We start from the raw sequence: 57,671 nt of genomic DNA, 5'->3' as shown, positions 1-57,671 counted from the left end.
TCGGCAACCGTTGCTCGGGCGTCCGAAGCGACGGGAGATGGGGACACCTCGACCTCCGATTCTTCAAGTCCGCAGCAAGTGCTCGACCTCCAGGCACGCATGCAGGCTTCTATTGCGGCGCAGGCGCGACAAGAACGCGAACAGCAAGATCGTCTTGCGCAAGAGCAACACGCCGTGCAGGTGCGCGAGCACCTCCAGCAGGCGCAGCCTGAGCGCGAAGGCCAGGCGCAGAGCGAACAAGCAGTCCAGGCGCAGGCGGTGTTGGAAGGGCAACGCCAAATAGAGCAGCAACGTGAACTCCAAGAGCGGCAGGCGCAGACCAGCCAGCAACGCGAGCTGCAGGAGCGTGAGGAAAGGGACGTCCAGGAACGTCAGGCGCAAGAGCGCCAGGCCGACAACCAGCAGCGGGAGCAACAAGACCGCCAGGCTCAAGAAGCAACGGGAACTGAGGTCCAGGAACGTCAGGCTCAGCAAGCACAGCAGCAGGACCAACGTCAGCAGTCCTCGCAGCAAGCCGACCCTCAGCCGCACGCTCCGGATGCGGCGCTGGCTCAACAAACGCCACGGACCGAGTTGCCGCAGGAAGACGCGCGTCAGCGGCCAGAGGTGCAGAACCAACAGGCAGGCGAACACCTGGCTCCCACCACGCCCGACCCACTGAAGCAAACCCCTGGTCCAGGTGACGCGCAGCGGCGTCAAGCACAAGAAGCAGAACGCGCGTTCGAACCGCAAGCGGTGCAAAGCCGCGACACTGCGCGCATCCAAGTGCCTCCCTCCGAGGGTCGGGAATCGGGCAATCCACCTTTGCAAAGCGCGGCGGCTGATGCGGTGAGCCCGGCGCTGTATCACCAGGTGCAAACGCAGCAGGCGGAGATGGGGCAAGTGCCTAGCCGCCAGCAAGACCCAGCGCGTGAGCAAGAGGGAGAATCACATCGCGTCATGGCCCAAACAACGCCTCCGGCAGAAGACCCGTTGATGGCATCGCAGGCCACGGCGCTTACCACTCCTGAGCAAGAAGCCAAGGCCGAGCAGTCCGGTCCTTCAGACACCTTGTTCGCTGCTCATGGTGCGCCGTTGCCTCCACCTCAACACCTCGCGCAAGCACACGAGCAGTCACCAGAAGCCAGTGCTATGAGTCGCTCCTCCGTAGGGGCAGCAGACGCGGAAAACCAACGCACTCAATCCATCCCAGCGCAGGACCGTAGCGCCGCAGACCCGGGCGGTGCTCTATTCCTGGAAGAGACCATGCGCTCGCTGCGCCAGCTGCAACAGGAGATTGAGCGGGCTGATCTGGAAGACGAACGCTTCCACCAGGAATGGAAGGAGTATCGCGAGCGTGGAGAACCCTATCCCTTCGTGCACCACGATACGCAAAGCGTGCAAGGCCGCTTGCCCAGTGAAGCGGCTGCGCAAGCCGATGCTTTTTCACCCCTAGCTCAGCGCTTCGCCGGTCCAGGGGGAAGGGATGCGCCAAACGAGTCCTCGCAAGTTGAGCGGAAATCCATCACGGGCGACCCGGACGTGGACGAAGTGCTCTACGCGCTCGACAGCAAAAACGAGCTGGCGATCGAGCAGGCTCTAGATCGGGTGGCCAATAGTGCAGCGACGCAGGCGTTGTTGAAGAAAGGCGACGATTTCCTGGAGGCGCAGGCCCAGCAGGAGGCCCAGGAGCTTGCCGCCACATGCCAGGCGCTGGGGATGGATGTCTCAGCCGAGGTAAACACCAGCCGTGGGCCGGTGATGGTGCTGACGCTGCCGGAGTTCGCCAAGGGGCCGATGCAGAGCGGTCCCCAGGGGGACGGAGGGGGCGGTGGTGGTTAGTCAAACTCTTTTCTGGGATCAACCGAGTTGAGGAGACCTCATGGACAGGCAAGACGCTACCGCAATGGCGGAAATAATGGTGATGTTGAACGCATCGAACGCGTCGTTGCAGGAGACCATCAAGGTGCTGACGACCCTTGTAGCATCCATGCAGAAGCGCGAACAACGGCTGCGCGATGTGGTCGCCGAACAACTCCAGGTGCTCCAGCACGCGGCCAGCAGCGCCGATGCCAAGGTCAATCGGGTATTGGAAAACGCACTGCCGCGGCTGACGCAGCTGACCAATCAGGCGTTGACGCAGACGCTGGAACCGGCCGCCAAGCGGTTCAACAAAGAAATGGCCCATGCGGACGAGACGTTGCAGCAAGCCACTCGACGTTACGCGCACGCCCAGCAGTCCTTGGAAACACGGATCACGCGGCGCATGGGCATTGCATCCGCCACAATGCTCGTGGCGGGCGTGCTAGGGCTGGGGGCGGTGGCCTACTCGGTGGGCATCATCAACGAAAAGCGAGCCGAACTCGCACAGCTTCGATCGTCCATCGATTACCTGGACCGCGTGTCGCGTGCGGACCTGGCTCCCTGTGGCGAAGGTCGGCTTTGTTTTGTGCCACCTTGGAGAAGAATGGGCCGCGTTACGGCAACCAAAGGCAATACAGAGCGATCAATCTGCGCGCGACATCAGATTCGCAATGATGCGACGTCGTCATTACAGCGACTGGCTTGCGCGTGACCGGGTGGGCCGATAAAGCCTCATGCATGCGGTCGCGCTCCTCCGCGGTTCATCGAACTCCGTCGGCTACCGGCAACTGCCCAAGCCAACCGAGTCGACGCAATGCGTTGCATTGAAGTCAGATGCAACGCACCCGCTACTCACTTCAGGCAGTGATGCTAGCCAAGCATGCGCGCAACGCGCGCAGCTTTTCTACTGGTCACAGATTCCAGTCGATCCGCATGCCTGCAATCAGCGCGTTCTTCAGATCGTTGCTGCGGGTCGGTTCGTTGAACTGGTCCGGGTTGATCACGTAATGCAGGTTCGGCGCGATGCGCAGGCGCTTGGTGACCTGGATGCCGTAGCTGAGCTCCATCATGATCTGGTTGTCGGCCGGGGTGCCGGTGCCGCCGGCCGAGGCGCGGGCCAGGCGCAGGTTTTCGATCGCCTCGTCGCTGTATTTCTGCTGGGTGATCACAAACGCAATGTTGTCCTGCGGGCGGCTGGCGAAGGTGCCTTTCTGCACCAGGCCCAGTTGCACGAAGTGGTCTTCGATCGCCTGGCCGCCGGTGCTCTTGAGCATGGCGCCGAACACGGTCAGGCCGCGGGTGCCGGACGGGTCGGGGTTGGTGACCTGTTGTTCGAAGCGGCCGAACAGGCCCGAGCGGCCCTGCTTGTTTTCATAGCCCAGGCCGCTGAGCACGGCCGGATTGCCATTGCGGTCGCGCAGCGGGTCGGTGTAGTCGGAGTTGTCCTGCCAGCCGCCGAGTTCGTACATCGCCGCCAGCGTGCCGTCGCCGCCCTTGTTCTTGTAGCCGACCGCATACGGCACGACCACGCCGGTGGTGTCGTCGGTGCTCCACTTCAGGCCGTGCTGGCCGTCCTGCGCCTGCACCGGGTTCACTTCGTACGCGCCGACATGCACATAGACCTTGGGCGTGACCCAGGCGGTGGCATGCGCGGCCCAGCTGGAGACCGGCCAGTAGGTGAAGTTGCTGGTGCGGAACACGAAGGTGGGGTTGCCGCAGGCCGAGTTGCCCTGGAAGTACTGGCACAGGTCAGAGCCGAGGAAGTGGATGTTGGCCACGCTGCGGCCGGCTTCCAGTTCCAGACGGTCGTCGAAGAGTTTCTGCAGCAGGGTGAAGTTGGCCAGGCGGGTTCCCTGGCCGCCGTAGATTTCCTGCACCGATGTGCTGTTGCCGATGCTGCTGTTGGCCAGGTTGGTGCCGTGGCGGTTGGAGACATACAGCTTGACCGTGGCGCCGCCCCAGCCGAACAGGCGATCCATGTCCACGTCGGTGCCGACCATCAACTGGCCGGCGTAGGCGTCGCCGTTCTTGCGGCCGCCGTCGATCATCGACGCCGCTTCACCGGTATAGCCCAGTTTGAGCTTGAAGGCGTCGGCGGCGTCCTGGGCCTGGGCCTGGGCCAGCGGGGTGAGCGCCAGTGTCAGCGACAGGCACAGCAGGCGGCGGTTGAAAAGGTGAGGGGCGAGTGCGGTCATGGCAGGGGCTCCGGGCAAAGAGGGCGTAGCGAGTGGCGAACGCGGCGGCAAGTAAGTGGGTAAGCCGCTGGCCGCGCACCAAAGGTGCACAGCGCAGCGGTAAGACGAATCAGCGGTAACCCGGATCAGCGATCAGACGATCCAGAGACCTGGTCTGGAACCGATAGCGGCGGGGACGCGCCGAGCTTCAGGCGACGACGTCGGCAACCGGCTTCTTGAGCAGGCGCAGCGCCACCGCAGTGACCACCACGCCGACCACCAGTGCCAGCACGTAGTTGGCCAGGTGGGTCACCGCGTTGGGGATCAGCAGCACGAAGATGCCGCCATGCGGTGCCTTCAATTCGGCGCCGGCGGTCATCGAGATCGCGCCGGCCACGGCCGAACCGATCATCAGCGCCGGGATGGTGCGCAGGGGGTCGCGCGCCGCATACGGGATGGCGCCTTCGGTGACGAAGGCCAGGCCCAGTACGCCGGCGGCGGTGGCCGAGCCGCGTTCTTCGACGGTGAAGCGGTTGCGGAACACCCAGGTCGCCAGTGCGATGCCCAGCGGCGGGGTCATGCCGGCGACCATCGCAGCGGCCATCGGGGTGTAGACCTGGCTGGCGATCAGGCCGGTGGAGAACGCGTAGGCGGCCTTGTTCACCGGCCCGCCCATGTCGAAGGCCATCATGCCGCCGAGCAGCAGGCCCAGCAGCAGCGCGCTGCTGCCCTGCATGCCGCGCAGCCAGGCGGTGAGCCAGGCCAACAGGTCGGCCACCGGCTGGCCGAACACATACATCATTGCCAGGCCGACCAGCAGGGTGCCCAGCACCGGCAGGATCAAGACCGGCTTGAGTCCTTCCAGCGTGCGCGGCAGGCGGATGTAGCGGTTGAGCGCGGCCACACCGTAGCCGGCGATGAAGCCGGCGATGATGCCGCCGAGGAAGCCGGCGTTGAGATTGGCCGCCACCAGGCCGCCGATCATGCCGGGCGCGATGCCGGGGCGGTCGGCGATGGAGTAGGCGATATAGCCGGCCAGCGCCGGCACCATCAAGGTGAAACCGGCCTTGGCGCCGATCTGGAACAGCGACCAGGCCAGGGTGCCCTGATGCGCGTCGTCGCCGGCATAGATGCCGCCGAGCGCAAACGCCAGCGCGATCAGCAAGCCGCCGGCAGTGACGAACGGCAGCATGAACGACACGCCGGTCATCAGGTGTTTGTAGGCCCCGGTGCGGCCGCCGCCCTTGCTGTCGGACTTGGCTGCGCCGCTGCCGGCAACCGGCGCCGCGCCACCATGCACGCTGGCTTCTGCCAGCGCCTTCTGGATCAATGCCGGGCCATCGTTGATCGCCGGCTTGGTGCCGCTCTTGAACAGGCGTTTGCCGCCGAAGCGGGCCAGGTCGACTTCACGATCGGCGGCGATCAGCACCAGGTCGGCATCGCGGATTTCGTCGTCGGTCAATGCGTCCTGTGCGCCGACCGAGCCCTGGGTTTCCACGCGGATCTGGTAGCCGAGTTTCTTGGCGGCCTGCTGCAGACCTTCGGCGGCCATGAAGGTGTGTGCGATGCCGGTGGGGCAGGAGGTGATGGCGACGATGCGCTTGCTGTCCGAACCGGAGGTGCCGGTTGCAGCGGGTGCGGCGCCTGCGGCATCGGGCGCGGTGAGCTGGTTCAGTGCGGCGGACGGATCGTCGAGTACGGCGTCCAGGCTCAGGCGCAGCACGTGGGCGTCGCCGAAACGTGCGGTGTCGGCATCGGCGTCGCCGACCACCAAGACCTGGGCGGCGGCGCCAGCAAGTTCGTTCGGCAAAGCGCCAAGGACGCCCTGGTCGCTACGGATTTCGATCGTCACGCTGCGCCCGGCGGCGGTGGCCGCGCGGCGCAGCGCCTCGGCCGCCAGGACCGCTTCGGTACTGCGTTCGCCTGCGGCGATGACCACGATGGAAGAGGACATGCGAATCTCCTGCGTTGTTCGGTCGCCGGATCAACCCGGCGGTGTAGCTGCGTGTGTGGCAATCCGGTGCGCGGCGATGCTCGATCCATCGTTCGCGCCGAGCGGGTGCTACGAGAGGTGGTCGATGGCGATTTCGGTGGCGAGCGTGCGTACCTGCTGGGGCAGCAGGCGTCGCGCATCGCCGCTTTCCAGCCGGCTGACCGAGAACGCAGTCGCCAGCCGTGCGCAGCGTTCCAGGTCGCCGGACGCGTCCAGCAGCGCGGCGGCCAGGCCGGCCACCATCGCGTCGCCCGCGCCCACGCTGCTGCCTTGCGCCAACCGCGGCGGCCGTGCGATCAGGCGCTGGTCGCGCTGCACGAACAAGGCGCCTTCGGTGCCCATTGAAATGACCACCAGCTGGATGCCGCGTGCGATCAGTTCGTGCGCAGCTGCGCTCAGCGCGGCGCGATCGGTCAACGCGCGGCCGGTCCAGGCTTCCAGTTCGTGACGGTTCGGTTTGACCGCGTAAGGCAGCGCGTCGCGCGCGGCGCCGAGCGCGGCCACCAGCGGGGCACCACTGGTGTCCAGCAGCACGCGGGCACCGGCGGCGCTGGCCTGGGCCTGCAACTGCGCCCAGCTGTCCTCCGGCAGGCCGGCTGGCAGGCTGCCCGACAGCACCACCGGCAGGCCGGGGCGCAGTAGCGGCGCTAGCTGATCGGCGACGCCTTGCAGATGCGCCGCGCTCAGTTGCAGACCGGGCAGATTGATATCGGTGGTGTCGTTGCTGCGCGCGTCGACCAGTTTGAGATTGGTGCGGGTTTCGCCGGCCACGCGCTGGCAGTGATCGGCAATGCCGCGTTCGCGGAACAGCGCCTCGAACACGCCGGCATTGCCGGCCCCGAGCACGCCGAGTGCGGCGACCTGGCTGCCCCAGTCGGCCAGGCAGGCGGCCACGTTGATGCCCTTGCCGCCGGCATCGTTGCGCACGCTGCTGGCCCGATGCACCGCGCCGGGCTGCAGGTTGTCGAGCTGGATGGTCTGGTCGATCGCCGGGTTCAGCGTGACCGTGATGGCCTGCAGGCTCATGGCTGGCCCTCGCGTTTTACTTCAAGCGCGCGCACTTGCTCTGCGGTTTCGCAGTCCAGCGCCTGTTCGGCCAACTGCTGCAACTGGCTCAGCGCGGCACTGCGCAAGCGCGCCTTGACGGCCGGGATGTCGTTGGGCGTCATCGACAACTCCTGCACGCCCAGACCGGCCAGAAGGCTGGCGCCGAACGGATCGCCGGCCAGACCGCCGCATACGCCGACCCAGCGGTCGTGTTTGCGCGCACCTTCGATGGTGCTGCGGATCATGCGCAGTACCGCCGGATGCAGGCTGTCGGCTTCGGCAGCCAGCTCCGGGTTCTGGCGGTCGATCGCCAGCACGTATTGGGTGAGGTCGTTGGTGCCGATCGAGAAGAAATCGGCATGGCGCGCCAGCACATCGGCCTGCGCGGCGGCGGCAGGCACTTCGATCATGATGCCGATCGGGACCTCGGGCGCGTCGAGGTCGGCGCGGATGCGTGCGCAGATCTCGCGCAGGGTGATCAACTCCGGCACCGAGGTGATCATCGGGAACATGATCGACAGCCGCGCACCGTCCTTGGCGGCGCGGTACAGCGCACGTAGTTGCGGTTCGAGCAGGTCGGGGCGACGCAGCAGCAAACGCGCGCCACGCACGCCCAGGAACGGGTTTTCCTCGTGCGGCAGTTCCAGATGGGCCACTTGTTTATCGCCGCCGATATCCAACGCACGCACGATCAGCGGGCGGCCATCCAGCGCCTGCGCCATCGCCAGGTAGGTGGCGTGCTGCTCGTCTTCGGTGGGCGTGCGGCCGCTTTCCAGGAACAGGAATTCGGTGCGCATCAAGCCAACGCCTTCGGCGCCTTGCGTCAGTGCCATGGCGACCTGGTCGGGCAGGTTGACGTTGGCGCCGATGTCGATGTGGTGGCCGTCGGTGGTGTCGGCCGGCAAGGCGCGTTGCGCGGCCTCGCGCTCGCGGATGGCCTGTTGTTCGGCGATGTGCGTACGTGCCGCATCCAGATCCACGTCCGATGGATTGACGTACAGCCGCCCGCTGCTGCCGTCGATGATGGCGGTGACGCCGTCTTCGATATCCAGCAACTGGCCGCCGGCAGCGACCAGCGCCGGAAGGCCGAGCGTGCGCGAGAGGATCGCGGTGTGCGAGGTCGGCCCACCTTGCGCGGTAGCCAGGCCGAGCACGCGCGCAGTGTCCAGGTTGGCGGTGTCCGACGGCGACAGGTCGCCCGCGAGCAGGATGCAGGGCTGCTCCGGCAGGTCGGTGAGGCCGGCGCCGGCGGCGGCTGGGTCGAGCTGGGCCAGCACGCGGCGCCCGACGTCGCGCAGGTCGGCGGCGCGGCCGGCCAGCACCGGGTTGCCGAGCGCGGCCAGGCCCGAGGCGATCTGTTCCACCGCCTGATGCCACGACCACGCCACGCCGTGGCCTTCGACCATCAGCTGGCAGGTGCGGGTGATCAGGTCGGTGTCGTTGAGCAGCTCGGCCTGGGCCTTGAAGATCGCCGCATCCGAGGCGCCGAGACGGCGCTGGGTGTCGTCCTGGATCGCCGCCAGTTGCTGGCGGGTGCAGGTGAGGGCGTCGTGCAACTGCGCGCCGCCGTCGCCCAGGCCGACCGGTTGGTCGGCCACCTCGGTCTGCGCCGCGCGCAGGCGATGCACGATGCCGATCGCCACGCCGGGGCTGGCGCCGATGCCGACGATGGTCGGCTGCGCCTGCGGCGGCGTCCAGCCGACCACCGGGGCGGCACGGCGTTGCGCGGCGCGTTCGGCATCGGCTTTTTCCTGGGCGGTCAGGCTGTCCATCACCGCGCGCAGACGCTTGAGCAGCGCGGCGGCATCGTTGCCTTCGGCGGAGACGGTGATGCTGTCGCCGGCACGCAGGCCCAGTTGCAGCAGGCCGACCAGGCTCTTGGCATCGGCCGCCTGCTCACCGGCGCGCACCTGCGCACGCGCCGAGAAGCCGCGTGCGGTCTCGGCCCAGCGGGTGGCCGGGCGCGCATGCAGGCCGCTGGGGTAGGCGATGGTCCATTCGAATGTTTCGGCCAGATCGGTGGCCGGCGCGGCGCTGGTGTCTGGGGCGCGGTCGCCGGTCAGGGCCGCCACGATGACAGCGGGGTCGTCGGTGGTGAACAGCGCTTCCAGCTGCGCCGGGTCCTGGATCAAGCGGGTCAGGCGGCGTAGCAGGGTGATGTGGGTATCCGATTGCGCCGCGATGCCGACCACCAGTCGTGTGGTCTGGCCGGGATTCCACTCCACGCCTTCAGGCAACTGCAGCACCGCGATGCCGTCGCGGCGCACCAGGTGGCGGTCTTCGCCCACGCCGTGCGGAATTGCCAGGCCGTGCCCGAGGAAGGTATTGGCCAGGCCCTCGCGGCGACGCATGCTGGCGTCGTAGCCCGGCGCGACGCAGCCGGCCGCGACCAGCAGTTGGGCGGCCTGGGCGATCGCATCGTCCTTGTCGCGGGCATGCGCGCGCAGGCGCACGAGGTCGGGGGTCACGGGGGCAATCGACGGAGAGGACAAGACGGACTCCGGGGTGAGAACGGGCTGGGCAGTATAGTGGGAACGTTCCCACGTTCCAGGTCAATGTGCGCTGCACAAAACCCTTGCAATGCTTTCGGGTTAGCATCGAAACGACGTCGCGCCTGGCTCCAGGTGCGCAAATGAAGCGGGAACGGTCCCAGTGAGTATCAGCATCAATGACGTGGCCCGCGTGGCCGGTGTGTCCAAATCCACGGTCTCGCGCGCGCTGGGCAGTGGCCCGGTCAGCGACGACGTGCGCGCCAAGGTGGAGGCGGCGGTACGCCAGACCGGCTACCGGCCCAACCTGATGGCGCGGCGGTTGCGCTCGCAGCAATCCGGCATTCTGGGGGTGATCGTTGCCGACATCCGCAACCCGTACTTCACCGCGTTGATCCGTTCGGTGGAAGAGGTCGCCTACAAGGCGGGCATGCGCGTGACGCTGTGCAATACCGACGAAGATCCCGAGCGCGAGGCGTTGTACCTGCAACTGATGCAGGAAGAACGCATCACCGGGCTGATCTTCGCCCCGACCCGCAGCACGGTGGGGCGCATGCACGAACTGACGCTGGAGTACCCGACCGTGCTGGTGGACCGCGCCGGCCCCGGCAGCCGCTATGACTGCGTGGTGCTCGACAATGCCGCCGCCATGGGCGAGCTGGTCATGCATCTGCAGGCGAAGGGCTACCGCCACATCGGTGGGCTGTTCGGCACCAGCACCACCGCGACCGAGCGTCGCAACGGCTATCTGGCCGCGATGGGCGCGCAAGGACTCACGCCTGCGTATCGCGAGGTGGCGCCCACCGCCGAGGCGGCGATTGCCGAAGTCGGCCAGTGGCTCGCAGCCGCAGACAGGCCCGAAGCCATCGTCACCAGTAACAGCCTGCTGCTGATGGGCGCGCTCAAGGCCGCACGCACCGCCGGTCTGCGCATCCCCGACGATCTGGCTCTTGCCGGGTTCGACAACGAACGCTGGACCGATCTGGTCGAACCAGGCATCACCGTGGTCGAGCAGCCGGTCGAAGACATGGGCCGCGCGGCGATGTCGTTGCTGCTGGAGCGGCTCAAATCGCCGCAGTTGCCGATCCGGCGCCTGGTGATGACCGGCCGTTGCGTGGTGCGCGGCTCCACCGGCGCACGCACGCGCATCTAGCCGCCTGCGAGGGCATGGCAGCGCGCGGGTGGATGATGCCAGCGCCTACATCGTTGCAGCGCAGCCCAAAAAAAAAGCCCCGGCAATGCCGGGGCTTTTCGTTTTACGCCGAGCGTCGGATCAACGATCCGGACGATGCGTGCCCGAGTCGTTCTGTGCGAGCAGGTATTCCTTGGACTGCTCGTCCAGCTTGTCGCCGAGCATGCGGCGCACCACCACGAAGAACAGCGGGATGAAGATCACGCCAAGCACGGTGGCGAACACCATGCCGCCGATCACGCCGGTACCGATGGAGTGACGCGAGTTGGCGCCGGCACCGCTGGAGATGGCCAGCGGCAGCACGCCCAGGATGAAGGCGAACGAGGTCATCAGGATCGGCCGGAAACGCAGATGCGCCGCTTCCAGTGCCGCATCGCGCAGGGTCTTGCCCGCCGCGCGCTGCTCCACCGCGAATTCCACGATCAGGATCGCGTTCTTCGCCGCCAGACCAATGACCGTGATCATGCCGATCTTGAAGTACAGATCGTTGGGCAGGCCACGCAGCATCGAGAAGGTGATCGCACCCAGCACGCCGATCGGCACCACCATCAGCACCGCTACCGGAATCGACCAGCTCTCGTACAGCGCGGCAAGGCAGAGGAATACCACCACCACCGACAACACGAGCAACAGCGTGGCTGCGTTACCGGCGATGATTTCCTGGTAGGACATGCCGGTCCAGTCGAAACCGAAGCCCGGCGGCAGGTCGTTGTTGACGATCTCCTCCATCGCCTGCATCGCCTGGCCGGAGCTGCCGCCCGGTGCCGGATTACCGACGATATTGACTGCCGAATAGCCGTTGTAGCGGTTCAACGCCGGCGAGGCATAGGTCCACTCGGCCTTGACCACGTTGCTCAGCGGAATCATCCCCGGCTGACCGTCGGCACCGAGGGCCGTGGTGCTGGGGGTGAAGAAGTTGCGCAGTGACTCCGGACCGGTACGGAACTGGTCGTCGGCACGGATATTGACGCGCTTGATGCGGCCTTCGGCGAAGTAGTCGTTGACGTAGACCGGCGCCAGCATCAGCTGGATCGAGCTGTAGATGTCGCTGACGTCCAGGCCCATCGACTGCGCCTGCACGCGGTCAACGCTCAGCTGCAGCTGCGGTGCGTTTTCCAGCCCGTTCGGACGCACGCCGACCAGGGTGTCCTGCTTTTCCGCCGCCTTGCCGAGCACGATGTTGCGCGCCTGGGTCAGGGCCTCCTGGCCGGCACCGGAGCGATCCTGCAGCCACATGTCGAAGCCGCCGAACTGGCCCAGGCCCTGCACGGTCGGCAGGTTGACCACGAAGATCTGCGCACCCTTGATGCCATAGAACATGCCGTTGAGTTGCTGGATCACCTGTTCGGCAGTGGCGTCACGGTCTTCCCAGGGCTTGAGCCGAATGAAGCCCATGCCCACGTTCTCGCCCGAACCGAGGAAGCTGAAGCCGGCGATCTGCAGCATGCCTTCGACTGCAGGCTCCTTCTCCAGCACGCCACGCATCTGCGCGAACACCTCGTTGGTGCGCAGCTTGGTCGCGCCCGGCGGCAACTGCACGACGGCCAACGCAAAGCCCTGGTCCTCTTCCGGCAGGAAGCTGCCCGGCATGCGCGTGAACAGGAAGCCGCACAGCACCACCAGCACCACGAACACGATCATCCAGGGCGGCGAGCGCTTCAGGGTGTTCCCGACCACACCGACGTAGCGGTGTGCCAGCTTGTCGTAGTACTTGTCGAAGTTGCGGTAGATCCAGTTCTTCTTGTCCGCATGGGTGGGCTTGAGGAACGTCGCGCACAACGCCGGGGTGAAGCTCAACGCCAGGAACGCCGAGAAGCCCATCGACATGGCGATGGTCAGCGCGAACTGTTTGTAGATCGCACCGGAGGCACCCGGCTGCAGCGAGGAGGGGATGAACACTGCTGCCAGCACCACGGTGATGGCCACCACCGCGCCGGTGATCTGGGTCATCGCCTTCTGGGTGGCCGCCTTCGGCTCCAGATGCTCGTCGGTCATGATGCGTTCGACGTTCTCGATCACCACGATCGCGTCATCGACCACGATGCCGATCGCCAGCACCATCGCAAACAGGGTCAGCTGGTTGATGGTGAAGCCGATCACGTACATGCCGAAGAACGTGCCCAGCAACGCAACCGGAATCACCAACGTCGGAATGACCGTGGCGCGGAAGTTCTGCAGGAACAGCAGCATCACCAGGAACACCAGCACGATGGCTTCCACCAGCGTGTGGATCACTTCCTCGATGGAGATGCGCACGAAGGTGGTCGACTCGTACGGCGCAAACCAGGTCACGCCCTGCGGAAAGGTCGGCTGCAGTTCGTCGAGCTTGGCACCGACCGCCTCTGACACGTTCAAGGCGTTGGCACCCGGCAACAGCTGGATACCGAACGCGCCGGTGGGCTTGCCGTTGTACTGGGTGTCGAAGCCGTAGTTGCTCGGCCCCACGCTGACGCGTGCGACATCCTTCAACCGCACCGTGGCACCGTTGTTGTCGGTGCGCAGGATGATGTTCTCGAACTGCTCGGGCGAGCTGAAGCGGCCTTCGGCCGAGACCGTGGCGGTGAACGTGATGCCCTCGGGCGTCGGGTCGGCGCCGACCGAACCGGCAGCGAACTGCACGTTCTGGTTGCGCACCGCAGTCAGTACCTGGGTGGCCGACAGGTTGTAGCCCTGCAGCTTCTCCGGGTTCAACCAGATGTTCATCGCGTACTCGGCGCCGAACTGGTTGGTGCTACCCACGCCGGGAACGCGCGAGATCTGCTCGAGCACGCGCGAACCGACGATGTCGTTGAGCGCGTCGCGATTGATCGACGGGTTATCCGACCGCAGCGCGGCCACCATCAGGAAGCCAGCGTTGGCCTTGGCCACCACCACACCCTGCTGGGTCACTTCCGAGGGCAGGCGCGGGGTGGCCAGCGACACCTTGTTCTGCACCTGCACCTGGGCGATATCCGCGTCGGTGCCGGTTTCGAAGGTCAGGGTGATGGTCACGCGGCCGTTGGCGGCCGAGGACGAGTTGAAGTAGAGCAGATGGTCGATACCGGTGAGCTGCTGCTCGATGACCTGGGTCACCGCTTTTTCGGCGGTGTCGGCACTGGCGCCGGGGAAGGTGGCGGTGACGGTGACCTGCGGCGGGGCGATCGTGGGATACGACTCGATACCCAGATTCAGGATCGAGATCACGCCCGCAAGCGAGATCAGGATCGCCACCACCCAGGCAAAGATCGGGTGTTCGATAAAAAACTTAGGCATGTCCGGGTTCCGTTACTGCTGCTTGGACTGGGAGTCGGCCGGCTGCGCCGCAGCGTCGGGCTTGGGCTGTTGCTGCGCGGCCGGCGCGGCTGCATCGGCCTTGTCTGCGGCCGGAGTGCCTTGTGCATCGCCGGCCTGGCCTGCTGCCGGAGCGGCACCCGGGGCGCCCGGCTGGCCGCCTTGCGTCGGCTTGCTCGGATCCCACGGTTTGCCGGTGGCCGGTTGGCCTTCCTTGGCCTTCTGTACGCCATCGACAATGACCTGATCGCCGGGAGCCACGCCCGCAGTGACGATCCACTGGCCCTTTTGCTGGCCGTCGACGGTGAGGTTCTTGCGCACTACCTTGCCGTCCTTGCCCAGCATCAGGGCATAGGCGCCGGTGGCATCGCGCTGCACCGCCTGCTGCGGCATGAGATAGGCGTTGTTGCGCTGGCCCAGGCTGGCCTTGAAGGTCACGAATGCACCCGGCAGCAGCGCCTGTTCCGGGTTGGGCAGGGTCGCGCGCAGCGACACCGCACCGGTGCTCGGGTCCACCGTCACCGCCGACACATCCAGCGTACCGGGATGCGGATACTGGCTGCCGTCGCCCAGCTCGACATTGACGGTGGACTTGCCGTCGCCGCTGAGCTGCACGTTGCCGCTGCTCTGCGCCTGGCGCAATGCGGCCAGCTCTTCGCTGCTCATCGCGAAGTTCACGTACAGCGGGTCGATCTGGTCCACCGTGGTCAGCAGGGTGGCCTCACCCGAGCCCACCAAGGCGCCTTCGGTGACGCGCTGGATGCCCGCGCGGCCGCTGATCGGCGAGGTGACCCTGGCAAAGCTGAGCTGGATGCGGGCGGCGTCGACCACGCCGCGTGCCTGCTGCACGTTGGCGCGGGACGAGCGCTCGGTGGCCTCGGCGTTGTCGATATCGGCACGGGAGACATACTGCTGCGGTGCCAGGCTACGCGCGCGCTTGGCGGCGACCTGCGCATTGGTGTAGGTCGCCTCGGCCGCGGCCAGCTGGCCCTGGGCCTGCAACAACGTCGCGCGCAGCGGCATCGGGTCGATCTCGAACAGCGGCTGGCCTTCCTTGACGTCGGTGCCTTCGGTGTACAGGCGCTTGAGCAGCACACCGTTCACGCGGGCACGCACGTCGGCCGAGCGGAACGCCGACAGGCGGCCGACCAGGTCGCGTTCCAGCGGCAGCGTCTGCGGTTTCATTTCCAGCACCGACACTTCCGGCGGCGGCGGAGCCTGCTGTTGTTCGGGCTTGCTGCAGGCAGCCAGCGCCAGGGTAATGGCACAGGCCAGGCCGAATGTGCGGAGCGGGGCAATCATCAGGAGGAACTCCGTTAGGGTCTTGAAGTAAGAAAAGAAGGCGGGGACAGCGAAGGGGGCGCGGCGGTCGGGGCAAATGCGCGCAGGAAGGTGCCGATGGCGAACTGTGCCCACTGCTGCCTGGCGGGAAGGCCGGCGCGGTGGGGAACCTGAAAGCGTTGCCGATCGAAATCCAGACCGACGATCATGCTCAACAGCAGCTCGGCCATACAGTGCGGATCGTCATGGCGCAGCTGGCCGGCATCCATCGCCTGAGCGAAGCGCTGCGCCAGGCGCTGCTGCATACCGACGACGCCATCGTGGAAGATCTGTTGCGAGCGCTCGGGAAACCGGTGCGATTCGGCTTCCACCAACCGGCAGGTCTGTAACACATCGGGGCGGTTCAAACGATCGAGATGGGCCAGGGCGAATGCGAGCAGATCCTCGCGCAGATCGCCGCTTGCCGTGCCCAGCGGCACCGTGGCCAGGTGCACGTGGTCCTGCAGCACATCGCGCAGCAGGTTCTCCTTGCAGCCGTAATAGCTGTAGAGCGTCTGCTTGGAGCAACCGGCGCGCTCGGCCACCGCGTCCATGCTCAGCCGCATGCCGCGCTCGGCAAGCAGGGTATGCACGGCAGCATGGATGCGGCGATCGCAGTCCGAACGCCGGGCAGCACGGGGGGGACGAGGGGTCATGGCGGTAGACTATACCGTCCAGTTTAGTTTTTAAACAGCCTTGACGCACGCCGTGCGCTCTGCACAACACCTGCTGCGGCACGCCTTGGCCCGAGGTTGCCTGTCTTGGCGGTTCCACAGCCCTCGCGGCGTGACGCACATGCCGAAAGTGCGCAGCTGTCGTGCTTTTGCGTCCTGCACAGCCCGCTTGTGCCCAGGGAAATTGCGCTATGCAGCAAGGCGCGGTCATCGGGCACCGGTACAATTCAGTTTTCCACCGAGCAGCCCAGCTCTACTCATGACAGCCAAGAAAGCCGCTTCGAAATCGTCCACGACGTCGGTCAAACCGGTCGCCGAACGTGCCGTCCCCGTGCTCGCCACCGCGCCGCAGGCAGTCACCCTGGAGCCGGTGCTTGCCGCATTGCGCAAGCGTTATCCGGCTGCCAGGCAGTCCGAAGTGCAGCTGTTTGCAGCCGGTTTCTACCGGCGCATGGAGGAGGACGAGTTCCCCAACCACCCGCCAGAGCAGTGGGCAGCGCTGGCGGCCGACATGCTGGAATTTGCGCGTACGCGCAAGGCCGCCACGGTCAATGTGCGGGTGTTCAACCCGACCCTGAAGAGCCACGGCTACGAGTCGCCGCACACGCTGCTGCAGATCGTCAACGACGACATGCCGTTCCTGGTGGACTCGGTGAGCATGACCTTGGCGGACCTGGGTATCGGCGTCCATGTGCTCGGCCACCCGGTGCTGCGTATCGCGCGCGACAAGTCCGGCAAGCTGACCGCAGTGGGCGAGGGCAAGAGCGAATCGCTGATGGTGCTGGAGATCGATCGCCAGCCGCCGGAAGAAATGCCCAAGGTGGAAGCGGCCATTCGCAAGGTGCTGGCCGAAGTGCGCGCGATCGTGCACGACTGGGCGGCGATGCGCGAAAAGATGGTGATGCTGGCCGACGACCTGGCCACCCGCCGGCTGCCGATGGACGACATCAGCCGCCATGAGGCGCAGGAATTCCTGCGCTGGGCGGCGGCCGACCACTTCACCTTCTTCGGTTATCGCGAATACCGCGTGGAGAAGCAGGACGGCCAGGCGGTGCTGGCGCCGGTGGAAGAAACCGGCCTGGGTCTGATGCGCGGCCACGACACCTCGCCGGCGCGCCCGGTGACCACGCTGGCGGCGCACGGCCTGAACACCTCGGACAAGCTCAAGGATGCGCTGATCCTGACCAAGACCAATGCGCGCTCGCGGGTGCACCGGGTCGGCTACATGGATTACATCGGCATCCTGGAATTCGATGCCAAGGGCCGTATCGTCGGCGAGCAGCGCTTCCTGGGCCTGTTCACCTCCAGCGCCTACAACCGCCGTCCGTGGGAAATTCCGCTGGTGCGTCAGCGCCACGAATACGTGATGAGCAAGTCCGGGCTGACCCCGAGCAGCCACAGCGGCAAGGCCCTGCGGCATATCCTCGAGACGCTGCCGCGCGAAGAGCTGTTCCAGTCCAACGAAGAAGAGCTGTATCGCACCGCGATCGGCATCCTCGGGCTGCAGGAACGTGTGCGTAGCCGCATGTTCCTGCGCCGCGACAAGTACAGCCGCTTCATCTCCGCCCTGGTCTATATCCCGCGCGAGCGCTTCAACACCGATGTGCGCCTGCGCATCGAAGGGCTGCTGAAAGACGCGTTGCATGGCGAATACATCGATTCGTCGGTGGTGCTGGGTGAGTCGCCGCTGGCGCAGCTGCATCTGATCGTGCGGCCCAAGAGCGGCGAAGCGCTGGAGTTCAATACCACCGAACTCGAATCGCGGCTGGCGCATCTGCTGCGCAACTGGCGCGATGCCCTGCGCGAAGCGCTGGTGGCGCGTCATGGCGAGGCCAATGGCCTGCGCATGGCGGCCAATTTCGGTCGCGCGTTGCCGGCCGGTTACATCGAAGAGTCGTCGATCGAATCGGCGGTGTCCGATGTCGAACATCTGGCCGCGCTGGATGGCCCGGACGATCTGCATCTGAGCCTGCAGGAGATCCGCCGCGACGACGGTGTGCGGCTCGATGCCGGCGAAGGCCTGCGTTTGAAGCTGTACCGTCAGCTGGACGACATCCCGTTGTCGGATGCGATGCCGATGATGGAAAACATGGGCCTGCGGGTGATCTCCGAGCGGCCGTACCGGCTGCAGGTGGGCGAGACGCCGGTCTATATCCAGGATTTCGAAGTCGAATCGACCGCCGGCAAGATCAACGCCGCCCATGCCGATGCCGGCTTCGGCGAAGCGTTCGAGCGCATCTGGAGCGGCGATGCCGAGAACGACGGCTTCAACCGCCTGATCCTGGCTGCCGGCCTGCATTGGCGCCAGGTCGCGCTGTTGCGCGGCTATTGCAAGTATCTGCTGCAGACCGGTGTGCCGTTCTCGCAGGCGTATGTCGAAACCACGTTCACCCGTTATCCGCTGCTGGCACGTTTGCTGGTGGAGCTGTTCGAAGCGCGCTTCGACCCGGCCACCGGTAGCGAGACCAAGGCGCAGATCTTCGCCGGACAGGAACGCCTGCGCGAAGAGCTGTCGGCACTGGCCGGCGGCGACGAAGCCACGCTCAAGGCGCTGGAGTCGGTGTTGCAGGCGCGTGGCGGCGATCGCGACGCGCAGCAGGAGGCGACCCGCACCGCGCTATTGAAGTTGATGGATCGCGTTTCCAGCCTCGACGAGGATCGCATCCTGCGCAGCTTCATCGGCGTGATCGACGCCACCCTGCGCACCAGCTATTACCAGACCGACAAGAGCGGCAAGTACGGGCATTGCATCAGCTTCAAGCTGGATTCGGCGATCGTGCCGGACCTGCCCAAGCCGCGTCCGTACCGCGAAATCTTCGTCTACAGCCCGCGTGTGGAAGGCGTGCATCTGCGCTTCGGCGCGGTGGCGCGTGGCGGGCTGCGTTGGTCCGATCGCCGCGAAGACTTCCGCACCGAGGTGTTGGGTCTGGTCAAGGCGCAGATGGTCAAGAACACCGTCATCGTGCCGGTTGGCGCCAAGGGCGGTTTCTACGTCAAGCGTTCGCCGGTGGGCGGCGACCGTGACGCGATCCAGGCCGAGGGCATCGCCTGCTACAAGCTGTTCATCCAGGGGCTGCTCGATATCACCGACAACATCGTCGGCGGCAAGATCGTGCCGCCGCCGCAGGTAGTGCGTCACGATCACGACGACCCGTATCTGGTGGTTGCCGCCGACAAGGGCACTGCCACGTTCTCCGACATCGCCAACGGGCTGGCGCTGGACCACGGTTTCTGGCTGGGCGATGCGTTCGCTTCCGGCGGTTCGGTGGGCTACGACCACAAGGGCATGGGCATCACCGCGCGCGGCGCGTGGGAGTCGGTCAAGCGCCACTTCCGCGCGATGGGGCGCGATTGCCAGAGCGAGGATTTCAGCGTGGTCGGCATCGGCGACATGTCTGGCGACGTGTTCGGCAACGGCATGCTGTTGTCGCGGCATATCCGTTTGCTGGCCGCGTTCGACCATCGGCATATCTTTCTCGACCCGAACCCGGATGCGGCGGCCTCGTTCGCCGAGCGCGAGCGCCTGTTCAAGCTGCCGCGTTCCAGCTGGGCCGATTACGACGCCAAGCTGATCAGCGCTGGCGGCGGCATCTATCCGCGCACGCTCAAGTCCATCGACATCAGTGCGCCGGTGCGCGAGGCATTGGGTCTGGAATCCAACGTCAAGCAGCTTTCGCCCAACGAACTGATGAACGCCATCCTCAAGGCGCCGGTGGATCTGTTCTGGAACGGCGGCATCGGGACCTACGTCAAGGCCTCCAGCGAGTCGCACACCGATGTGGGCGATCGCGCCAACAACGGCCTGCGCGTCAATGGCGGCGAACTGCGCTGCAAGGTGGTGGGCGAGGGCGGCAATCTGGGTCTGACCCAGCTCGGTCGTATCGAAGCCGCGCAGACCGGCGTGCTGCTCAACACCGACTTCATCGACAACTCGGCCGGCGTGGACACCTCCGATCACGAGGTGAACATCAAGATCCTGCTCAACGACATGGTGCAGGCCAAGAAGCTCACCTACGACGCGCGCAACAAACTGCTGGCGTCGATGACCGACGAAGTGGCCGACCTGGTGCTGTGGGACAACTACCGCCAGAACCAGGCGATCAGCCTGATGGAGCGGATGAGCGTCAAGCGCCTCGGCTCCAAGCAGCACTTCATCCGCACGCTGGAATTGCAGGGCCTGCTCGATCGCCAGATCGAATACCTGCCGTCCGATGCCGAACTGTCCGCACGCAAGGCACGCGGACAGGGCATGACGCGTCCGGAACTGTCGGTGCTGCTGTCGTATTCCAAGCTGGTGGCGTTCCAGCAGCTGGTGGAATCGGATATCCCGGAAGACCCGTACCTGTCCAAGGAATTGCAACGCTACTTCCCGCAACCGTTGCAGAAGAAGTATGCCGATGCGATGGAGCGTCACCGCCTCAAGCGCGAGATCATCGCCACCGCGGTGACCAACACCACCATCAACCGCATGGGCGCCACCTTCCTGATGCGCATGCAGGAAGACACCGGCCGCAGCATCGCCGAGGTCGCCAAGGCCTACACCATCAGCCGCGAGACGCTGGATGCACGCGCGCTGTGGACGCAGATCGATGCATTGGACGGCAAGGTGCCCGAGTCGGTGCAGATCGACGCGCTGGAAGTGATCTGGCGCCTGCAGCGTTCGTTCGTGCGTTGGCTGCTGCTGCGTCCTGGCCAGATGCCGGGTATCACCGCGGCGGTGGAGCGTTACCACGGCCCGTTCAACGACATCCGTATCGCCTCCGGCGTGCTGTCGGATGCGCAGCGCCCGCAGTACGAAGCCAGCGTGCAGGAATGGCAGGACAAGGGCCTGCCGCCGCAACTGGCGCAGCAGCTGTGCGAGCTGCGTTACCTGGAACCGGCCTTCGACATCATCGAAACCGCGCGCACCCGCAAGCTCAAGCCGGTGGACGTGTCCAAGGTGCATTTCCGCCTGGGCGAAGCGCTGCGCCTGCCATGGTTGTTCGAGCAGATCGACGCGCTGGAGGTCAACGGCCGCTGGCATGCAGTGGCACGCGGCGTGCTGCGCGACGAGCTGGCCGCGCATCAGCGCGCACTGGTGGCGCAGGTGCTGACCCTGCCCGGCAGCAGCGCCGAGGACAAGGTGGCCAACTGGCTGGCACGCGACGATTCCAGCCTGCGCTTCACCCTGGCCATGCTGGCCGATGTGGCCGAGCAGAAGACCTTGGACTACCCGACCGTATCGGTCGCGGTGCAGCGACTTGGGCAGTTGGCTGCGCACGGGATGTAGGCGTGTGCAGCGAGGTGATGGCGGAGCGAGTGCTTCGTCATCATCCTCGCGGCGGTCAAACGGCAACGTCGTTGGCTTGCATCAAAGAGCGGCCTTTGGGCTTGATGCTGTGCGCCTCAAACGACGCTTGCTGGTGAGTCGAGCGTGCGGTGCCCTCACTGCACGTGGGACACGCCGTGAATTCGTCCGTGGACGCTCCGTGGCGGCATCCATGCCGCTAAGGGTCCCGCAATCGGCGATGACACCGCAGCAAAGATTCTGCTGGTTGCTTTATGAAAGGCATGGACACCAACCATCTCGACGGGTCCTTGTCCGCCAACCGTGGCGGGACCTTACGCGACATGGATGCCGCATAAGAGCCTAACGGGAATGTACTTGCGGCGTGTCCCGCGACGGTGGGCGGGCAAGGGCCTCTAGATAAGCCGCAGATTGGGTGCCCTGCAACCGGATTGCACATTTCCAGTTCGCATCTACAACCATGTACATGTGTTGCGCACTATCGTTGAAACAGTACGACGGCATGGTTCGCGCCGTGCGGTCTTCTTGTATCGCAGCCTGGCCTACGGATCTGTATCCGGCTTCTTACTTGATCTTGACGACCACCTTGCCCTTGGCGCGGCCTTGCGCCAGATACTCCAGCGCCTGCTTTGCCTGGTCGAACGCAAACACCTTGTCGATGACCGGGCGGATGCGTTCGGCTTCGAGCAGTTCGCCGATTTTGGCCAGTTGCGTGCCATTGGGGCGTACGAACAGGAACGAGTAGGCGACGTTGTGCTTGTTCGCTAGACGGATGATCTTGCGGCTCATCATGGCGAAGACGAATTGCAGCACGACATTCAACCGGCGTGCGCGGGCAAAGGCTGCATCCAGCGGCCCGACCAGCGACACGATCCTGCCGCCGGGTTTGAGGATGGCGAGCGATTTTTCGATCGTATCGCCCCGCATCGTGCCAAGCGCGATGTCGTAGCCGCGCAGCACGGTCTCGAAGTCCTGTTGCTTGTAGTCGACCACCTCATCTGCGCCAAGGCTGTTCACCAGCGCGACATTGCCGGTGCTGGTGGTGGTGCCGACGGTGGCGCCGAGGTGTTTTGCCAACTGGATCGCGATGGTGCCGATACCGCCGGAACCGGCAGGGATGAACACCTTCTGGCCGGGCTGCAGGTCGGCACGTTCCGTCAGGGCCTGCCAGGACGTGAGCGCGACCATCGGCAGCGATGCCGCCTGCACGAAATCCAGATTGGCCGGCTTCAGCGCTGCGGCGCTTTCCGGTACCGCGACATACTCGGCGATGGTGCCGCGGCCAAGATCGAACACGCTGGCAAAAATCGCATCGCCCCGCTTGAAGCGGGTGACGCGGCTGCCGACGTCGATGACGATCCCCGCCACGTCGCTGCCCAGCGTGGCGGGCAGCTCGAACTTCACCACAGGTTTGAAGATGCCGGTGGGAATCATGTTGTCGATCGGGTTTACGCCAGCGGCATGCACCTCGACCAGGAGTTCGTCGGGCTGCAGCGTCGGGCGGGCGCGCTCGCTGAAGCCGATATCGTGAGATTTGCCATAGCGTTTGAAGGTGAGTGCTTTCATCTGGTTCGGGTCCACTGCTGTCGTTGTCTGGATGCGTGGCCGGGCGCGATGTGGGCCCCGGCCGCCTTCACCTTTGCGCTGGCAACTGCGTGCCTGCCGCCTGATCGCCATGTGGGCGGTTTGAATCGACGCATCCATGCAGCAGCGCGAATGCGCGACGCCTCAGCGCAGGTCCGCAGCGCTCACCGTGGCAAGCGCTGCGGGCGGGTGCGCCGCCGGGCCGGTCAGGCCGCCGGCTGATAGCGCTCGGCTGCGGTGGCCTGGCGGATGTCAGACAGCAGCCCCTGGCGCGCGCCATCCAGTGCGTCCCAACGTTCGGCCACGTGCAGCGGCGGGATGGTGACCAGTTCGCGGCGATCGAAACCAACCAGCGCGGCATCGACCAGTTCGCCCACGTCCATCAGGTCGCTGAGCGTGTTGACGTCGATACCGGCACGCCCCCAGATCTCGGTGCGCGTGCCGGCCGGCAACACGGCCTGTACATACACACCCTTGGCCCCCAGCTCCAGGTGCAGCCCCTGCGACAGGAACAGCACGAAGGCCTTGGTGGCGCCATAGACGCTCATGCCGAATTCGGGAGCGAAGCCCACCACCGAGCCGAGGTTGACGATCGCGCCGCTGCCGGACTGCGCAAAGCGCGGCGCAACCGCGGCAGACAGGCGCGTCAACGCGGTGACATTGAGCGCCAGCAGGCGGTCGATTGCCTCGGCGTTCTGCTGCAGGATGCCGCCAGACTGCGCCATGCCGGCGTTGTTGATCAGGATGCCGATCTGCGCGTCATCGCGCAGGCGGGCTTCCACTGCGGTCAGGTCGGCGGGCTGGGTCAGGTCGGCCTGCAGCACGTCGACGTTGACGCCATGTGCAGCGTGCAGACGCGCCGCCAGCGCATCCAGACGGGCCTTGTCGCGTGCGACCAGCACCAGGTTGTGGCCGCGTTGCGCAAAGCGCTCGGCGTAGACGGCGCCGATACCGGTGGAGGCGCCAGTGATGAGGACAGCGGGAAGTGTGGACATACAGAATTCCTTGATGACAGTGGATGAAAGACGCCAGGCGAGACAGCCTCAGCCGGCGAGGGACGGGTAGTCGATATAACCTTCGGCGCCACCGCCGTAGAGCGTGGCCGGATTCAACGGCGCCAGCGCTGCGCCGGTGTGCAGACGTTCGACAAGATCGGGGTTGCTGATGAACGGGCGGCCGAAGGCCACCAGGTCGACGTTGCCTGCGCGCAACTGGGCGTTGGCCAGTTCCAGGTCGTAGCCGTTGTTGGCCAGATAGGTACGGGTGAACTTGCTGCGCAGCGCGGCATAGTCGAACGGGGCCGCGTCGCGCGGGCCGCCGGTCGCACCTTCGACCACGTGCAGGTAGACGATGCCCAGCGCTTCGAGCTGTTCGGCAATGTAGTCGTATTGCGGCTGCGGATCGCTGCCGGAAATGCCGCTTGCCGGCGACACCGGCGAGATGCGCACGCCGGTGCGATCGGCGCCGATCTGCTTGCTCACTGCAGCGACCACCTCCAGCAACAGGCGCGCGCGGTTTTCGATCGAGCCGCCGTAGGCATCGGTGCGCTGGTTGGCACCGTCCTTGATGAACTGCTCCAGCAGGTAGCCGTTGGCGCCGTGGATTTCGACGCCATCGAAGCCGGCGGCAATCGCATTGGCCGCTGCCTGGCGGAAGTCGTCGACGATGCCCGGCAGTTCGTGCAGCTCGAGGGCGCGTGGTTCGGAGACGTCGGCAAAGCCGTTGTTGACGAACACCTTGGTCGCCGCGCGGATCGCCGACGGCGCAACTGGTGCGGCACCGCCCGGCTGCAGGTCGACATGCGACACCCGGCCCACATGCCACAGCTGCACGAAGATGCGCCCGCCCTTGGCATGCACGGCGTCGGTGACCGCACGCCAGCCGGCGATCTGCTCGGGCGTGTACAGGCCGGGGGTGTCCTGATAGCCCTGGGCCTGCGGCGAGATCTGGGTGGCCTCGGTGATCAGCAGGCCGGCCGAGGCGCGCTGGGCGTAATAGGTGGCCGCCAGTGCGCTCGGCACCAGGCCGGCGCCCGCACGGTTGCGGGTCAGCGGGGCCATCACGATGCGGTTGGCCAGGGTCAGCGCGCCCAGTGCATAGGGTTCGAACAGCGAAGGGTGGGTCATTGGCGGTGCTCGGAATCAGTGGTTGACAAAGATTACGATCAAAATCTAAAGTGTCAACACTTTGATGACGAATGACATCAAAGTAAGCTGCCGCTCTCCCCAGTCCCGCACAAGCACGGAGTGTCCAACGATGAAAGTGACCAAGGCACAGGCGCAGGCAAACCGGGCGCACGTCGTCGAGACCGCCTCGGTGCTGTTTCGCGAGCGTGGTTACGAAGGGATCGGCATCGCCGATCTGATGGCCGCTGCAGGGTTCACCCACGGTGGCTTCTACAAGCAGTTCCGCTCCAAGGCGGATCTGATGGCCGAATCGGCGGCCTGCGGCCTGGCCAACATCGCTGCGCAGACCGAGCACGTGGACAAGGCGGATTTCGTGAACTTCTATCTGTCGCGCGGACATCGCGACAGCCTTGCCACCGGCTGCACGATGGCTGCGCTGGGCGCCGATGCCGCGCGCCAGCCGGAGGAAGTGCGCGAGGCGTTCGCCGCCGGGGTCGAAAACCTGTTGGCCTCGCTCGACCGCAGCAGCGCTGCGCCTGGCACCGCCGAGGCAGCAGCGGAGCGCGCCAGCAACCTGGACATGATGGCGCACGCCATCGGCGCCATCGTGCTGTCGCGGTCGTGCCCGAACGATTCGCCTCTGGCCGACGAAATCATCGCGGTGTGTCGCGACCAGATCCTGTCGTCGTTGCAGGCATCCAACTAACCGACAGGCGTGCATCCGCCACACACGTGGCCGAGGTTTCACCGGTAGAACTGCGTTTTTTTTTAGCCAAGCCATCGCATCCCAGTCGCGGCGTGATCGTCAATCGACTGCCGCCCTGTCACTCACTGCACTCAAGGAATTCCAATGACAAGCAAACCCCCTGTTGCGCTGGTGACCGGCGCCTCCTCCGGCATCGGCGAAGCAACTGCCAACGCGTTGGCTGCCGCCGGTTATACGGTGTACGGCACCAGCCGTCGCGGCGCGCAGTCCGGGCAGCGCGCCTTCACGCTGCTGGCGCTGGATGTGACCAGCGACGAATCGGTCGACGCCGCGATCCAGGAGCTGCTGCAACGGGAAGGGCGCATCGACCTGCTGGTCAATAACGCCGGTTTCGGTGTGTCTCCCGCCGCTGCGGAGGAAAGCTCGATCGAACAGGCCAAGGCCATCCTCGACACCAACTTCCTCGGTGTCGTGCGCATGACGCGTGCAGTGGTGCCGCACATGCGGCGCCAGGGTAGTGGCCGCATCATCAACATCGGCTCGATCATCGGGCTGGTGCCCACGCCGTATGCGGCGCTGTACGCGGCCAGCAAGCACGCGGTGGAGGGTTACTCCGAAGCCGTGGACCACGAGCTGCGCAGCTACGGAATCCGGGTCACGGTGATCGAGCCGGCCTATACCAGGACCCAGTTCGAAGCGAACACTCTCGCCCCGGATGCGCCACTGGAAAACTACCGTCAGATCCGTAACCAGGTCGGCCAGGTGGTGGCGCAGGCAATGGCAAGCGCGGACGAGCCCTCCGTCGTGGCCGACGTGGTGGTGAAGGCGGCGCGCGCCCAGCAGCCCAAGGTGCGCTACACCGCGGGCAAGATCGCCGGACAGCTGCAGTTCTTGCGGCGGTTTGCGCCGGCAGGCGTGTTTCAGGCGCTGATTCGCAAGAACCTGCAGCTCGATGCGAAGACGCCACCCGAGACGACGACGCCATCCCACGCCGGATAAGCCCGGCCGACAAACCACTGCAAGTGCCGGCCCTGGCGGTGAGCGCAACAGGTTTCAGCTGCGCCACGCCGGGTTGCACCGCTGCACAAAAAACGAGCCGCAGCGACTGCAGTGTGCATGCCGTTACCGATGCGTCGGTGGTGACGCGGTAGCGCGCGGCCTTGACCCCAACAGGAGAAGGCAATGACCTTCAATGCAGTGCTTAGCGTTCAGACCCGCGAGCCGGTGGTTACCAGGCTGGCCCAGTTCAACGAAGACGCGTTGATGCCGGGCGAGGTGAGGGTTGCTGTCGAGTATTCGACCGGCAACGACCACCACGCGATGATGGTGGCGATGAGCGGAGGTGGCCCGATCATTCGCCATCTTCCGCTGATTCCTGGCGTCGATCCTGCCGGTGTGGTCCAAGCGTCCCGCGATGCCGGCATTGCAGTTGCAGACCGGGTGCTGACCAGCGGCCGGGGATTGCATCAGCCCCACTCTGACGGCGAGGCGCGGAAGGTGCAGGGGCGCACGGTCGTGGAGGTGAACGCATGAGCGCGCCGAATGCATCGCGCGCATTTCGCTACCTGGCCACGCTGTCGGCGTTGTCGTTCTTCGCGTTGGGCGCGACGTGGCTGCTGGCGCCTGCGGCCATGCTGGCCAATTGGGGCGTGGGCTTCGACAGTGACGCGCTGGGCGTGCTCGGCCGACGCGCCGCACCGCTGTATGCGGCCATCGGCGTCATGCTGCTGCTGGTGCGAACGGCGCCACCGTCGCCAGGGCGCCGTGCCGTGATTGCGGGCTTTGTCACCGCGTGCCTGTTGCTGGCAGTGCTGGGCGTGGCGGAGTGGGTGGCCGGGCATGTCAACGCCGGCATCTTCGCGGCAGTCGCGATCGAGATCGGCTTTCCGCTGGCGTTCCTGCTGGTGACGCGTGCCGAGGCCGCGTCGCGGCAAAACGACAAGGCGCGATGATGGCAGACATGGCGGCACCTATGGGGTGCTGTCATGCGAGTTGGCGGACATGACACGCTGCAAGACTGGTCAACCAAGCGGTGCGGGCAGTTGGCAACTGGATGTGGATGTCGCATGGAAACCGCAGTTGCCGGGGCGGTGCACGCCGATTCCAGTCACGGCTGTGTAGCTGCGCCGGCTACGCAGCCCTGCTGTCAGCCGCTCGAAGCCCGGTGCCCGCTCATTTCCTGCCCGGCATCTTTGTCGAAACGCACATGCCACCAGGTGGCGCTGAGCGAAATCAGGCTGACCACGCAGAACGCCAGCGAAAAATCGCGTTGCGCCGGTTGGGTGTGATCGCCGGCCAGCATCGCCAGCTTGAGGATCATTGCGCCGGCGCATACGCCGACCGAGAGCATCAGTTGCTGCAAGGTGGTGTACAGGCTGCTGGCGCGGCTCATGCGCGATGCGGGCACGTTTTCGTAGGCGATGGTGTTGTAGGCGGCGAACTGGAACGACATGAACGCGCCGCAGCACAGCAGCAGGCCGAACATCAGCGCTGGCGGCCAGTCGGGCCGGAACAACGCACACACCATGTAGCCCAGGCTGGCGAGCACGCCGTTGCCGATCAGGCTGTTGCGATAGCCGAAGCGGCGCAGCAACTGCGGGGTGATGCTGCGCATCAGCAGTGCGCCGAGCGCGGTGGCCAGGATCAGGCGCCCGCTGTGTGCAGCACTCATGCCGAAGCCGATCTGGAACAGCAGCGGCAGCAGGAACGGATGCGCGCCCTGGGTGATGCGCATCAGCGCGCCGCCAATCACCGACAGCCGGAACGAATCGATGCACAGCAAGCTCAGATCCAGCAGCGGCGCAGGGTGGTGGCGCGCATGCCACAGATACCCCAGCGCGGCGCCGCCGCCGATCGCCAGCAACCAGCTCGCCGTGCCGAGACCATCCTGCTGGCTGACCATTTCCAGGCCGAACAACAGGCAGCCCAACGCGGTGCCGCACAGCACGAAGCCGCGCAGATCGAAGCGTGCCGGGGCCGATTCGGTGGGGATATCCGGGATGAATCGGCGCACCAGCAGAAAACCGGCGATGCCGATCGGCACATTGATGTAGAAGATCCAGCGCCAGTCCAGATACGAGACGAAAAATCCGCCCAACGGTGGGCCGAGCATCGGGCCGATGAAGGCCGGTACCAGCGTCCAGGCCATCGCCGACACCAGGTGGCGGCGCTCGACGGTGCGCAGCAGAATCAGCCGGCCGAGCGGTGCCATCATCGCGCCACCGGCGCCTTGCAGCACGCGCGCGGCAACCATGGTGGGCAGGCTGTCGGCCAGCGAGCACAGGATCGAGCCGCCGACGAACACCCAGATCGATGCGCCGAATACGCGGCGCAGGCCGAAGCGGTCGGCGATGGCGCCGCTGGCAGGGATCAACACCGCCAGCGCCAGCAGATAGCTGGTCATGGCGATGCTCATGGCCGGCGCGGCGACGCCGAAATCGCGCGCCAGGGTGGGAAGTGCGGTCGCCAGCACGGTGGCATCCATCTGCTCCATGAAAATGGCGCAGGCCAGGATCAGCGAGATGATGCGGTAATCGGGATAGCGCGGCGGCGTGACGCCGGCCTCGGGCACACTGGAGGACATCGGACTCTCGGTTGCGGGGCCGACGCAGCCATGCCCGCACGGCAACAGCATCGGCCCGCGTCGCACGATGTTGTGCGGCGCAACATGCATATTGTCCGCATGCAGCAAGTGCGGTTCAAGCGCATGGCGGCAACAGTGCGTGTGTCTTGCTGTAGAGCCAATGGTCTGGATGTGGGGGGATCAATCAGCGGCGATCTGCTGCAAGGGCGCCTGAGGATGCGCAGGACGCGGTGACAGTGCACGGACTGGCGGTACCCGCATCCGGCGCTGCGCACTCGCTTCGCTCGGTAAAAGAGCGCAGGCCGTTGCGCCTATTGCGCACCCTTGCATCTGCCCGACAAACCCAGGGTCATTGTTGTGTCCGCTGCCGTTGGTCGCTTTCGGTTCGGCACTACGCGGCAGGGCTATCCCAGGCGTCCTTGATCTGCAGAAGCTGCGGCAAGGCCTGGCGAAAATGCTGCACCAGGCGCGGTTCCAGTTGCTTGCCGGCCATGCTGTCGAGCTTGCGGATGGCATCGTCCACCGTCCATGGCGCCTTGTACGCACGCCGCCCGCACAGGGCGTCGAAGACATCGGCCACGGCCACGATGCGCGCCGATTCCGGTATGGCATCCCCGGCCAGGCCCTGCGGGTAGCCGCTGCCGTCCCAGCATTCGTGGTGATGCAGCGCGATCTCCGCCGCCAGCTGGAAGACTGCGCCGCGCCCGTGCCGCAGCAGATCGTGGCCAACCTGAGGATGCTGTCGCACCACCGAGCGTTCGTGTTCGTCCAGCGAGTCGGGCTTGTGCAGGATGTTGCCGGGCACTGCGATCTTGCCGGCGTCGTGCAGGGGCGCGGCGTCCTGCAGCATCTGCGCGCACTGTGGCGACCACCCCACCGCCTCGGCCAGCACGCGTGCATAGCCGGCCATGCGCCAGATATGCGCAGCGGTGTCGGCGTCCTGGCCCTGGCCGGCGGTGCCGAGCAGATGGATCGCATCGCGGTATTGCTGCGCCAGGCGTGCGTTTTCGGCCAGCTTCAGTTGGGTGGCGATGCGCGCCTTGAGCAGGGCGGGCGAGTAGGGCCTGCTGACGTAATCGGCCGCGCCCGCCTCCAGCCCGGCGCGCTCGTCGTGTTCGCTGTTGCGCGAGGTCACGAACAGGATCGGGATGGCGCTGCTGGACGGCTGCTGCTTCAGCGCACGCGCCACAGCGTAGCCATCCATGTCCGGCAACCCGACATCCAGCAGGATCAGCGCCGGCGCGTGCCGTGCCACCGCATCCAGCGCTTCGCTGCCGGACTTTGCGAAGACCAGCGGGAAATCCTCACGCAGCAGCTGGCGCAGCGTTGCCAGGTTGCTGGATTCGTCGTCGACGCAGAGCAGGGGGCGGGACAGCATGGGGGCATCCTTGCAGACAGACGCGGATCGCTCAGCGCGGGTGAGTGGCTTGCCAGTCGCGCAAGGTGGCTTCGGCACGACGGAAGTCGAAATCTTCGACCGCGCGTTGCAGTTCTTCCTGCAGCGTGTGCGGCAGACGGGGGGCGCAAATCAGCAGCGCGTGGTCGATCTGGTCGGCATCGTCGCTGGCCAGGGCGGCTTCGAGAATCTCCGCGCTGTCTTCGTCCAGCGCGAGGCCTTCGTGTTCCACTGCATCGTCGCCATCGCTGCCTTGCAGGAATGCGTGGATGGCCTCGACGGTCCGTTGCATGGTGTCTTTGAGCGCGATCAGCGAGGCGGTGATGTCTTGACCTTCATCGATACGCATTTCCAGCTCGCCGGCAGCTCCGCCCAACGCCGGCAGCGCCAGCGATCCGGCGGCGCCGCGCAGCTTGTGCGCCATCGCACCGATGGCGGCCAGGTCGTTGTTGCGTAGATGCTCGGCAGCCAGCGCGGCCGGGTCAGGGTTGTCGCGCAGCAACTTGCGCAGGTATCGCGCGTAAGGCTCGCGCTCACGCCACAGGCTGCGAGCACGCGCGGCGTCCAGCACGTCCGGGTCGGCGTGGTCCCATGCCGGGCCGGTCTCGGTTGCGCCCTCGTGCGGCAGCGAGGGGATGCGGCGCACGCCCGGTTGCAGGAAGTGGCGAATCGCAGTGACCAGTTCTTCGACGTTGAACGGCTTGGCAATAAATCCGTTCATGCCGGCTTCCAGCGCTTTTTCCTGTTGCGGGCGGAACGCGCCGGCGGTCAGCGCGATCACCGGCAGATTGGCCAGGGCAGGGTTCTGACGCAGCCGTCGCGTGGCCTCGTAACCGTCCACCACCGGCATCTGCACGTCCATCAGCACCAGATGGAACAGCCCCGGCGCGCGCTTGAGCGTGTCCACTGCCTGCTCGCCGTCATGGGCAACGGTGACCATCGCGCCTTCGCCTTCGAGAATGCGCTGCGCCACCTCGCAATTGATGTCGCTGTCGTCCACCAGCAATAGATGCGCACCTTCCAGCCGGCGCGCGACAAACGAGGGCGTTGCCGGGCGTGCGCCAGGGCGGTCGTCGAACAGCTGCTCCACCAGCCGGTGCAGCGCCGCACTGGTCACCGGCTTGGTCATCACCGCATCCAGATCCTGTTGCTCGGGGTTCTGCTCCAGCAGCCGGCGCTCGTACGCGGTGACCATCACGATCACCGGATGCGGGCCGGGTGCGGCGCGCGCGCGGACATGGCGCGCGATGGCCACGCCATCGATGTCGGGCATGCGCCAGTCGAGAAGAAAAATGTCGTATGGCTCGCTGGCCTGCTCGATCGCTTCCAGGGCGGCCTGGCCGCTGGACACCGCTTCCACGCGCCAGCCGAGCTCGCTGGCGATACGCGCCAGATTGTTCAACGCCGCGTCGTGATCGTCGGCGATCAACACGCGCGGCATCGCTTCGGGCGATAGCACGGGCGGCTCGTGCTGCGTCTGCGGGACGGCGGATTTTTCCAGCGTCACCACGAAATAGAACTCGCTCCCGCGGCCGGGCACGCTTTCCACTTCCAGCTCGCCGCCCATCAATTCGATCAGGCGCCGGCTGATGGTCAGTCCCAGACCGCTGCCGCCATAACGCCGGCTGGTGGAGGTGTCTGCCTGCAGAAACGGCGAAAAGATCAGGCTCTGCTTTTCCTTGGAAATACCGATGCCGGTGTCGCGTACCGAGAACAGCAGCTTGAGCTTGTTCGGGTCGCCGCTGGGGAAGCGCCGTACCGACAGCACCACTTCGCCCTGCTCGGTGAACTTGATGGCATTGCCGACCAGGTTGACCAGCACCTGGTTGATGCGCAATGCATCGCCGAGCAACCAGCGGCAATCGCGCGGCAGCGGCTCGACGATCATTTCCACCGGCTTGGCGCTCAGCGAGGAGCGCATCAGGTCGGCGATGTTGTCGAACAATTGATTGAGGTCGAACGGCGCACATTCCAGATCGATGCGCCCGGCCTCGATCTTGGAGAAGTCCAGGATGTCGTTGATGATCTCCAGCAGCGTGCGCGCCGAGCGATCGATCTTGGTCACCATGTCCTGCGCGGCGGCGGGCAGCTCGCTGCGCTGGAGCAGATACAGCATGCCCAGAATCGCGTTCATCGGCGTGCGGATCTCGTGGCTCATGTTGGCCAGGAAATCGGACTTGGACTGGTTGGCGCTCTTGGCCGCATCCATCGCCAGGCGCAGCTGTTTTTCGTGCAGCTTCTGTTCGGTCAGATCCACCGCGACGCCCAGGTAGCCGATCACCTGGTCGTTGTCGTCGCGCAAGGTGCTCAGCGTCAGTAGCACCGGCAGGCGACGACCATCGTGGCTGACATAGGTCCACTCGTTGGTGTCGCTGCGGCCGAGGCTGGTCAGCGCGGCAACCGCCTCGAGCGTGGGTGCCACCGGTGTACCGGTCTGCTCGGAGAGCATGTGCGCGCGCTCCTGCAATTCCTCCGGTTCGACGAACTGGCTGGCCTTGCGGCGGCCGATGACGTCCTCGGTGCTGTAACCCAACAGCTTTTCTGCAGCAGGATTGAACAGGGTGACAAAGCCGCTGGAGTCGGTGGCGATGATGGCGTAGCCGGCATGCGCCAGGATCGCGCGTTGCAGCGCCGAGAACTTCACCAGTTCGCTGGTGCGCTCGGCCACCTGGTGTTCGAGCGAAGCGTTGAGATCGACGATGCGCTGATGCGAGCGCACGCGCTCGGAGATGTCGCGGAAGAAGTGCGAGTGGCCGCCGAGCGTGCCTTCGCTTTCGATGATCGGCGCCTTGCTGGCCAGCACATGGACGTGATGCCCATCGCGATGACGCATGCTGTGCGCGACCGAGGCGTTGGCCGGCTGTGCATCGGTGGGGTCGATCTCCGGCATCGCATACGGTTGCGGCGACAGCAGTCGCGTCAGGTTCTGTCCGATGGCTTCCTTGGCGGTGAAGCCGAACATCGCCTCGGCGGCGGGATTCCAGTGGGTGATCCGCCCATCCGGGGTTTCGGCGACGATCGCCTCGCTCGAGTTGCCGACCAGGGCGGCCAGCTCCATCTGCTTGCGCAGCACTTCCTCGCGCCGCAATCCGTTGCTGAAATACAGCACCAGCAAGGTCGCCAGCAACACCGATACCGCCATTACCAGACCGCCCATCAGCCATGGTGAGGTCTGGTTGAGCGAGCCAAGGAAACTGGCGGTGGGCTGCGCGGTGATGATCCAGGTGCGGCCGTAGATCGATAGCAGGCGCACGACCGGAAGATGCCGCGCACTTTCGCTGGCCGGCGTGCCGCTGCGATAGAAATTGTGGGTGGGCTCGTTCCGGTCGGACAGATCCAGTGCCACGTCATCGCGCTCGCCCAGCGCGCTCTGCACCATCTGTTCGACGCTGAAAGGCGCGTACACCCAGCCATTGGTCGCTTCCATGCGCTGCTGCGGCGTCTGCAGCGGCATGCCTTCGCGATAGACCGGCAGCAACACCAGAAAGCCGCTTTCGGAAGGAATCCGGTAGCCGGAAAGCGAGACCGGCGAGGTCATCACCGGCTCGCCGCTGCGCGAGGCCTGCAAGGCGGCGGCGCGGCGACGGGGTTCGGATGCGATATCGATTCCGAGTGGACGGTTTCCGGATGACTCCGGTTCGAAATACAGCACCATGTAGCGCTCGCCATCCCATGGCGCCAGCGGACGCCGGTGAATGTCTGGCGCGCCATCGGCACGGGCGGCCTGCAGAAAGGCGGCTTCTTCGGCGGGCCGAACACGATGGATATAGCCATACCCCAACACGCCGGGAAATTCGCGCGAATAATCCCGCGAGCGGCTGTACAAGGTGAAGCGATCTCGACTGATGATCCCGCTACCTGCGCCGATCACAGCGCCGCGCGCACCGCGCAGGCCGTGCTCGAAGGTATACATGCGCTCGCTGATATTGCGCGTCAGCGCACGCACGACATAATCGAAACGTTGCGTACGCTCCAGGTCGTTATGCCGTTGCAGCGACACTGCGGTGACGATGGAAGCGATCAGGCCTGCAGCGAGAATCAGCAGTGCGCTGATAAACGCGCGGCGCCCGTATTTCCTGCGCAGATCCCAGCGGCCATGCGGCATTTCGTTTCCTTTGCCTTGCCTGTTGCGTGCTCAAGATGCTGGTCGACGGTAACGCCTACCTCGTGGTGCCGCGTGACGATCATCTGGTTGCGTGCGGTATTCCCCATACCATTAACCATCCAGACGGGTGATCGATGTCAATGCAATCAGAGCGATAGCCAGATCGACAATGCGTGAAGAGCAAGGCCGATCAATCCACCAACCAAGGTTCCATTGAACCGAATGTATTGCAGATCGCGTCCAACTCCCAATTCCAATTGCTCGACGAGGTGACGTTCGTCCCAACTTTTCATCGTCGAGGCAATATGTTCGGTCACCGATGCACGCAAGCGCGTGGTGAGTTTGTCGGCGGCCTGCAGCATGTGCTGGTTGAGCGCTTCGCGCAGCGAGGGGTCTTGCGACAAGGCCTGGCCCAGCGACTGCATCGAGCGCTCCATGTGCGCGGCCATCGAGGATTCCTCGCGCGCCAGGTCGTGACGCAGGGCATCGCGAATCTCGCCCCACAGCCCTTGTACGTAATCCTGCAGCGCCGGGTGTTCGATCGCGCGTTGCTTGAGCTCTTCGACCCGTGCGGTCATGTCCGGTTCGTCGCGCAGGCGCACGATGTAGCGCTGCAACCATGCTTCATAGTCGAGCCTGATTGGATGCTCGGGCGTCTTGAGGATGTCCTGCAATTCTTCGATCGCCGCCCGCGCCATGCGGTCGGCCAGGCTGTCGCCGATCTCTTCGATCGGCTTGACCCAGTTCACCGTGCCGACCAGCTTGGGCCACTCGCGCCGCGCATAGCGCACGATCAGCGCCGACGCACGCGTCTTGACCTGTTCCTGGTCCAGCCATTCGCCCAGCCGCAGCAACACCTCGTCCAGCAATTTCTGATGGCGCCCGTCGGTGGTGAGCAGGGCCAACACATCGCCGACCGTGGCGGCGGCATTCCATTTGCGCAGGCGATCCACCACGAAGCGCTGGATCGCGCGCCGCACCGCGGCTTCGTCCAGTAGCTCCAGCGCCTGCAGCATCCAGCTGCGCGCCATCTGCGCGAGCATGCGCGCCTGCTCGGGTTTGGCCAGCCATTCGCCGAGACGGCTGGCCGGGTCGAACACCCGTAGCTTTTCCATCAGCGCATCGGGGGCGAGGAACTGGTCGCGCACGAACACCGCCAGGCCATCGGCCAGACGGTCCTTGCCGCGCGGCAGGATCGCGGTATGCGGAATCGGCAGGCCCATCGGGCGGCGGAACAAGGCCACCACCGCAAACCAGTCGGCCAGCGCACCGACCGTGGCGGCCTCGCAGAAGGCAGACACCCAGGCCCACACGCCTTGTTCGCCCATCAGGTGACTGACGACGAAGCCGGCAAACATGGCCAGCAGCAGGGCCACCGCCAACAGCTTCATGCGTTGCAGCTGGGCGCGACGGGGATCGATGGGACGGGGAGTGCTGACGCTGGGTTCCATGATGGAAGTGTACCCAAGCGTGTGCGGATGGCATGTGCGGATGGCATGTCCACGGCGATTGCCGCTGTGCCTGCTGGCGGGACGCTGCCGGGCAATCGTCAGGACGGGTGAAATGCCGTCGGGTCCTGGCAAGCGCGCATGCCTTGGTACTGCACGGTTGTTGCCGATCGCCACGACTGACGGGCGCGGACGCCGGGCGTGGCGTCAGGGCCGTGTGGCCATGCAGGTGGCGGCCGGTCGGCGCGGCACGCGTGTTGACGCCGACCGGTCGCATTGCAGAAGCGTCGTATTGCCAAAGGCCTCGTGTGTCGTGCCGCAATGTCGGTCAGGGCGCCTGCGCAGCGACACCGGCCTCTGCGCGCGATGCGAGGCGGCGGCTCGACGGATGCGCGATGCAGGGCCAGCGCCGGCCCCATTGCGGTGCGGATCGCTGTGCTTCCGCCACCGCACGCCGTTGCGGCGCGACGGCAACGGCGCCTGGCCGCATACCGCCGACACCGGCTTAACCGCGCAGACGTTCCAGCTGCGACTGCAGCGCGGCCACCTTGGCCTGCAGCGCGGCGTTTTCGGTTTCCAGTTCGGTGACGCGGCGTTGCAGCGCTTTCACATCGCGGCGTTCGGCTTCGCCGCCTTCGGCCTCGTCGGATTTGGGTTTGCGCTTGGCGTCGCGCACCCGCTTGGCGGCCTGCTTGAGCTCGGCCTTGCCGGCCTGCGCGGCGGTGCGTTGCTCGTCCTCGGACAAGGTGGCCACGGCAGCTGCAGCACTGATCGAAATCTCGCCGGCCTTGACTGCCTGCACCACTTCCGGGGCGGCCTGTTTGTGGATGCGCTCGATCATCACCACCTGGTTGCTGCTCAGGCGGGCTTCGCGTGCCAGCTCGGCGCGGCTGACCGGGGTGGAGGTTTCTTCCCACGGCGGGCTGTCGTTGTCGGCGGCAGCCTGCGCGGTGCCGTGATCGATGCCGTTCGCGGGCGGGGCGTCGCCGAGCACCGGCGCTTCGGCGGCGTCGGCATCGCGTTGGCTGCGCTGGCGCGCGGCCAGGATCGCGCGCTTGCGCAGCGCCAGCACGCCGCGCTGGAAGTCCGATACGCTGCGCCGGCCCAGGTGCTGCTCGATCATCCACAGATGCACGTCCTGCATCGACTGGAAGCGCGGGTTCTGCACGGTCTGGAACGGCAAGCCGTGCTTCTGGCAGATGCCGTAGCGGTTGTGGCCGTCCACCAGTACATCGCCCCACAGCACCAGCGCGTCGCGGCAACCTTCGGCCAGCAGGCTGCGTTCCAGCGCTTCGTGCTCGTCGGGCGTCAGCGGGTCGATGTAGGCCTTGAGTTCTTCTTTGACAACGATGTTCATGCGGCAACTGCGGGGGAGTGCGGGGGCGGGCATTGTAGTGAGCCTGCTCCGGCTTTGCGCGCTTGACGTGGTGCCTGCGCCCGTGACACGCGAGCAACGTCGGGTAAGCGGTACGCGCGCCGTCGTGGGCTGGATCAGCCGATTGGCGCGTGCGCTGGCGCCAACGCGACGCTTCCCGTACAAGCGCCAGTCACTGCCCCTTGCAACCACCTGCCGCGCAATCAATCCGGGCGCCGCGCTAGTCGAGCTGGCGCAGGATGCCGGCCAGGGTCTCGACCATCTGCCCAATCTGCTCGGCAGTGACGATCAGCGGCGGCGACAACGCGATGACATCGCCGGTGACGCGTACCAGCAGACCGCCGTCGTGGAAGCAGCGCTCGAACACCTCGTAGCCGCGCGCGCCCGGTGCGCCGTCGCGCGGTGCCAGCTCGATCGCGCCGATCAGGCCGATGTTGCGGATGTCGATGACGTGCGGCAGTCCGCGCAGGCTGTGCAGCGCGTCTTCCCATTGCGGGCCCAGCGTGATCGCGCGCGAAAACAGATCCTCTTCGGCGTAGACGTCCAGCGTGGCGATCGCCGCGGCGCAGGCCAGCGGGTGGCCGGAATAGGTATAGCCGTGGAAGAGCTCGATCGCGTTCTGCGGCCCGTGCATGAAGGCATCAAAGATCGTATCGGCCACCAGCACCGCGCCCATCGGCACGCTGCCGCTGGTCAGCCCCTTGGCGGCGGTGATGAGATCGGGCGTGACGCCGAAGCGCTGCGCGGCAAACGCCTCGCCGACCCGGCCGAAGCCGGTGATGACCTCGTCGAACACCAGCACGATGCCGTGGCGGTCGCAGATGGCGCGCAGCCGTTGCAGGTAGCCTTCCGGCGGCAGGATCACCCCGGCCGAGCCGGACACCGGTTCGACAAACACCGCTGCTATCGTGGAGGCGTCGTGCAAGCTGATCAGCCGCTCCAGATCGTCGGCCAGTTCCACTCCGTGCGTAGGCAGGCCGCGCGAATAGGCATTGCGTTCGAGATCCAGCGTGTGGCGCAGATGATCGGTGCCGGCCAGCAGCGGGCCGAACCACTTGCGGTTGTTGGGCAGCCCGCCGATCGACATGCCGCCGAAGCCGACCCCGTGGTACGCCTTCTCGCGGCCGATGAAGCGGGTGCGCTGGCCCTCGCCGCGCAGGCGGTGATAGGCCAGCACGATCTTCATTGCGCTATCCACCGCCTCCGAGCCGGAATTAGTGAAGAACACATGGCCCAGGCCGGGCGGTGCGATCGCGGCCAGCCGCTGCGCCAGCACGAACGGCAGCGGTGAGCCCATCTGGAAGGTCGGGGCGAAATCCAGCGTGCCGGCCTGTTCGCGGATCGCCGCCACGATGCGCTCGCGGCTATGTCCGGCGTTGCAGCACCAGAGCCCGGCGGTGCCATCCAGGATCTGGCGGCCGTCCACATCGCGGTAGTACATGCCGGCGGCCGAGGCCAGCAGGCGCGGGCGTGCCTTGAACTGCCGGTTGGCGGTGAACGGCATCCAGAACGCGTCCATCTGTGCAGGGGCCTGCAGCGCCTGAGTGTCGTCTGGCAGAAGGTGGTCGTGCATTGCGGACTCCGTCACCAAGGATTGGGTGACTGTACGGCAGCCATTGCCGCGGACGTCACCCTGGCGACCGCCGATTGCATAGCGGTTTGGAGACATGCGTGGCGGGGCACGCAACGCGCTAGTCAATTAGTCGATGACTCGGCCGCTAACCTCTGGAACGCCTTGCGGTACGGGCGGTGGGCGAGCCTGGCGCGTTGCGGGGTCGCACTGGAGCATTGCAAAGATGCAGGGATCGCCGATGATGCGCCAGACAACCGCCTGACGGACCCGGCAGTTGCTGCTGCTTATATCGCAACGCATCAATCGATCGCAGCTGTCAATCGTTATTTAACACGTTAATCGTACTTTTTAGGGGAATGGGAATGACACTAGGGTCCACCGTGGCGACAGCCAACGGCGCAGACGCCGGCTTGCTGTCCAAGGAGCGCATCGTGGCGCGTCCGGGGTTCAATCGTTGGTTGGTGCCGCCGGCTGCATTGGCGATCCATCTGTGTATCGGCATGGCCTATGGCTTCAGCGTGTTCTGGTTGCCGCTGTCCAAGGCGCTGGGCATCACCGAGGCCATCGCGTGCCCGGCCGACATGGGCCTGTTCGCGCGCATGGTCGCCACCACCTGCGATTGGAAGATCAGCGAGCTGCAGTGGATGTACACGCTGTTCTTCGTGCTGCTGGGCTGTTCGGCGGCGATCTGGGGCGGTTGGCTGGAACGTGCCGGTCCGCGCAAGGCCGGTGTGGTCTCGGCGCTGTGCTGGTGCGGTGGCCTGGTGATTTCGGCGGTGGGCATCCACTTCCATCAGATCTGGATGTTGTGGCTGGGCTCGGGCGTGATCGGCGGTATCGGTCTGGGCCTGGGCTATATCTCGCCGGTGTCGACCCTGATCAAGTGGTTCCCGGACCGTCGCGGCATGGCAACCGGCATGGCGATCATGGGCTTCGGCGGCGGCGCGATGATCGGCAGCCCGCTGGCCGATGCGCTGATGCGCCACTTCGCCACGCCGACCTCGGTGGGCGTGATGGAAACCTTCCTGGTGATGGCGGCGCTGTATTTCGTCTTCATGATGGCCGGCGCCTTCGGTTACCGCGTCCCGCCGAGCGGCTGGACGCCGGCTGGCTGGACCGCCCCGGTGGCCAGCAGCAACGCCATGATCACCGCCAACCACGTGCACGTGAAAAAGATTTGGGGCATCCCGCAGTTCTGGTTGCTGTGGGGTGTGCTGTGCCTGAACGTGTCGGCCGGTATCGGCGTGATCGGCATGTCCTCGCCGATGTTGCAGGAAGTGTTCGGCGGCCGGTTGATCGGGGTGGATGTCGGCTTCGGTAGCCTGGATCCGACGCAATTGGCCAGCATCGCGGCGATCGCGGCCGGTTTCACTGGTCTGTTGAGCCTGTTCAACATCGGCGGCCGTTTCTTCTGGGCCAGCATGTCCGACAAGCTCGGCCGCAAGAACACCTACACGCTGTTCTTCGTGTTGGGGATCTGCCTGTACGCGGCTGCGCCATCGGCCGGTGGCGTGGGCGGCATCGCGCTGTTCGCTGGCATCTTCTGCATCATCCTGTCGATGTACGGCGGCGGGTTTGCCACCATTCCCGCGTATCTGGCCGACCTGTTCGGCACCCAGATGGTCGGCGCCATCCACGGCCGTCTGCTGACCGCCTGGGCCACCGCCGGCATTCTCGGTCCGGTGGTCGTGGGCTATATGCGCGAGTACCAGCTGGCGCACGGAAGCCCGCCGTCACAGGTCTACAACACCACCATGTACATCCTCGCCGGCATGTTGGTGCTTGGTCTGATCTGCAATCTGTTGGTGCGTCCGGTGGCTGCGCGTCACTTCATGACGCCGGACGAATTGGCGCGCGAGAAGCAGCTGGCACACGAGAAGGTAGACCGCAGTGGCAAGGCGGTCCTGCCGCCGGAACAACTGGCGCGCATCGGCCACGGTGGTAATCCGGCATTGGTCGCACTGGCCTGGTTGGCGGTGGGTGTGCCGATGTGCTGGGGCATCTGGGTCACGCTGCAAAAAGCCTTCGTGTTGTTCCACTAAGGTGAGATGAGCAGTCCGTCCTCCCGTTCGATGCAGCCCGGCAGTGTGGTCCGTACGGTGGTCCGCCATCGTGGCGGCCGCAGCGCCACGCTGCAGGACATGGTGGCGGCCGAAATGCCGGTCGCCTTCAACTACAACGGCGTGCCATTCGCGGTGATGATGGCCACGCCGAAGGATCTGGAGGATTTCGCACTCGGATTCTCGTTGAGCGAGGGCATCGTCGCGCACGCGCAGGACTTGCGCGTGCTGGCGGTGGAGACGTTTCTGGAAGGCGCTTCGTTGCAGATCGAGATTCCGCCCGAGCGTGCCGCCGCGTTGGACCAGCGGCGGCGCAATCTGGATGGACGCAGTGGCTGCGGGGTCTGCGGTAACGAGTCGATCGAGGCGGTGCTGCGCGTGCCGCCGGTGGTGCAGTCGTCGCTGCAGATCGATGTGGAGGCCTTGGCGCGTGCGCTGGATGCGCTGCATGCGCAGCAGCCGATTGCCGCGCAGACCGGTGCCGTGCATGCCGCCGGCTGGGCCGACGCGCACGGTGTGGTGCGTTACGTGCGCGAAGACGTCGGGCGGCATAACGCGCTCGACAAGTTGATTGGTGCATTGGCGCACGAACGCGTCGATGCATCGCAGGGATTTGCGGTGGTCACCAGCCGCGCCAGTTACGAAATGGCCATGAAAGCCGCGCAGGCCCGGATTCCGCTGCTCGCAGCGATTTCGGCGCCGACCGCGCTGGCGATCAGCCTGGCCGACAGTGCGGGACTGACCCTGATCGGGTTTGCCCGCGATCACGATTGTGTCGTTTACAGCCATCCGCACCGCCTGGATCTGGGCGGTGGCGTGGGAGAGCCCGCATGAGCAAGAAGACCATCCAGCAATACGACAATCCCGCTGGCGGCTGGGGCGCACTGCGCTCGGTGGCCAAGCACCTGATGGAACAGGACATCGCGGTGCAGGGCGCCAAGACGCTGCTGCACGCCAACCAGCCGGACGGCTTCGACTGCCCCGGATGCGCCTGGCCCGACCGCGATCACACCTCCACCTTCGAATTCTGCGAAAACGGCGCCAAGGCCGTCGCTGCCGAATCCACGGCGCGCCGCGCCGGCAACGAATTGTTTGCCGCGCACAGCGTCAGCCTGCTGTCGCAGTACAGCGACTACTGGCTGGAAGGGCAGGGCCGCCTGACCCATCCGATGCGCTACGACGCCGCCACCGACCATTACGTCCCGGTGAGCTGGGACGACGCGTTCGCACAGATCGCCGGTCACCTCAACGGCCTGGCATCGCCGGACGAGGCGATCTTCTACACCTCCGGGCGCACCAGCAACGAAGCGGCGTTTTTGTATCAGTTGTTCGTGCGCGAGTTCGGCACCAACAACTTCCCGGACTGCTCCAACATGTGCCACGAGCCCTCCGGCACCGCACTGCGGTCGCAGATCGGCGTGGGCAAGGGCACCGTGTCGCTGCACGATTTCGAACTGGCCGATGCGATCTTCATTTTCGGCCAGAACCCGGGTACCAATCACCCGCGCATGCTGGGCGAGTTGCGCCAGGCCTCCAAGCGCGGCGCGGCGATTGCGGCGTTCAACCCGCTGCGCGAGCGCGGGCTGGAAAAGTTCGCCGACCCGCAGGACAAGCTGGAGATGCTGCACAACGGCTCCACGCGCATCGCCTCGGATTACTTCCAGCTCAAGATCGGCGGCGATCTGGCGGCGTTGAAGGGCATCATCAAGCATGTGCTGGAGCGCGATGCGCAAGCGCAGCGCGATGGCACGCCGCGTTTGCTGGATCTGGAGTTCATCGCCGAGCACACCGCCAACTTCGACGCCTTCGCTGCCGATGTGCATGCAGAAGCCTGGGACACCATCGTCGAAGAGTCCGGGCTGGACGAAGCGGCGCTGCGCAAGGCCGGCGAGATCTATCTGAAGGCCGAGCGTGTGATCGCGTGCTGGGGCATGGGCATCACCCAGCACAAGCACTCGGTGGCCACCATCCACATGATCACCAACCTGCTGCTGCTGCGCGGCCATCTGGGCCGCCCCGGCGCAGGCGTGTGCCCGGTGCGCGGGCATAGCAACGTGCAGGGCGACCGCACGATGATGATCTACGAAAAGCCGCCGGCCGCGTTTCTGGACAAGTTGCAGTCGGTGTTCGGTTTTGCGCCGCCGCGCGAAGACGGCTTCGACACCGTTGGTGCGATCGAAGCGATGCTGGATGGGCGCGGCAAGGTGTTCTTCGCAATGGGCGGCAATTTTGCCGCCGCCACGCCGGATACCTATGCCACGCACCGCGCGCTGCGCAATTGCGAGCTCACCGTCCACGTCACCACCAAGCTCAATCGCAGCCACCTGGTGCACGGGCGCGATGCGTTGATCCTGCCATGCCTGGGCCGTACCGAAATCGACATCCAGGATGCCGGCTCGCAAGGCGTGACGGTGGAAGATTCGATGAGCATGGTGCACCTGTCGGCCGGCATCAATCCGCCGGCCTCGCCGGATCTGTTGTCCGAGCCGGCGATCGTGGCGCGCCTGGCCGAGGCCACCTTGGGGACGCGCAGCGCGATCCGCTGGCGCTGGCTGGTAGGCGATTACGACCGCGTACGCGACCTGATCGCGCAGGTGTTCCCGGATTTTGCCGACTTCAATCAGCGCGTGCGCACGCCGGGCGGCTTCCGCCTGTCCAACACCGCGCGCGATCGCCAGTGGGTGACGCCCGAACAGCGTGCGGTGTTCAAATCGCACGCGGTGCCGACCGATAACCCGATCCATCGCGCGCGGCGTTCGCGTGGCGATCAGATGGTGTTTACGCTGGCCACCACGCGCTCACACGATCAGTACAACACCACCATCTACGGCCTGGACGACCGCTATCGCGGCGTGTTCGGCGAGCGCCGCGTGCTCTTCATCAACGGCGCGGACATCGCGGCGCTGAACATGAAGGCCGGCGATTGGGTGGATCTGGAAAGCCTGTGCGAGGACGGCGTACACCGCGAGGCGCGCCGCTTCCTGCTGGTGGACTACAACATCCCACGCGGCTGTCTGGCGGCGTATTACCCGGAAACCAACGCGCTGGTGCCGCTGTCCAGCTTCGCCGACGAAGCGCGCACGCCGACCTCCAAGTCGATTCCTGTGATCGTGTTGCCGCATCGCGCCGAGACCGCCGATGCCGCGCCGCGCGACATCGGAGCCGTGCTTGTCCGCTGATCCGCAGCTCACCGCGCAGTTGCTGCTTGCGCTAGCCGAGACGCCGGAGGGCGTGTCGCTGGCGCGGTTGTGCAAGCAATTGGGCGTGCGCATGAGTGTGTTGCTGCGCACGCTAGCTTGGCTAGGCAGCGCCAGTCTGGATGGCCAGCCCGGCCCGGGCTGGATCCGCGTGGAAGAGCGTGGCGAGCGCCAATGCGCGGTGCTGACGGATGCCGGGCTGGCAGCGCATGCGCAGCGTGCGATGGCACAAGCGCCGCACGGTGACTGAGCAACTTGCTGGTGCGTTCCCGCTGCCTGGCTTGCAGTGGAAGCTGATCGGGCACACCGTGATCCGAACGACACGCGCCATGCGCTGCTTGCACCCGGCAGACCATCTGCGCTGCAGGTGATCTATCAGCCCTGTCTAGCACGCCAGGACAACCGTGATTTCCAATCATCGCGTCCTCATGGATGCAGTCAAAAGCGCTTGGATCAAACACCGGCTTGGTCGAGCGCGCGGCGCCCTCACCGCTTGCGGGACACGCCGTGAACCCATCCCTGGGGGCTCGATCGCGGCATCGATGCCGCCAACGGTCCCGCAATCGATGAGGACACCGCACCAGACAGTGTGCTGACTGTTTTACTGAAAGCCGTGCACCGACCATCTCGACTGGCCCTTGCCCGCTCACCGTCGCGGGACCTTACGCGGCATGGATGCCGCGTAAGAGCTTACAAGGACGTACTTGCAGCGTGTCCCGCGCTGGTGGGCGGGCAAGGGCCCTGCAGCCAAGCCGCAGTCCAGCAGTTCTGTTCGTGATCTATCAGCACTGTCCGACAACCGAGACCTTGAGGGATAGCGATGTTCGAGGACGTGCTGACGGCGTGTCCCGCGCTGGTGGACGGGCAAGGGCCCGGCAGCCAAGCCGCAGATCATCGGCCTTTCAACCGACGCAGTCTGGGCGCGTCTTCCATGCTCGGCTAACAACTGATCGCTACGTTTTGCCATGCACTGTCGTGCCTGAGGGTGACATGGTCCACAAGCCAGGCCGTCACGTCTGTAACTTTCTGCAGGTCGGTTGGTCTGCGCAAACCGTTGCTGTGATCTGCCAGAATCGGCCGTCTTGTGTCTGGATGCCGATCAACGATGACTGCCACCGCGCCGCTTGCTTCCCCCATCAATTCGCCTGCGCGCGTGCTGTTCGCCAGTCTGATCGGCACCACCATCGAGTTCTTCGATTTCTATATCTACGCTACCGCTGCGGTGCTGGTGTTTCCCACGCTGTTCTTTCCGGCTGGCGATGGCAGTGCGGCGATGCTGCAGTCGCTGGCGACCTTCGCGGTGGCTTTCATTGCTCGACCGGTAGGGTCGGCGGTGTTCGGGCATTTCGGCGATCGGGTCGGGCGCAAGGCCACCTTGGTGGCCGCCTTGCTGACGATGGGGTTATCCACGGTGGCGATCGGCCTGCTGCCCAGTTACGCGCAGATCGGTGTCTTCGCCCCCGTGCTGCTGGCGTTGTGTCGCTTCGGCCAGGGATTGGGCCTGGGCGGCGAATGGGGTGGGGCGGTGTTGCTTGCCACCGAGAACGCACCGCCGGGCAAGCGCGTGTGGTACGGCATGTTTCCGCAGTTGGGTGCGCCGTTGGGGTTTCTGCTGTCCACCGGCACCTTTCTGGGCATGGGCGCGCTGCTGGACGATACCCAGTTCATTCAATGGGGCTGGCGGGTGCCGTTCCTGGCCAGTGCGTTGCTGGTGCTGGTCGGTTTGTGGGTGCGCCTGAGCATCACCGAGACGCCGGATTTCCAGAAGACCCTGGACCGCAGGACGCGGGTGCGGTTGCCATTGGGCACGGTGATGGCGCAGCACTGGCCGGCATTGATCATTGGTACCTTGGGGGCGTTCGCCACCTTCGTGCTGTTCTATCTGATGACGGTGTTCGCGTTGGGCTATGGCACCAAGACCTTGGGCTACGACAAGGAAGAGTTCTTGTTGCTACAGATGGCCGGGATCGTGTTTTTCGCCATCGGCATTCCGCTCTCGGCCAAGTTCGGCGATCGCCACGGCGCGCCGTTGGCGATGATGTTGGCCAGCATCGCGATCATCGCGTTCGGGTTGGCGTTTGCCCCGCTGTTTCAGGCCAATCACCCGCTGCAGGTGCTGGCCTTGCTGTCACTGGGTTTCTTTTTCATGGGACTGACCTACGGTCCTTGCGGCACGCTGCTGGCCGAGCTGTATCCCACCGAGGTGCGCTACACGGGTGCCTCGCTGTCGTTCAATCTGGCCAGCATCCTGGGCGCCGCGCCGGCCCCGTATGTCGCTGCCCGCCTGGCGGAAAGTTACGGCGTGCAGGCGGTCGGACAGTATCTCGGCGTGACCGCGGTGTTGAGTCTGCTGGCCCTGATCGCGGCGCGTGCGATGCGGCGCCGTGCTGCGGCACTGGACGAAAACGCCGTTTGAACTTGCTCCGGCGATCTGCCGTGCTGGTGCGTGCGCGACGCTGATGGGGTAGCCATCGCCTGCGGCGCAGTGGTTTGGTTGCCCGGCTGGCCGGTGCAGGGTGACTGGATCAGTAGGTCAGGCGGACCTGATTGCGGCCACCGGCCTTGGCCAGATACAGGTGCTTGTCCGCTTCGTTGAGGAGATGATGCAGCGACTGGCTACCTTCGGCGGCGACGCAGACGCCAATGCTCACGGTCATGGTCAGCGTTTCGTTGCCGATGCGCACGCGCAAGGCGCTGATGCGCTCGCGCAGGCTTTCGAAATAGTCGGCGGCGTTGGCGGCATCCAGTCCCGGCACCAGCAGGCAGAATTCCTCGCCGCCGAACCGTGCCACCAGATCCTGCGGACGGGCATGGCCGGACACCGATGCGGCCACCGCACGCAACGCCTGGTCGCCGGCTTCGTGGCCCCAGGTGTCGTTGATGTGTTTGAAGTGATCGATATCCACCATGGCCGCACTCACCGTCTGATCCTGCGCCAGTAATGCCGGGATCATGCGTTGGCTCTGCTCCAGAAAATAGCGGCGGTTGGGCAGGCCGGTGAGGAAGTCGCGGGTGGCCAGATCCTGCAGGGTGCCGATCAGCTCCAGCTGGTCCACGTTCTGCGAAACGCGGCAGAAGAACTCTTCGCGCGAGAAGGGTTTACGCAGGAAGTCGTTGGCGCCGTTCTTGAGAAAGCGCGGGATCAGCGACGAATCGCTGTTGCCGGAGATGCCGATCACCGCCACCTTGTCGCGCGAGCGGATCGCACGCAGCCGGCGGGTGAATTCGACGCCTTCCATGCCGGGCATTTCCTGATCGACGATGGTCAGGCGGATGTCCGGGTCGCGTTCGATCGCCTGCAGGCCGGACGGGCCATCGGGGGCGAGCACCACGCGGTAGCCATACATCGACAGCAGCGCGGCGGCATAGGTACGTGCAGACAGCGAGTCGTCCACCACCAGTGCGGCGATGCGCCGGTTGCGCTCCAGCCGCTGCACCAGCCAGGCCAGGTATTCGATGCTGCCCGGTGCGTTCTTGAGCACGTAGTCGATGATCTGTTGCTGCAGCACGCGCTGGCGCAGATCTTCGTCATAGACGCCGCTGACCACCACGGTGGGCAGTTGCCGCGACAGGAAGAATTCCACCACCTTGTCACGGTCGCCGTCGACCAGCACCAGGCCGGTCAACACCAGGAACCAGCCGTTTTCTTCGTCCAGCACGCGCGCCGCTTCGGCCAGGGTCGATACGACCGTGACCGGCAGCTCCGCGCGTTGCTCGATGGCTTCGCGCAGCATGCTGGTGAACGTGCGCGAGTTTTCCACCAGCAACACGCGTTGTGGCAGGACTTCGCTTTCACTATGGCGATGTAAGGTACCTGGGGACATCGGCTGGCCGCGCGGATTGAAACCGTCAGAGCAGCTAACGGCCTTGGCTGCGAAAACTTAAGCGCCTTGCCCGGTAAACGCGACGATGCCTCGGCTCACCACAGCGCATCGCGCAGCCGGTACCAGCTCATTGCCGCCACCAGCAGCGGTGTGCGCAGCCGCCGTCCGCCGGGGAAGGGGCTGTGCGGAATCCGCGCGAACACGTCCAGGCGCCGGCTCTGACCGGCGATGGCTTCGGCGATGACCTGGCCGGCCAGCCCGGTGGCGGCCACGCCATGGCCGGAAAATCCCTGTGCGAAATACACGTTCGGCGCCAGTCGACCCCAGTGCGGAGCACGGTTGCGCGAGATGTCCACGTAGCCGCCCCACAGCGTCTCCAGTGGCACGTCGTGCAGTTGCGGAAACACCGCATGCATGCGCCGGGTCATCAGCCGGTCCAGGCCGGGTGGCGGGCGCGCGGAATAACTGGCGCGCCCGCCAAACAGCAACCGGTGGTCGGCGCTGAGCCGGTAATAGTCCAGCGCCCAGTTGGTATCGGCCACCGCCATGTCGTTGGCGATCAACGCGCGTGCGCGGGCCTGCCCCAGCGGTGGGGTGGCGCCGACGTAAGTGCCCACCGGCATGATGGTGCGCTCCAGCGGTGCGCAAATGCCCTGCAGCAAGGCATTGCCTGCGATCACGCCAAAGTCGGCGGCGACGCTGCCGTGGGCGGTGTGCATCCGCACCCGTGTGCCTTCTTCCAACCGGGTGACCGCCGCGTCTTCGTGGATGCGCACGCCAGCGGCCAGCGCTGCGCGCGCCAGGCCCAGTGCATAGGCCAGCGGGTGCAGGTGGCCGCTGGCCGGATCGAACATCGCGCCCAGGTACAACGGGCTGTCCAGCACCTGGCGCGTGCGGGCGCGGTCCCACCATTCCAGCGGGTAGTAGTAGCGCTCGGCCATGCGCACGATGCCGTGCTGCAGGGCCTGCACCTGGCGCGGCTTCAGCGGCACGTGGGCGTGGCCGTCGCGCCAGTCGCAGGCGATGGCGTGGCGCTCGATACGCGCGCGCAGCAGGCGCATGCCATCGCGCGAGAAATCGAACAGCAGCCGCGCGTCGGCATCGCCCACCAGCGCTTCCAGCGTCTCCTGCTCGCAGCCGTAGCCGACGATGGCCTGGCCGCCGTTGCGTCCGGAGGCGCCCCAGCCGATGCGCTTTGCTTCCAGCACGATCACCTTGTAACCGGCTTCGGCCAGGGCGAGCGCGGCGGTCAGCCCGGTGTAGCCAGCGCCGAGGATGCACACATCGGCCTGCGCAACGCCTTGCAGGCGCGGCTGTGCCGGCAGTGCCGGGGTGCTGCGCGCGTACCAGCTGTCGGGATAACCGTCGGCCGGTGTAGTGGAGTGGGGCGTCGCTGCGGCGGGGATGGGCATCACACGGTCCGCAGGTACCGGGCGTAATCCAGGTCCGGTACCAGGGCTTGATAGTCGAGCAGCTCGCGTTGTTTCTGCTGGCCGAATACATGCCGGAACTGCGCGCCGAGCTGTGCGTCGATGAAGTCGCTGCCAATAAACGCATCCACCGCCGCTTGCCAGGTGCGCGGCTGGAACACCGACTGCGCATAGGCATTGCCGGTTACCGGCGCGGTGGGCTCGGCGGGGTGTTGCAGGCCGTCCAGGATGGCAGCAAGCACGCTGGCAGCGGCCAGATATGGATTGGAATCGGCGCCGGCGATGCGGTGTTCGATGCGTGTGTTGCGTGCATCGCTATGCGGAATACGCAGCGCCACGGTGCGATTGTTGAAGCCCCAGCTCGCATCCAATGGGACGAAGGCATTGCTGACGAAGCGCCGGTAGCTGTTGGCGTGCGGTGCGAAGACCAGCAGCGAGGCATCGGCGTGCCGCTGCAGTCCGGCGATGGCGTGGCGCAAGTGCTCTGCCGGCGCATCGGCGCTGCCGGCAAACACGTTGTGCCCATCGGCATCGAGCAGGCTCACATGCAGATGCAGTCCACTGCCGGCCTGGTCGGGGAACGGCTTTGCCATGAAGCTGGCGAGCTTGCCCTGCTGCTGCGCAATCGCCTTGATGGTGCGCTTGAGCAGGATCGCCTCGTCGCAGGCGGCCACCGCATCGGCGCGATGCTGCAGATTGATTTCGAACTGGCCGGGCGCGTATTCGGCCACTGCGGTGTCGGCCGGAATGCCTTGCGGGCGGCAGGCGGCGGTGACTGCATCGGTGAAGCCGTGCTGGTCGTCCAGATCCTGCAGCGAATACACCTGGGTGCTGTCGCTGCGCGCGCCGGTGAGCGGGTCGCGCGGCGTCTGCGGGCGTCCCTGCGCATCGGGTACCGCGTCGAACAGATAGAACTCCAGCTCCACCGCGATCACCGGGGTCAGGCCGCGCGTTGCAAAGCCGTGCAGCACGCGTTGCAGCACCGCGCGTGGCGCGACCTCGAACAGGCTGTCGTCCGGGTTGTGCATCGCCAGCAGCAGTTGCGCCATCGGCCGTGGCGCCCATGGCACCGGCCGCAGCGATCCGGCGATCGGCCGACAGATGCGATCGGCATCGCCGATGGCATAACCCAATCCGGTCTCTTCCACGGTGTTGCCGGTGATGTCGGTGGCGATCAGCGACATCGGCAGGCACACGCCATCGCGGTAGATCTTGGCCAGCGCCTCGGTTGTCACACGTTTGCCACGGAGCACGCCGTTGGTGTCGGGCAAGAGCAGGTCGATCGATTCGCAGCCGGCGATGCGCGCCAGCGTGGCGGCATCGGCAGTGGGCAAGGACGCGACGGGGTTATCGGAAGCCATGGGCACCACCTGCGAAGTCGCTGCGCAGATTAGCAAAGCGCACGTGAGCAATCGCAACCGCAGCGCCGATCGCGCTTGGCAAGGCCTGCGGCCGCGCGGTAAGTTCGACCGCACACGCGGGTTAACGCAACGCGCGACATCGGGGTGTGTGCATGGCTGTCGTTCCAGTGGTCGGGCTGTCGACCGATCGTATCCAGCAAGGGCCGCACCCGTTTCTGGCCGCCGGCGAGAAATACATCCGCGCGGTGGTGGATGCGGCCGGCGCGATGCCTGTGCTGTTGCCGAGCCTGCGGCCCACGCTGGACGCCGGCGTGTGGCTGGAGCGACTGGATGGCGTGTTGCTGACCGGCGCGGTAAGCAATGTCGAGCCGCATCACTACGGCGACGAGCCCAGCTGGGAGGGCAATCCGCACGATCCGGCGCGCGATGCCACCAGCCTTGGGCTGATCCCGCAAGCGCTTGCGCGTGGCCTGCCGGTGCTGGCGATCTGCCGCGGGCTGCAGGAGGTCAACGTGGCGCTGGGCGGGCGCCTGCATCAACGCGTGCAGGAGGTGCCAGGCCTGGCCGACCATCGTCAAGACCACGCCGCGCCACTGGACACGCAATACGGTCCGGCCCATCTGGTGCAGTTGCATGCCGGCGGATGGCTGGCCGGCATGAGCGAGACCGCGCAGGTCTGGGTGAATTCGCTGCACGGGCAGGGCATCGCCGCGCTGGCCGACGGGTTGGTGATCGAAGCCGCCGCGCCGGATGGCCTGATCGAGGCCTTTCGCGGCCCCGGGCCCGGGTTTCTGCTCGCCGTGCAATGGCATCCGGAGTGGCATGTCACACAGCATCCGTTCTACCGTGCCATCTTTCAGGCCTTCGGCGACGCCTGTCGCCAGTACGCCGCTCAACGCGGCCAGTGAGGTTGCATGTCCATCCGTACACGTTCGCGCACATCCACGCCCAAACAGCCCGAGAGCGCACTGCGCCGCTGGCTCAAGGAGCGTCACATCACCGAAGTCGAGTGCCTGGTGCCGGACATCACCGGCAATGCACGCGGCAAGATCATTCCCGCCGACAAGTTTTCGCACGACTACGGTACCCGCCTGCCGGAAGGCATCTTCGCCACCACCGTCACCGGCGATTTCCCGGACGATTATTACGAGCTGACCTCGCCGTCGGATTCGGACATGCACCTGCGCCCGGATGCCGCCACCGTCCGCATGGTGCCGTGGGCCGCCGACCCCACCGCGCAGGTCATCCACGATTGCTACACCAAGGATGGGCAGCCGCATGAGCTGGCGCCACGCAACGTGCTGCGCCGCGTGCTGGATGCCTACGCCCAGGTCAAGCTGCAACCGGTGGTGGCGCCGGAGCTGGAATTCTTTCTGGTGCAGAAGAACACCGACCCGGATTTCCCGTTGCTGCCGCCGGCCGGGCGCTCGGGGCGCCCGGAAACCGCACGGCAGTCGTATTCGATCGACGCGGTCAACGAGTTCGACCCGATCCTGGACCTGATGTACGACTACTGCGATGCGATGGAGCTGGACGTGGACACGCTGATCCACGAATCCGGCGCCGCGCAGCTGGAGGTCAACTTCACCCATGCCGACGCGCTCTCGCGCGCCGATCAGGTGTTCCTGTTCAAGCGCACCATGCGCGAGGCGGCGCTGCGGCATGGCGTCTACGCGACGTTCCTGGCCAAGCCAATGGAAACCGAGCCGGGCAGTGCGATGCATATCCACCAGAGCCTGCTGCATGCCGGGACCGGCAAGAACGTGTTCAGCGGCAAGCGCGAGGGCGGCTTCAGCGACACCTTCGCGCATTATCTGGGCGGCCTGCAGAAATACATTCCGATGGCGATGGGGCTGCTGGCGCCCAACGTCAATTCGTATCGACGGCTGATGTTCGGCGAAGTCTCGCCGAGCAACGTGTTGTGGGGATTCGACAATCGCACCTGCGGGCTGCGCGTGCCGATCGATGCGCCGCAGAACATGCGGGTGGAAAGCCGCTTTGCCGGCTCCGACGCCAATCCGTATCTGGCGATGGCGGCGACCCTGGCCTGCGGCTTGCTCGGCATCCGCGAGAAGCTGGAGCCGACCGCGCCGATCAGCAGCAACGGCAAGGAACAGGGCTACGATCTGCCACGCTCGCTGGGCGAGGCGCTGGATGGTCTGGAAGGCTGCGAGGCATTGCAGGAAATGCTGGGACGCCGCTTCGTGCGGGCCTACATCTCGGTCAAGCGCAAGGAATACGAAACGTTCTTTCGGGTGATCAGTTCGTGGGAACGGGAGTTCCTGCTGTTGAACGTGTGAGGCCAACAGGTTTCATCGACAACCGCTGGCCGCTTCATCGACGATCGGATGCCACGCATCGATCGTAGGTGCTCCGCCAAGCGCGGATCCGGCCGATGGCGGCTTGCCCAAGGCAAGCCGCCGGTGCTGGAACGGCGATCAGACCGGTGTTCCTGCAGCACGCTGCAGCGCGCGTTTGGCAATCGCCGCAGAGGTCTGCTGTGCAGTCTCGGCAGATCCCTGTAGGCGGAACCGCGAGACTGTTGCCCGCAACTGCACCGCGCGGTCGCGTAGCGCGGTGCTGGACGCAGAGACCTCTTCGACCAGGCTGCTGTTTTGCTGGTTCACGCTTTCCAGATCGTCCACCGCGCGGCTGAGATCCTGCAGGCCGGAGGATTGATCGTGCGCGGCAACGGCCGCCTCCCGGGAGAGCTGTGCGACGCGTTCGTTGGAGGCGTTGATGGCCTGCAGCTGTTCGCGCGTGGCGGTGACCAGATCGGTACCTTCGTGCACGCGCCGGTTGGAGTCGCTGATGAGATCGCGAATTTCCTTGGCCGACGACGCGGTGCGATGCGCAAGATTACGGACTTCGCTGGCAACCACCGCAAACCCGCGGCCATGTTCGCCTGCGCGTGCAGCTTCCACTGCCGCATTGAGCGCCAGCAGGTTGGTCTGGAAGGCAACCGAATCGATCAAGCCGATGATATCGGCAATACGCCGGCTCGACTGGTTGATGCCTGCCATCGATTCGCCGGCCTTGCCCACCACGTCCGCACCACTGCGCGAACTTTCCAGTGCACCCACGGTGAGCTCGCTGGTCTGGCGACTGTTCTCCGCAGCCTGCTGCGCCGATTGCAGCAGGGACTTGATGCTGGCCGCGCTCTGTTCCAGCGCCGCAGCCTGGCGTTCGGTACGTCCGGACAGGTCGCTGTTGCCAGACGAAATTTCGTCGGCGCCGTTGCTCACGTCCTCGGCGGTGGTCGCCACCTCGCCAATGACCTCGCTCAAGCTGTCCAGTGACCCGTTGAGCGTGGACGTGAGCGTCCCGAGGGTGCCTGCATAGCGGCCCTGGACGCGCCGGGTCAGGTCGCCGTTGGCCAGGGCGTCGGTGGTGGCACTGATTTCGGTCAGCGCCAGATCCAGCGCATTCAACGACTGGTTGACCGCCTGCTTGAGCACGCCCAGGTCGCCTGGTAGGTCCGCATCGATGCGGCGCTTGAAGTTACCTTCGGCGGTGGCGGTCATGCTGGCGCTCAACTCTTCCAGCGATTCCTGCAGCAGGTGCATGGCGCGATCCACCTTCAGGCGCGAGTCGCCTTCCACGTCTTCGCTCATGCGTGCAGCAAAGTCGCCTCTGGCCAGCGCATCCATCACTTCGTCCAACGCACGCATGGTGCGCTGCACGCTGTCGGCACCGGCGTTGACGCCATGTTTGAGCGTTGCCAGATCTCCTGGAAGATCGGCAACCACGCGTTGGCTGAAGTCGCCGCGTTCCACTGCCCCCAGCACCTGATTGGTTTCGCTGATCGCCGCTTTCAGATCCATCAGCAGCGAGTTGAACGAGCGGCACATGGTGCTCAGCGCATCCTTGCCTTCGTCTTCCACGTGTGCATCGAAGTCGCCGCGTGCTACCTGGCCGATTGCCTGATTGAGCCGCTCGATCGGCTGACGGATGGCCGCGTCGATCAGCAGGGCTGCCAGTACCGTCAGCAGCAACAGCATCACCGTTGCCGATGCGCCCATCCACGATGCGCGCGTGGCTTGCCCAGCCGCCTCTGTCAGCGCGCTCTTGAAGCTGCTTTCGCTATCGGTGCCCAGTTTGTTGAGCGCTTCGCGCACCTGCTGGTAGGCGGCCTGTTTTTCGGTTGCCAATGCCTGGAACGACTGCATGTCGCCGTCGCCGCTGATGATGCCGCCGACCGCCAGTTTGCTCTTGTCCACATAGCGGTCCCACAGCGCGACAAGTTGGTCCACGCGTTGCGTATAGCTGGGGTCTTTGGTCTTGATCGATTCGATCTTCGCGCGCGCTGTCTGCGACAGCTTCACTGCATCCTCAACCAGGAATTCGTCCTTGTCGCCGAGCGCCTGGGTGAAGGTGGCCTGGGTCTCGACCAGGCCCTGATTCGCCTGTCCTGCCAGCGACATCACCGGCAAGGTATTGGCGGCGAAGCGCTCCAATGTGTGGATGTTGGTGCGCGACGAGGAAATGGTATAGGTGCTGTAAACCAGCAAGCCCAGCAGTGCAATGCCGGGCAATAGCAGAATCTTGGTGCGGATCGACACGTAGCGTAGCCGTCGCGACAGGCGTCCGGTTGCACGCGAAAACGCTCCCCAGTGCGGGAGTGAGAAGCGTGCGGCACTGGATGACATGAGACTCTCCTGAAGAAGGTGAGCCCTGGCGCCCATGCGCCAGGGCCTTTGGCAGACTCAGTATTTCAACAACACCTTGACCGAGTCGTCGATTGCCTTGTCGCTGACATAACCGACTGCGCCGGGATTACTTTTCAGCTTTGACTTCACTTCGGCATCGCTCGCGACCTCGGTCGGCGCGGTGGCCTTGCCTGAGAAAATCAGTTTCGACCAGTAGCCGGTCAGATCGGCGCCGGTCTTGCCGAGTACCTTGGTTTCGAATTCGGCGCGCGTTGCGGCATCCTTCTGATACAGCAAGGTGATCGCTTTGCCGCCGCTGCTGGTCTGGCGGCCCAGAAATACTTTCTTGGCTTCTTCCGCATTGGACACGGCGACCGGCGAATCCTTGGCGACGACCACGGCGCCAGCGATGGCATGCATCGGTGCCGACAACAGCAAGACCGCCAGGAGTGGGTAGATATTCTTCATGTGAACTCCGTGAGTGTCTGGCGGTTTAGAAGACAAAATCGAGCGCGACGACGAACACATTTACATTGCCATCGAAGCCTGGGCGAAAGCGGTTGAAGCTATTGCCGATGCCGTTGGTGTCTACCTTGTCCCACTGCGCTTTCAGGGCCATCGATTGGTAAAAGTCCCAGCGCACGCCCAACGATGCGGTGGTCTGCTTGCCGGTCCTGGATGCGCTGTACTTCGGCTCGCTGGACCCATAGCTGGCGAACGGCTGGACCGCGCCGAACCTGTGCCCGACTAACGCATACCAGCCGTCGATATCTGCCTGCTCAGCGATATTTTTGGCGCGACGGGTAACGTACTCACCCTGTATCAGCCAGTTGTCGCGATTGAAGATCGCGCCAAAGCCGGTGAAGGTGTATTGATCACCGTAGTCGGCGAATGCTGGTAAATCGAAGTCTCCCTTGACCTGCCCGGCGCGCAGCATCAGCCAGTCGTTCTCCCATACGGCATTGACGCCAAGAACATTGTCTTGCTTGAGGGCGAGAGGGCCTGTTCCAACGTCGGCCGCGAAATAGTTCTTGCCTGCCAGGCCCGTCACTTTCAGCGTGCCGCCGCCAAGGTCATGGCTGTAGGTGATGTCGCCCCCGCGTAGCTGATCGATCACCGCAAGACCATAGACTTCGCTGGGCGCATGCACCCAGGGATTGGCGTAGCCGATGTTGCGTGTATCGGAAATGGCGAAGGTCGGGGTGGCGATGCGTCCGCCGCGGATTGCCAAGCCCTCGAACGGCTCGATCTTGACGAACATCCATTCCACCTGGGTGGCGCCATACAGCGCGCTGCGACGTTTGGTCAGCGTCTGCACCGTTGCCGATAACCAGCTGTTGGCGCGGCCGGTCAGCTGCACGCCGAAGTTGGAATCGGTGCCGAGATTGAAAGAGTCGGTGGCGCCTTTGGTCTGCGATTCGCGGATATACGCAGCGTCATCGGTATCGGTGCGTAGCGCAGCGACAGTGCCGAAGCCACTCAGCGAGAAGTGTTCTCCGACGGGGATCGCGGCGAAGGCCTGCGATGCGGCCAGCGAGAATGCGGTAAACAACAACGAGCGGCTTGCAAGATGACGACTGGTCATAAGTCCCTCCGGGCGGCGGGGGCGAGGTGCACCGCCATGCATCAGGGGTATCGGCCGGTATAACAAAAGTTTAAGCAGGCGGGCAGAACCGCATATGCGGACCCCGACAATGGATAGGAAAAGCCCTGACAGCGGCGTTGAGTGGTGTGTTCACCTGCGCGCCATGTCGGCGATGCAGGAGGCAGGCGCGGCGTCGGCGAATCGGCGCGAAGCAGGCTGCGAGCGCGTGACTGCCCGAATCCGGACGATGCCGCCGGCAAGCCCGATGGTCCTGCATGTGCTCCCTTTAGGGAACCTCTGAACAACGCACCACAGATACGCGACACTACCCGCCTCATGTTGAGGAGTGATCCATGCAACTGACGTTCGGTGACGCTGAGG

The 57,671-nt window shown here is 65.4% G+C and carries 35 protein-coding genes and 2 pseudogenes (1 of these 37 running past the window's edge); 15 read left to right on the top strand and 22 right to left on the bottom strand.

What is annotated here, in order from left to right:
- Both GGR62_RS19220 and GGR62_RS19215 read left to right on the top strand, forming a co-directional pair.
- Positions 1-1,821: pseudogene (locus GGR62_RS19220) on the top strand (hypothetical protein) (its annotated part extends 699 nt beyond the left edge of the window); the annotation flags it as partial.
- Positions 1,822-1,861: 40 nt separating this feature from the next.
- A pseudogene (locus GGR62_RS19215) lies at positions 1,862-2,517 on the top strand (hypothetical protein).
- Between the two features lie 236 nt (positions 2,518-2,753).
- Here the strand turns inward: GGR62_RS19215 and GGR62_RS19210 are convergent.
- From GGR62_RS19210 to ptsP, 4 genes are all read right to left on the bottom strand, one after another.
- Positions 2,754-4,037: a carbohydrate porin gene (locus GGR62_RS19210; protein ID WP_184409437.1), complete on the bottom strand. Its 1,284-nt coding sequence runs from the start codon at positions 4,035-4,037 to the stop codon at positions 2,754-2,756.
- A gap of 187 nt (positions 4,038-4,224) precedes the next feature.
- Positions 4,225-5,970, bottom strand: a complete 1,746-nt coding sequence (locus tag GGR62_RS19205; RefSeq protein ID WP_184409436.1) for a fructose-specific PTS transporter subunit EIIC — start codon at positions 5,968-5,970, stop codon at positions 4,225-4,227.
- Positions 5,971-6,078: 108 nt separating this feature from the next.
- On the bottom strand, positions 6,079-7,035 hold the full coding sequence (gene pfkB, locus GGR62_RS19200) for a 1-phosphofructokinase (protein ID WP_184409435.1): 957 nt from the start codon (positions 7,033-7,035) through the stop codon (positions 6,079-6,081).
- Positions 7,032-9,548 carry a phosphoenolpyruvate--protein phosphotransferase gene (gene ptsP, locus GGR62_RS19195; protein ID WP_184409434.1) on the bottom strand — a complete coding sequence of 839 codons (2,517 nt, stop codon included), beginning with the start codon at positions 9,546-9,548 and terminating at the stop codon, positions 7,032-7,034. The genes pfkB and ptsP overlap by 4 nt, the downstream gene beginning before the upstream one ends.
- 160 nt (positions 9,549-9,708) lie before the next feature.
- Between ptsP and GGR62_RS19190 the strand changes: the two genes are divergently transcribed.
- On the top strand, positions 9,709-10,698 hold the full coding sequence (locus GGR62_RS19190) for a LacI family DNA-binding transcriptional regulator (RefSeq protein WP_184409433.1): 990 nt from the start codon (positions 9,709-9,711) through the stop codon (positions 10,696-10,698).
- Positions 10,699-10,818: 120 nt separating this feature from the next.
- Here GGR62_RS19190 and GGR62_RS19185 read toward each other — a convergent pair whose 3' ends face one another.
- From GGR62_RS19185 to GGR62_RS19175, 3 genes are read right to left on the bottom strand one after another with little or no spacing between them, the layout of a single operon-like run.
- Positions 10,819-13,989, bottom strand: a complete 3,171-nt coding sequence (locus GGR62_RS19185) for a multidrug efflux RND transporter permease subunit (protein ID WP_184409432.1) — start codon at positions 13,987-13,989, stop codon at positions 10,819-10,821.
- A gap of 12 nt (positions 13,990-14,001) precedes the next feature.
- Complete coding sequence (locus GGR62_RS19180; RefSeq protein ID WP_184409431.1) at positions 14,002-15,309, bottom strand: efflux RND transporter periplasmic adaptor subunit; 1,308 nt, start codon at positions 15,307-15,309, stop codon at positions 14,002-14,004.
- 14 nt (positions 15,310-15,323) lie between these two features.
- A complete protein-coding gene (locus tag GGR62_RS19175; RefSeq protein WP_184409430.1) occupies positions 15,324-15,983 on the bottom strand; it encodes a TetR/AcrR family transcriptional regulator in 660 nt (219 codons plus the stop codon).
- Positions 15,984-16,260: 277 nt separating this feature from the next.
- On the opposite strand from GGR62_RS19175, the gene GGR62_RS19170 reads away from it, so the two are divergent.
- A complete protein-coding gene (locus GGR62_RS19170) occupies positions 16,261-21,270 on the top strand; it encodes an NAD-glutamate dehydrogenase domain-containing protein (protein WP_184409429.1) in 5,010 nt (1,669 codons plus the stop codon).
- A 582-nt stretch (positions 21,271-21,852) separates the two neighbouring features.
- Here the strand turns inward: GGR62_RS19170 and GGR62_RS19165 are convergent.
- From GGR62_RS19165 to GGR62_RS19155, 3 genes are all read right to left on the bottom strand, one after another.
- Complete coding sequence (locus tag GGR62_RS19165) at positions 21,853-22,992, bottom strand: NADP-dependent oxidoreductase (protein WP_326520277.1); 1,140 nt, start codon at positions 22,990-22,992, stop codon at positions 21,853-21,855.
- Between the two features lie 86 nt (positions 22,993-23,078).
- A complete protein-coding gene (locus GGR62_RS19160) occupies positions 23,079-23,867 on the bottom strand; it encodes an SDR family oxidoreductase (protein ID WP_104542125.1) in 789 nt (262 codons plus the stop codon).
- 48 nt (positions 23,868-23,915) lie between these two features.
- Positions 23,916-24,998, bottom strand: coding sequence for an alkene reductase (locus GGR62_RS19155; RefSeq protein ID WP_184409428.1), 1,083 nt, complete (start codon positions 24,996-24,998; stop codon positions 23,916-23,918).
- 130 nt (positions 24,999-25,128) lie between these two features.
- Between GGR62_RS19155 and GGR62_RS19150 the strand changes: the two genes are divergently transcribed.
- The 4 genes from GGR62_RS19150 to GGR62_RS19135 all read left to right on the top strand — a co-directional run bounded on the left by GGR62_RS19150 (position 25,129) and on the right by GGR62_RS19135 (position 27,656).
- The gene (locus GGR62_RS19150; RefSeq protein WP_184352417.1) at positions 25,129-25,704 is read left to right on the top strand and encodes a TetR family transcriptional regulator; all 576 of its coding nucleotides are present in this window, start codon (positions 25,129-25,131) and stop codon (positions 25,702-25,704) included.
- A gap of 144 nt (positions 25,705-25,848) precedes the next feature.
- Positions 25,849-26,703 (top strand): oxidoreductase, encoded by an 855-nt coding sequence (locus GGR62_RS19145; protein WP_184352418.1) that lies wholly within the window; start codon positions 25,849-25,851, stop codon positions 26,701-26,703.
- 183 nt (positions 26,704-26,886) lie between these two features.
- Positions 26,887-27,237 (top strand): hypothetical protein, encoded by a 351-nt coding sequence (locus GGR62_RS19140; RefSeq protein WP_184409427.1) that lies wholly within the window; start codon positions 26,887-26,889, stop codon positions 27,235-27,237.
- The gene (locus tag GGR62_RS19135; protein WP_184409426.1) at positions 27,234-27,656 is read left to right on the top strand and encodes a hypothetical protein; all 423 of its coding nucleotides are present in this window, start codon (positions 27,234-27,236) and stop codon (positions 27,654-27,656) included. Before GGR62_RS19140 ends, GGR62_RS19135 begins: the two co-directional genes overlap by 4 nt.
- Before the next feature lie 194 nt (positions 27,657-27,850).
- On the opposite strand, the gene GGR62_RS19130 is transcribed toward GGR62_RS19135, so the two are convergent.
- From GGR62_RS19130 to GGR62_RS19105, 6 genes are all read right to left on the bottom strand, one after another.
- The gene (locus GGR62_RS19130; protein ID WP_184409425.1) at positions 27,851-29,287 is read right to left on the bottom strand and encodes a DHA2 family efflux MFS transporter permease subunit; all 1,437 of its coding nucleotides are present in this window, start codon (positions 29,285-29,287) and stop codon (positions 27,851-27,853) included.
- Between the two features lie 391 nt (positions 29,288-29,678).
- A complete protein-coding gene (locus GGR62_RS19125) occupies positions 29,679-30,665 on the bottom strand; it encodes an HD domain-containing phosphohydrolase (protein ID WP_184409424.1) in 987 nt (328 codons plus the stop codon).
- Positions 30,666-30,696: 31 nt separating this feature from the next.
- Complete coding sequence (locus GGR62_RS19120; protein WP_184409423.1) at positions 30,697-34,788, bottom strand: CHASE domain-containing protein; 4,092 nt, start codon at positions 34,786-34,788, stop codon at positions 30,697-30,699.
- A gap of 146 nt (positions 34,789-34,934) precedes the next feature.
- Positions 34,935-36,239 (bottom strand): DUF445 family protein, encoded by a 1,305-nt coding sequence (locus GGR62_RS19115; RefSeq protein ID WP_184409422.1) that lies wholly within the window; start codon positions 36,237-36,239, stop codon positions 34,935-34,937.
- Positions 36,240-36,741: 502 nt separating this feature from the next.
- Entirely contained in the window at positions 36,742-37,593 is an 852-nt protein-coding gene (locus GGR62_RS19110; protein WP_184409421.1) for a plasmid replication/partition related protein, read from the bottom strand.
- Positions 37,594-37,831: 238 nt separating this feature from the next.
- A complete protein-coding gene (locus GGR62_RS19105) occupies positions 37,832-39,184 on the bottom strand; it encodes an aspartate aminotransferase family protein (RefSeq protein ID WP_184409420.1) in 1,353 nt (450 codons plus the stop codon).
- A 362-nt stretch (positions 39,185-39,546) separates the two neighbouring features.
- Here GGR62_RS19105 and GGR62_RS19100 point away from each other — a divergent pair, with 362 nt between their 5' ends.
- The 5 genes from GGR62_RS19100 (at position 39,547) to GGR62_RS19080 (ending at position 46,857) form a co-directional block, all read left to right on the top strand.
- Positions 39,547-41,226, top strand: a complete 1,680-nt coding sequence (locus GGR62_RS19100; protein ID WP_184409419.1) for an OFA family MFS transporter — start codon at positions 39,547-39,549, stop codon at positions 41,224-41,226.
- Between the two features lie 6 nt (positions 41,227-41,232).
- Positions 41,233-42,078 (top strand): formate dehydrogenase accessory sulfurtransferase FdhD, encoded by an 846-nt coding sequence (gene fdhD / locus GGR62_RS19095; RefSeq protein WP_184409418.1) that lies wholly within the window; start codon positions 41,233-41,235, stop codon positions 42,076-42,078.
- Positions 42,075-44,423, top strand: a complete 2,349-nt coding sequence (locus GGR62_RS19090) for an FdhF/YdeP family oxidoreductase (RefSeq protein WP_184409417.1) — start codon at positions 42,075-42,077, stop codon at positions 44,421-44,423. The genes fdhD and GGR62_RS19090 overlap by 4 nt, the downstream gene beginning before the upstream one ends.
- Entirely contained in the window at positions 44,413-44,691 is a 279-nt protein-coding gene (locus tag GGR62_RS19085; RefSeq protein ID WP_184409416.1) for a hypothetical protein, read from the top strand. Before GGR62_RS19090 ends, GGR62_RS19085 begins: the two co-directional genes overlap by 11 nt.
- A gap of 855 nt (positions 44,692-45,546) precedes the next feature.
- On the top strand, positions 45,547-46,857 hold the full coding sequence (locus tag GGR62_RS19080; protein ID WP_184409415.1) for an MFS transporter: 1,311 nt from the start codon (positions 45,547-45,549) through the stop codon (positions 46,855-46,857).
- 109 nt (positions 46,858-46,966) lie between these two features.
- Here the strand turns inward: GGR62_RS19080 and GGR62_RS19075 are convergent, their stop codons facing one another.
- From GGR62_RS19075 to GGR62_RS19065, 3 genes are all read right to left on the bottom strand, one after another.
- The gene (locus GGR62_RS19075; RefSeq protein ID WP_184409414.1) at positions 46,967-48,265 is read right to left on the bottom strand and encodes a diguanylate cyclase; all 1,299 of its coding nucleotides are present in this window, start codon (positions 48,263-48,265) and stop codon (positions 46,967-46,969) included.
- 95 nt (positions 48,266-48,360) lie between these two features.
- Positions 48,361-49,677, bottom strand: coding sequence for an FAD-binding oxidoreductase (locus GGR62_RS19070; RefSeq protein WP_184409413.1), 1,317 nt, complete (start codon positions 49,675-49,677; stop codon positions 48,361-48,363).
- Positions 49,677-51,056, bottom strand: a complete 1,380-nt coding sequence (locus GGR62_RS19065; protein ID WP_184409412.1) for a glutamine synthetase family protein — start codon at positions 51,054-51,056, stop codon at positions 49,677-49,679. Before GGR62_RS19065 ends, GGR62_RS19070 begins: the two co-directional genes overlap by 1 nt.
- Positions 51,057-51,208: 152 nt before the next feature.
- On the opposite strand from GGR62_RS19065, the gene GGR62_RS19060 reads away from it, so the two are divergent.
- Entirely contained in the window at positions 51,209-51,964 is a 756-nt protein-coding gene (locus tag GGR62_RS19060; RefSeq protein ID WP_184409411.1) for a gamma-glutamyl-gamma-aminobutyrate hydrolase family protein, read from the top strand.
- Positions 51,965-51,970: 6 nt separating this feature from the next.
- Positions 51,971-53,356: a glutamine synthetase family protein gene (locus GGR62_RS19055; RefSeq protein ID WP_184409410.1), complete on the top strand. Its 1,386-nt coding sequence runs from the start codon at positions 51,971-51,973 to the stop codon at positions 53,354-53,356.
- Positions 53,357-53,494: 138 nt separating this feature from the next.
- Here the strand turns inward: GGR62_RS19055 and GGR62_RS19050 are convergent, their stop codons facing one another.
- The 3 genes from GGR62_RS19050 to GGR62_RS19040 are packed head-to-tail and all read right to left on the bottom strand — an operon-like array spanning position 53,495 to position 57,332.
- On the bottom strand, positions 53,495-55,705 hold the full coding sequence (locus tag GGR62_RS19050) for a methyl-accepting chemotaxis protein (protein ID WP_184409409.1): 2,211 nt from the start codon (positions 55,703-55,705) through the stop codon (positions 53,495-53,497).
- 57 nt (positions 55,706-55,762) lie between these two features.
- Positions 55,763-56,173 (bottom strand): phosphate ABC transporter substrate-binding protein, encoded by a 411-nt coding sequence (locus GGR62_RS19045; RefSeq protein WP_184409408.1) that lies wholly within the window; start codon positions 56,171-56,173, stop codon positions 55,763-55,765.
- 25 nt (positions 56,174-56,198) lie between these two features.
- The gene (locus tag GGR62_RS19040) at positions 56,199-57,332 is read right to left on the bottom strand and encodes a hypothetical protein (protein ID WP_184409407.1); all 1,134 of its coding nucleotides are present in this window, start codon (positions 57,330-57,332) and stop codon (positions 56,199-56,201) included.
- Between the last annotated feature and the right edge of the window lie 339 nt (positions 57,333-57,671).

Source organism: Xanthomonas sp. 3075 (genome assembly GCF_014197275.1).
GTDB classification, from domain to species: domain Bacteria; phylum Pseudomonadota; class Gammaproteobacteria; order Xanthomonadales; family Xanthomonadaceae; genus Xanthomonas; species Xanthomonas campestris_B.
The sequence above is the reverse complement of the archived record's forward strand: the minus strand, read 5'-3'. Positions and strand labels throughout refer to the sequence as shown.

What these genes read in the sequence shown, in the direction of transcription:
- GGR62_RS19050 (WP_184409409.1), bottom strand. Translation starts at nt 55,705, where the DNA reads ATGTCATCCAGTGCCGCACGCTTCTCACTCCCGCACTGGGGAGCGTTT.
- GGR62_RS19100 (WP_184409419.1), top strand. Translation starts at nt 39,547, where the DNA reads ATGACACTAGGGTCCACCGTGGCGACAGCCAACGGCGCAGACGCCGGC.
- GGR62_RS19210 (WP_184409437.1), bottom strand. Translation starts at nt 4,037, where the DNA reads ATGACCGCACTCGCCCCTCACCTTTTCAACCGCCGCCTGCTGTGCCTG.
- GGR62_RS19115 (WP_184409422.1), bottom strand. Translation starts at nt 36,239, where the DNA reads ATGGAACCCAGCGTCAGCACTCCCCGTCCCATCGATCCCCGTCGCGCC.
- GGR62_RS19180 (WP_184409431.1), bottom strand. Translation starts at nt 15,309, where the DNA reads ATGATTGCCCCGCTCCGCACATTCGGCCTGGCCTGTGCCATTACCCTG.
- GGR62_RS19160 (WP_104542125.1), bottom strand. Translation starts at nt 23,867, where the DNA reads ATGTCCACACTTCCCGCTGTCCTCATCACTGGCGCCTCCACCGGTATC.
- GGR62_RS19075 (WP_184409414.1), bottom strand. Translation starts at nt 48,265, where the DNA reads ATGTCCCCAGGTACCTTACATCGCCATAGTGAAAGCGAAGTCCTGCCA.
- GGR62_RS19155 (WP_184409428.1), bottom strand. Translation starts at nt 24,998, where the DNA reads ATGACCCACCCTTCGCTGTTCGAACCCTATGCACTGGGCGCGCTGACC.
- GGR62_RS19065 (WP_184409412.1), bottom strand. Translation starts at nt 51,056, where the DNA reads ATGGCTTCCGATAACCCCGTCGCGTCCTTGCCCACTGCCGATGCCGCC.
- GGR62_RS19110 (WP_184409421.1), bottom strand. Translation starts at nt 37,593, where the DNA reads ATGAACATCGTTGTCAAAGAAGAACTCAAGGCCTACATCGACCCGCTG.
- GGR62_RS19150 (WP_184352417.1), top strand. Translation starts at nt 25,129, where the DNA reads ATGAAAGTGACCAAGGCACAGGCGCAGGCAAACCGGGCGCACGTCGTC.
- pfkB (WP_184409435.1), bottom strand. Translation starts at nt 7,035, where the DNA reads ATGAGCCTGCAGGCCATCACGGTCACGCTGAACCCGGCGATCGACCAG.
- GGR62_RS19045 (WP_184409408.1), bottom strand. Translation starts at nt 56,173, where the DNA reads ATGAAGAATATCTACCCACTCCTGGCGGTCTTGCTGTTGTCGGCACCG.
- GGR62_RS19175 (WP_184409430.1), bottom strand. Translation starts at nt 15,983, where the DNA reads ATGACCCCTCGTCCCCCCCGTGCTGCCCGGCGTTCGGACTGCGATCGC.
- GGR62_RS19080 (WP_184409415.1), top strand. Translation starts at nt 45,547, where the DNA reads ATGACTGCCACCGCGCCGCTTGCTTCCCCCATCAATTCGCCTGCGCGC.
- GGR62_RS19090 (WP_184409417.1), top strand. Translation starts at nt 42,075, where the DNA reads ATGAGCAAGAAGACCATCCAGCAATACGACAATCCCGCTGGCGGCTGG.
- GGR62_RS19055 (WP_184409410.1), top strand. Translation starts at nt 51,971, where the DNA reads ATGTCCATCCGTACACGTTCGCGCACATCCACGCCCAAACAGCCCGAG.
- GGR62_RS19145 (WP_184352418.1), top strand. Translation starts at nt 25,849, where the DNA reads ATGACAAGCAAACCCCCTGTTGCGCTGGTGACCGGCGCCTCCTCCGGC.
- GGR62_RS19165 (WP_326520277.1), bottom strand. Translation starts at nt 22,992, where the DNA reads ATGGATGCGTCGATTCAAACCGCCCACATGGCGATCAGGCGGCAGGCA.
- GGR62_RS19060 (WP_184409411.1), top strand. Translation starts at nt 51,209, where the DNA reads ATGGCTGTCGTTCCAGTGGTCGGGCTGTCGACCGATCGTATCCAGCAA.
- GGR62_RS19135 (WP_184409426.1), top strand. Translation starts at nt 27,234, where the DNA reads ATGAGCGCGCCGAATGCATCGCGCGCATTTCGCTACCTGGCCACGCTG.
- GGR62_RS19040 (WP_184409407.1), bottom strand. Translation starts at nt 57,332, where the DNA reads ATGCATGGCGGTGCACCTCGCCCCCGCCGCCCGGAGGGACTTATGACC.
- GGR62_RS19130 (WP_184409425.1), bottom strand. Translation starts at nt 29,287, where the DNA reads ATGTCCTCCAGTGTGCCCGAGGCCGGCGTCACGCCGCCGCGCTATCCC.
- GGR62_RS19105 (WP_184409420.1), bottom strand. Translation starts at nt 39,184, where the DNA reads ATGCACGACCACCTTCTGCCAGACGACACTCAGGCGCTGCAGGCCCCT.
- GGR62_RS19205 (WP_184409436.1), bottom strand. Translation starts at nt 5,970, where the DNA reads ATGTCCTCTTCCATCGTGGTCATCGCCGCAGGCGAACGCAGTACCGAA.
- GGR62_RS19185 (WP_184409432.1), bottom strand. Translation starts at nt 13,989, where the DNA reads ATGCCTAAGTTTTTTATCGAACACCCGATCTTTGCCTGGGTGGTGGCG.
- GGR62_RS19140 (WP_184409427.1), top strand. Translation starts at nt 26,887, where the DNA reads ATGACCTTCAATGCAGTGCTTAGCGTTCAGACCCGCGAGCCGGTGGTT.
- GGR62_RS19070 (WP_184409413.1), bottom strand. Translation starts at nt 49,677, where the DNA reads ATGCCCATCCCCGCCGCAGCGACGCCCCACTCCACTACACCGGCCGAC.
- GGR62_RS19125 (WP_184409424.1), bottom strand. Translation starts at nt 30,665, where the DNA reads ATGCTGTCCCGCCCCCTGCTCTGCGTCGACGACGAATCCAGCAACCTG.
- fdhD (WP_184409418.1), top strand. Translation starts at nt 41,233, where the DNA reads ATGAGCAGTCCGTCCTCCCGTTCGATGCAGCCCGGCAGTGTGGTCCGT.
- GGR62_RS19120 (WP_184409423.1), bottom strand. Translation starts at nt 34,788, where the DNA reads ATGCCGCATGGCCGCTGGGATCTGCGCAGGAAATACGGGCGCCGCGCG.
- GGR62_RS19170 (WP_184409429.1), top strand. Translation starts at nt 16,261, where the DNA reads ATGACAGCCAAGAAAGCCGCTTCGAAATCGTCCACGACGTCGGTCAAA.